This is a genomic window from Streptomyces kryoterrae (assembly GCF_054072135.1).
This window is the reverse complement of sequence record NZ_CM133358.1, coordinates 2811869-2868768: the sequence shown is the minus strand read 5'-3', so window position 1 is coordinate 2868768 and position 56900 is coordinate 2811869. Positions and strand designations below refer to the sequence as shown.

The following is a 56900-nucleotide window of genomic DNA, read 5'->3' as shown; positions in this document are numbered from 1 at the left end:
GCCCGAGAGACGCTCGGCCGCGGCGACACAGATGCGCATGTCGCCCTGGCGGCGGTAGAGCTGCGCGCTCTCGCCCGTCAGATCGCGGACATGGGTGAGCACCGGGCCGGCGGTCGCCAGGAGGCGGTCCTCGCCGGCGGCAGCCGCCAGTTCCGCCAGGCGGGGGCCGAGAATGAAACGGCCCTGCATGTCGCGCGCCACCAGGCGGTGGTGTTCCAGTGCCACGGCGAGACGATGTGCCGTGGGCCGTGCCAGTCCGGTCGCCGCGACCAGACCCGCGAGGGTGGCCGGACCGGACTCCAGAGCGCTCAGGACAAGGGCTGCCTTGTCCAGAACGCCGACGCCGCTACTGTTGTCCATGCAACGATACTCGCGTCTCACTCTGTGAAACGCAAGTTCATTTTCCGGTGGAACGCGCCACTCTGGAAGGCACAGCGGCTCGCAGACCACGGGCCCGGCGGTGGTCGCCCGGACAAGGGGTACGGGCGGTCGCCTCCACAGGATCTCTATCTAGATGGGCCGGCGCCCGCACCGGCCGGCCGGAGGGAAAGCGATGGGTAGGACACTCGCGGAGAAGGTCTGGGACGACCACGTCGTCCGGCGCGCCGAGGGCGAGCCCGACCTCCTCTTCATCGACTTGCACCTGCTGCACGAGGTGACCAGCCCGCAGGCCTTCGACGGTCTGCGCCAGAACGGCCGTAAGGTGCGGCGCCTCGACCTCACCATCGCGACCGAGGACCACAACACCCCGACCATCGACATCGACAAGCCCATCGCCGACCCGGTCTCCCGGGTCCAGCTGGAGACGCTGCGCAAGAACTGCGCCGACTTCGGGGTGCGGCTGCACCCGCTGGGCGACGTCGAGCAGGGTGTCGTCCACGTCGTGGGACCGCAGCTGGGGCTGACCCAGCCGGGCACCACCGTCGTCTGCGGCGACTCCCACACCTCCACGCACGGCGCCTTCGGCGCGCTGGCGTTCGGCATCGGCACCTCGCAGGTCGAGCATGTGCTGGCCACCCAGACGCTGCCGCTGGCCCGCCCCAGGACCATGGCCATCACGGTCGACGGCGAACTGCCCGACGGCGTCACCGCCAAGGACCTGATCCTCGCCATCATCGCGAAGATCGGTACGGGCGGCGGCCAGGGCTACATCCTGGAGTACCGCGGCCCCGCCATCGAGAAGCTCTCGATGGAGGCCCGGATGACCATCTGCAACATGTCGATCGAGGCCGGCGCCCGCGCGGGCATGATCGCCCCCGACGAGACCACCTTCGAGTACCTGAAGGGCCGCCCGCACGCGCCCGCCGACGCGGACTGGGACGCGGCGGTGGAGTACTGGAAGACGCTGCGCACCGACGACGACGCGGAATTCGACGCGGAGGTCGTCATCGACGGCGCCGCGCTGTCGCCGTTCGTCACCTGGGGCACCAACCCCGGTCAGGGCGCGCCGCTTTCGGCGGACGTCCCCGACCCCGCTTCGTACGAAGACGCTTCGGAGCGCCTCGCTGCCGAAAAGGCCCTGGAATACATGGGGTTGGAGGCCGGGCAGTCGCTGCGCTCCATCAAGGTGGACACCGTCTTCGTAGGTTCGTGCACCAACGGCCGGATCGAGGACCTGCGTGCCGCCGCCGAGATCGTCGGGGGCCGCAAAGTCGCCGACGGCGTACGGATGCTGGTCGTCCCCGGCTCGGTGCGGGTCGGTCTGCAGGCCGTCTCCGAGGGCCTGGACGTGGTCTTCAAGGAGGCCGGCGCCGAATGGCGGCACGCGGGCTGCTCGATGTGCCTGGGCATGAACCCCGACCAGCTGGCCCCCGGTGAGCGCTCCGCGTCCACCTCCAACCGCAACTTCGAGGGCAGGCAGGGCAAGGGCGGCCGTACGCACCTGGTGTCGCCGCAGGTCGCCGCCGCGACGGCCGTACTGGGCCACCTGGCCTCCCCGGCCGACCTGTCCGACGCCGACGCCCGTACGCCCGCTGGAGTCTGATCAGTCATGGAAGCATTCACCACGCACACCGGCCGGGCCGTCCCGCTGCGCCGCAGCAACGTCGACACCGACCAGATCATCCCTGCTCACTGGCTCAAGAAGGTCACGCGGGACGGGTTCGAGGACGGATTGTTCGAGGCCTGGCGCAAGGACGAGAACTTCGTCCTCAACCGGCCCGAGCGCAAGGGCGCGACGGTCCTGGTCGCGGGCCCCGACTTCGGTACGGGCTCCTCGCGCGAGCACGCCGTCTGGGCACTGCAGAACTACGGTTTCAAGACCGTCATCTCGTCGCGCTTCGCCGACATCTTCCGCGGCAACTCGCTCAAGAACGGCCTGCTCACGGTGGTTCTGGAGCAGAAGATCGTGGACTCGCTCCAGGAGCTCACGGAGAACGACCCGCAGGCCGAGATCACGGTCGACCTGGAGGCCCGTGAGGTGCGCGCCGAGGGCATCACCGCGGCCTTCGAGCTCGACGAGAACGCCCGTTGGCGGCTGCTGAACGGGCTGGACGACATCTCCATCACCCTGCAGAACGAGGGCGATATCTCGGCGTACGAGGCGAAGCGGCCCTCGCACAAGCCGTGGACGCTCAAGGTCTGAGCCGCAAGGCCCTTCGCAAGTAGGGTTTCGGCCACGGCAACACCCCGTCTGTACCCCCGATCGCCACGATTGGGGGTACAGCTGTTTCTGTTCCCGGACCCTCTCGCGCACCACGCATGGACCTCTCAACTTCCCATGTTAGAAAGGGTGTTGATGGGGTACCCGGGTCTTGACATCGCGACTCCCAGGTGGACGCGAAAGGCCGTTTGAGGCAGCAGTTGCCCCCTGAGCAGGCGACAACTCGCCCCAGATGGCACAATCTGTGCATGGAACACGACGGCCAACTCGAGCTCTACACGGCGGTCGCGGCCCAACTAAAGGAAGCGCACACAACAGTGCGCGCACTGCAAGTCCCGGAGGGCGTACGGATGGCGCTGACCCGGAAGCTGCTGGTCATTACGGCCGCGGCCAAGCACGATCTCGCCGATGCGACAAGGCGGCTGGAACGCTTCACGGCGGACCTCGACGAGGGTCGAATCCCCGACGAGGGCCACTGAGGAACTCCGTGACAGCCCGAGTTCGTTGCGGCACAAGGGTGATTAGCCCGTTTCGTGTTTGATTTGCGGTATATATCTGCCTAACGTGCGAAAAGGCTTGAACACTTTCGTTCTGGCAATGTCTCCGAAGGGGAAGACGTGAACAAGGCGCAGCTCGTAGAAGCCATTGCGGACAAGGTCGGTGGCCGTCAGCAGGCCGCCGAGGCGGTCGACGCGGTCCTGGACGCCATCGTCCGCGCGACGGTCAGTGGGGACCGGGTCTCGGTCACCGGCTTCGGTTCCTTCGAGAAGGTCGACCGTCCGGCCCGTTACGCCCGCAACCCGCAGACGGGTGAGCGGGTTCGGGTCAAGAAGACCTCCGTCCCCCGCTTCCGCGCGGGCCAGGGCTTCAAGGACCTGGTGAGCGGCTCGAAGAAGCTCCCCCGTGGCGGCGAGGTCGCGGTCAAGAAGGCGCCCAAGGGCAGCCTGACCGGCGGCGGTGCCGCCGCGACGGTCAAGAAGGCCGTGGCGAAGAAGGCCACCACCGCCAAGAAGGCGACGGCCAAGAGGACGACCGCGACGGCCAAGAAGGCGACGCCGGCGAAGAAGACGACGGCGACGGCCAAGAAGACCACGGCCAAGAAGACCACCGCGAAGACCGCGGCGGCCAAGAAGACCACGGCCACGGCGAAGAAGACCGCCGCCAAGAAGGCCCCGGCGGCCAAGAAGGCGACGGCTGCGACCAAGGCCCCGGCCCGCAAGTCGGCGGCCCGCACCACCACCGCCAAGAAGGCCACCGCCCGCACCAAGTAGGGGCGCAGGGGCACCCACGCGCCGGGCCGGACTCCCTCAGGGAGTCCGGCCCGCGGCGTGTCCGGCCCCCTTCGGTACGTGCTCGGAAGGCCGCTCGGCCGGTAGGCCGGTACGTCAGAAGGTCTGCAGGGTGATGAGCGTGATCCGGGGGGTGCCCCCGGCCCCGTCCGCTGCCTCGGGCCCCTCGACCTCGATGCGCACCCGCTGTCCGGGCCGCAGCAGCCTCAGCCCGCCCGCGTCGAACGCCGGCGCGTCGAAGGGAACGGGGGTGCCGTCGTCGAGCAGCACACTGCCGCTGCGTGTCCCGGCGTCGTACGTGTACGCGGTCGCCTGCATGGCGGCAGCCTACTGGCCCGCGATCAGCAGGCCCTCGACGGCGGTCGCCGTCCGTGTCCCCACCCCCAGGGCGAGCGCGGCCCGCAGATCGTCGCCGGTGTCCACGTCCTGGCGTACGGAATTCACCGAGGTGAGTCCGAGTTCCACGGCGCCGGAGTCGTGATGGCGGATTCGGGAATGCGGACCGAAATGCGGAAGCAATTCCTGACCGGGGCGGGCGGTCAGCAGAGTGGTGCCGACAGTGGCCGCGTCCGCGAGGAAAGCGCGCGGGAATTCGGCGGCGGCGTCCAGGACGCGGGCCAGTTCCAGGGGGCGCAGGGCCGGCAGATCGGCGTTCAGGGCCGCTACGGGGCTGTCGGGCAGTCGAGTCCGTACGGCTGCCGCTCCGTGCGCCAGAGCGGCGTTCAGGCCGCCCAGGGGCTCGTCGGAGACGATCGCGGCCCCCAGGGCTGCCAGCTCACGGGCGGCCAGGGCGTCGTTCGTGACGACCACCACATCGTGCACCGCCGCGCAGGCGAGCACCGCTGCCACGGTGTCCTGGGCGAAGGCCAGGGCGAGCCCGGGGCGGAGTCCGTCGTGGGCGGTGTCCGCGAGTCTGCTCTTGGCCCGAGCCAGGGGTTTGAGGGGTATGACCACTGTCCACCGCACGCGCGTTCCGTCCCTCCCTCGTCAACCCCGGTTGCTCTTCCGGCGCTCTCCCGGCCGCAACCATTGTCACCTGGCTGTCATCAAAGCCCATCCGGCGGTGTCGGTGCCGGGGCGTACGGTGTTCTCGACAGACCGGAAGCCCGGGGCGACACTTGTGCGGCCCCCGGTCCACCGGCAGAGGTCCTGGTCCAGGCCTTAGAGGAAGGTGTCCCGCGTGCCCCGCCGCAGAATCGGCTTCTGGTACCGCCTCGCCGCGGTCATCTGCAAACCGCCGCTGGTGGTTCTGCTCGACCGGGACTGGCGCGGAATGGAGAACATTCCGGCGGCGGGCGGATTCATCACCGCGGTGAACCACAATTCGCACGCGGACCCCTTCGCGTACGCGCACTACCAGTACAACAGCGGTCGCGTTCCGCGTTTCCTGGCGAAGAGCGGGCTTTTCGGGAAGGGATTCGTCGGCACCATGATGCGCGGTACCGGACAGATCCCCGTCTACCGCGAGACCACCGACGCGCTGAGCGCCTTCCGCGCCGCGATCGCCGCCGTGGAGCGCGGCGAATGCGTCGTCTTCTATCCCGAGGGCACCATCACCCGCGACCCGGACCAGTGGCCCATGACCGGCAAGACCGGCGCCGCCCGGGTCGCCCTGCAGACCAGGTGCCCGGTGATCCCGGTGGCCCAGTGGGGCGCGAACGAACTGCTGCCACCGTACGCAGGGAAGCTCAACGTCCTTCCGCGCAAGACCCACCACGTCCTCGCCGGCCCGCCCGTGGACCTGACGCGGTTCTACGGCAAGGAGATGAGCCCCGACCTCCTCAAGGAGGCGACGGAGGTCATCATGGCCGCAGTCACCCGCCTGCTGGAGGAGATCCGCGGCGAGAAGGCGCCCGATACTCCCTACGACCCGCGCGAGGAGCGGATCGAGCAGCGCCGCCGCACGGCCGCGGAAGAGGCGCAGGACGCGTTGGACGCGCGTGCGAGAGCCGCCGCCGAGGCGGCGGGTGAAGGGCCGGGAGCGCGGTCGTCGGCAGTACACGAAGCAGCGGTACAGGAAGTGGCAGTGCACGAAGCAGCGGTACAAAGATCGGCAGAAGTACGGGAAGTTCAGGAAGAGGGGCAGAGCAAGTGAGCGAGCGGGTCAAGGCGGCGGTGTTCAGCGCTGGATCATGGGGGACCGCCTTCGGCATGGTGCTCGCCGACGCCGGCTGCGAGGTGACTCTGTGGGCCCGCCGCCCCGAACTCGCCGAGGCGATCAACTCCACGCGGACGAACCCGGACTACTTCCCGGGTGTCGAACTCCCGGAGAACCTCCGCGCCACCACGGACCCGGCACAGGCCGCGCGCGACGCGGACTTCACGATACTCAGCATCCCCTCGCAGACCCTGCGCGGGAATCTCGCCGAGTGGACGCCCCTGCTCGCCCCCGGCACGGTCCTCGTGTCCCTCATGAAGGGCGTCGAACTCGGCTCCGCGATGCGGATGAGCGAGGTCATCGAGGACGTCGCCAAGGTGGGCCAGGACCGCATCGCGGTCGTCACGGGCCCCAACCTCGCCCGGGAGATCGCCGCCCGGATGCCGGCCGCCGCGGTGGTCGCCTGTACGGACGACGCCGTGGCCCAGCGCCTCCAGAGCGTCTGCCACACCCCGTACTTCCGCCCGTACACGAACACCGACATCGTCGGCTGCGAACTCGGCGGCGCGGTCAAGAACGTGATCGGGCTGGCCGTCGGTATCGCCGACGGCATGGGCCTCGGCGACAACACGAAGGGCTCGCTCATCACGCGCGGCCTCGCCGAGACCGCCCGCCTCGGCCTCGCGATGGGCGCCGACCCGCTCACCTTCGCCGGACTCGCGGGCCTGGGCGACCTGGTGGCGACCTGCTCCTCGCCCCTCTCCCGCAACCACACCTTCGGCACCAACCTCGGCAGGGGCATGACCCTCCAGGAGACCATCGCGATCACCAAGCAGACCGCCGAGGGCGTCAAGTCCTGTGAGAGCGTGCTGGATCTGGCCCGCAGGCACGGCGTCGACATGCCGATCACGGAGACGGTCGTCGGTATCGTGCACGAGGGCAAGCCGCCCGTCGTGGCCCTCAAGGAACTGATGTCGCGCAGCGCCAAGCCCGAACGACGCTGAGCAACAGGGGTCTGCGGGCGCTGACTCAGCGCACTGCCACCGGGTACCCTCAACCCGATATGAGCACCGAGAACCTCCCCCAGAGTCCCGAGCAGCCGTCCCGCAAGCCGCGCGTGGCCGTTGTCTTCGGCGGTCGCAGCTCCGAACACGGGATCTCCGTGGTCACCGCCGGCGCCGTGCTGCGTGCCATCGACCGGACGAAGTACGACGTCCTGCCGATCGGCATCACCCAGGACGGCCGCTGGGCGCTCACCGCGGACGAACCGGAGCGCATGGCGATCGTCGACCGCAAGGCGCCGAACGTCGACCAGTTGGCCGAGTCGGACGAGGGCGGCGTGGTGCTCTCCGTCGACCCCGCGAACCGCGAAGTCGTCTACAGCGAACCGGGATCGGTGCCCAAGGCCCTCGGCGAGGTGGACGTCGTCTTCCCCGTCCTGCACGGCCCGTACGGCGAGGACGGCACCCTCCAGGGTCTGCTGGAGCTCTCCGGAGTCCCGTACGTGGGCGCGGGCGTGCTCGCCTCGGCCGTCGGCCAGGACAAGGAGTACATGAAACGGGTGTTCACGTCGTTCGGCCTCAAGGTGGGCCCGTACGTGGTGATCCGGCCGCGTGAGTGGGAGCGCGACGAGTCGGCCGCCCGCAAGAAGATCATCGACTTCGCCGGCGAGCACGGCTGGCCGCTGTTCGTGAAGCCCGCGCGCGCGGGATCGTCCTTCGGTATCACCAAGGTCGACGAGCTGAGCGGCCTCGACGAGGCGATCGCCGAGGCCCAGCGGCACGACCCGAAGATCATCGTGGAGGCCGCGCTGCGCGGGCGCGAGATCGAGTGCGGGGTGCTGGAGTTCGAGGACGGTCCGCGTGCCTCCGTACCCGCCGAGATCCCGCCCGTGCAGGCGCACGCCTTCTACGACTTCGAGGCCAAGTACATCGACTCGGCCGACGGCATCGTCCCCGCCCCCCTCACCGAGGAGCAGACCGCGGAGGTCCGCCGCCTCGCGGTCGAGGCCTTCGACGCGGCTTCCTGCGAGGGCCTGGTCCGCGCGGACTTCTTCCTCACCGAGGACGGCGAGTTCGTCATCAACGAGATCAACACGATGCCCGGCTTCACCCCGATCTCCATGTACCCGAGGATGTGGCAGGAGACGGGAGTGAACTACCCCGAGCTGGTGGATCGGCTGGTGCAGGCGGCGCTGCGCCGCTCAACGGGCCTGAGGTAAGGCGCCCCACAGGGGCGCGGGGCCGTATGCGATGTGCAGCTCCGCTGCGTGGGCGCGACAAGCCACGGCGAACCGGTACTCGACAACGCAACAGACCCCCTTCGACGCCTAGTTGGCGATCCCCTCAGGCACCGTCTTCTTGATGGCGGCAGCCAGATCGACAAGGGCCCCCGAGGTGTCCCTCCCGGAGGGGACCGTCACCTCGACATAGGCAAGCCGCGACGAGGTGGTGAAGCGGGACGACCCGTCGTCCCGCTTCTCCATCAGCCACCCGACCCCGTTCACCTCACCCCCCACCGCATCGGGATCCGCACCGGTGGCGACCTTGGGGTCCGTCATCTTGGGCGGCCGTACGACACCGCAGCGCAGTATGATCGCCGGGCTGCCCCAGCCCGCGGTCAGTGCGGACCGGGGCTCGGGGTCGTCGCGGCCGAGGCCGTCCACCTTCGCCGGCAGCGCCTTGTCCAGGTTCCGGCACAGCTTCGTGGCCTTCCCGTCCGGCTCGGGAACCGTGACCGCGGCGCTGTCGTCTGCTGAGGAGCAGCCCGTGACGACGATCAACAGGGCGAGCGCGGGCAGAGCGAGCGGCCGGTGACGGAAGAAGTTCACCGGCACAGGCTAGACGGGGGCTACAAGTGCACCACCGGGCAGGTCAGAGTGCGGGTGATGCCGTCCACTTGCTGGACCTTCGCGACCACCATGCGGCCGAGGTCGTCCACGGTGTCGGCCTGGGCGCGCACAATCACGTCATACGGTCCTGTCACGTCCTCGGCCTGGGTCACTCCCGGGATCTTGCTGATCGTCTCGGCGACGGTCGACGCCTTACCGACCTCGGTCTGGATCAGGATGTACGCCTGTACCACGGAACCTCCAGGGCGGCCACGAGGATCATGTGGGGAAAAGGAACGCCACGGTATCGCGTCGCCACGCGCCACGGGGAGACCCGCGGCGACCGGGAACCCGCACAGGGGTGCACACGCAGCACAGGTTGACGGTCACCTCGACCGTACAGAGGTCCTCCGGACCTCGCGACCGGGCAGGGACAGCAACGGGGACAGCACCAGAAGGGGACGTACGACTATGAAGGGCACTGTGGGCGAACTGGGGGAGTTCGGGCTCATCAGGGAGCTCACCTCCCGGCTCACCACCACCCCGGCGGTCCGGGTCGGCCCCGGCGACGACGCCGCCGTGGTCGCCGCGCCCGACCGCAGGGTCGTGGCGAGCACCGACATCCTCCTGGAGGGGCGGCACTTCCGCCGCGACTGGTCCACCGCGTACGACGTGGGCCGCAAGGCCGCCGCCCAGAACCTCGCGGACATCGCCGCCATGGGTGCCGTACCGACCGCACTGCTCCTCGGCCTGGTCGTCCCCGCCGAGCTCCCGGTCACCTGGCCCGTCGAACTGATGGACGGTCTGCGGGACGAGGCCCAGGTCGCGGGCGCCGCCGTGGTCGGCGGTGATGTCGTACGAGGGGACACGATCATGGTCTCCATCACCGCGCTCGGCGATCTGCGCAACCACGAGCCGGTCATCCGGGGCGGCGCCCGGCCCGGTGACGTCGTCGCCGTGACGGGCTGGCTGGGCTGGTCGGCGGCCGGACACGCGGTGCTCTCGCGCGGCTTCCGCTCGCCGCGCGCCTTCGTCGAGGCCCACCGGCGCCCCGAACCGCCGTACCACGCGGGCCCCGCGGCGGCCGGTCTCGGCGCGACCGCGATGTGTGACGTGAGCGACGGGCTGATCGCCGACCTCGGGCACATCGCGGAGGCCAGCAAGGTCCGGATCGACATCCGTTCGGGCGCCATCGACATCCCCACCCAGATGAACGACATCGGGCAGGCAGTCGGCGTCGACCCCATGCAGTGGGTGCTCACCGGGGGCGAGGACCACGCGATCGTGGCGACCTTCCCGCCGGACGTGAAGCTGCCCGCCCGCTGGAAGGTGATCGGCGAGGTCCTCAACCCGTCGGCGCTGCCCCAGGTGACGGTCGACGGGGCGCCGTGGACCAGCAAGGGCGGCTGGGACCACTTCGCGGACATCGAGTCGTGACCGCGCCCCCGCGCGTCCTGACGGTCGCGGGCTCCGACTCCGGCGGGGGTGCCGGGATCCAGGCCGACCTGAAGACGATGCTGGCGCTCGGGGTGCACGGCATGAGCGTGCTCACGGCGGTCACGGCGCAGAACTCCCTGGGTGTACAGGGCGCTTGGGAGCTGCCGGTGGAGGCGGTGCGGGCCCAGTACCGCAGCGTCGTCGACGACATCGGCGTGGACGCGGTGAAGACGGGGATGCTCGCCTCGGCCGAACTGGTCGAGGCGGTAGCCGCCTTGATCGCCGCGACGGACGTGCCGGTGGTCGTCGACCCAGTGGGCGTCTCCAAGCACGGGGATCCGCTGCTGGCCGCGTCCGCACTGGATGCCGTACGCACGAAACTCCTGCCGGTGGCGACCGTGGCGACCCCCAACCTCGACGAGGTGGCCCAGCTCACGGGCGTACGGGTCGAGTCGGAGGAGCAGTTGCGCGAGGCCGCGGCGGCCGTGCTGGCGTACGGGCCGACGTGGGCGCTGATCAAGGGCGGCCATCTGCCGGGTGAGGCCGTCGACCTGCTCACGGACGGGTCCGAGGAGTACTGGCTGCGCGCCCCGCGCCACGACAACCGGCACACGCACGGCACGGGCTGCACGCTGGCGTCGGCCATCGCGTCGGGGCTGGCGAAGGGCCGGACGGTACCGGAGGCGGTGGCGGCGGCGAAGGAGTACGTCACTGGGGCGATCGCGGCCGGGTTCGCGCTGGGGAGCGGGATCGGGCCGGTGGATCACGGGTGGCGGTTTCGCACGTAGACAACTGTGCAGACGGCATCAAGTCCGCCGGCGGGTACGGCAAAAAGCCGGTCCACCGAGGTGGACCGGCTCTGTGCAGCGAACCAGCAGTGGCCGCGCGCTAGCTGATCGTCAGCGCGAGACCTTGCCGGCCTTGATGCACGAGGTGCAAGCGTTCACGCGCTTCGGCGTCCCACTGACCACGGTACGTACGCGCTGGATGTTCGGGTTCCAGCGACGGGGTGTACGGCGGTGCGAGTGGGAGATGCTGTTGCCGAAGCCCGGCCCCTTGCCGCAGACGTCGCAGTTGGCAGCCACGGGTCACTCCAAAGACTTCAGATGCTCTTACGGGTTGATCCCGGCACGCCGGGATCAGGATCAGAGGATCTGAGTGGCAGTGCCAGGGAGAAGGCCCGATGTACGACGACCATCTGGGATGGCCTTCTCGATCGGGCAACCGGAGCAGCATACAACGACTGCGCCAGTACAACGAAACTACCATGGCTGATCAGGGCTTCACTCCAGGCCCCGGGCCACCCGGCATTCACCCGGGGTCTACGCTGCGTGCCACGTTCAGCAGCTCAGGGAGGCGCAGGTGCCGCAGGTGCCGCAGACGTTCTTCGATGCTCTCGCGGTGCGCACCTGGTGCGGACTCGCGCTGGCCGCGCTCGGGCGGGCGCGCGAGGAGATCGACGCGATCAATGTCTATCCGGTCGCCGACGGGGACACCGGCACCAACCTGTATCTGACGCTGGAGTCGGCGTGCGCGGCGGTCGAGGCCGCCTTCGCGGGGCATGAGGCAGGGGCCGGGCCGGGTGGTACCCCCGGGGCTCCTACGGTTCCTACGCTGGCCGACGCGACCCGGGCGATGGCCCACGGCGCCCTGATAGGGGCGCGCGGCAACTCCGGCACGATCCTGGCGCAGCTGCTGCGCGGTATGGCCCAGGTGCTGGCCGCCGACGCGGACGGCGAGAGCGCCCGCATCGACGGCCCCGGCCTGTGCCTGGCCCTGCGGCACGCGGCCGACGCCGCCCGGCAGGCCGTGGCCCACCCGGTCGAGGGGACGGTCCTCACGGTCGCCTCGGCCGCCGCCGACGCCGCGACGGAGGCCCAGGGCGACTGCGGGACGGTGGCCCGAGCCGCGTACGAGGGCGCTTCGGCCGCGTTGGCCGCCACCCCGGGCCAGCTGGCCGTCCTGGGGCGCGCGGGCGTGGTCGACGCGGGCGGGCGGGGACTGGTGGCGGTGCTCGGGGCGCTGGTGGAGACGTTCACGGGGGAAGCGCCGGGGGGTGGCGCGACGGGGCCAGCGGGGGCGGCACGCGTGCGTGTGCCGGTTCGGCCGGAGGTGCACCAGGCGCCGGCCCCCGATGGACCGGACGAGTGCGCGGACGACGTCTCCGGGCCCGCTTTCGAGGTCATCTACCTCCTGGAGGCCGGGGACGCGGCCGTCGACCGGCTCCGGGAGCGGCTGGACCGGCTCGGGGACTCGCTCGTGGTGGTCGGGGGCGACGGACTGTGGAACGTGCATGTCCACGTCGACGACGCGGGCGCCGCCGTGGAGGCCGGCGTCGAGGCCGGGCGGCCGTACCGGATCCGGATCACGCACTTCGGGGTCGGTGACGTCCACACCGGCGGCGGGCGTCCGCCCCGGGAGCGGGTGCAGCGGGCCGTCGTGGCCGTCGTGCCCGGGGAGGGGCTGGCCGGGCTGTACGGCGAGGCCGGCGCCACCACCGTGCTCGCCCGGCCCGGGGAGCCACCGGCGAGCGGGGAGCTCGTCGAGGCCGTGCGGCGGGCCCACGCGCGCGAGGTCGTGCTGCTGCCCAACGACGCCGACCTGCGCCACACCGCCGCCGCGGCGGCCGAACAGGCCCGCACGGAGGGCATCCGCGTGGCCCTGATCCCGACCCGATCGGCGGTCCAGGGCATCGCCGCGCTCGCCGTGCACGAACCGGAACGCCGGTTCGACGAGGACGTCGTCGCGATGACCTCGGCGGCGGGTGCGACCCGGTATGCCGAACTCGCCGTCGCGGAACGGCAGTCCTGGACGATGGCCGGCATCTGTCAGACCGGGGACGTCCTCGGCCTCATCGACGGCGACGTCGCCGTGATCGGCTCGGACGTCACGGCCACCGCGGAGGCCGTCATCGACCGCATGCTCCAGGCGGGCGGTGAGATGGTCACCCTCGTCCTCGGCGACGAGGCGCCCGAGGCGATCGCGGCGCATCTCGAAGCGCGGGTGCGGGAGGGATATCTGGCCGTCGACACGGTGGTGTACCAGGGTGGTCGGCAGGGGGCGTTGCTGCTCATCGGGGTGGAGTGAATCGCCCCCGCCGCCCCTACCCGTCCCATCCCTGGGGGCTGCGCCCCCAGACCCCCTGTCGCGCTGAACGCGCTCGTCCTCAAACGCCGGACGGGCTGACTATCCAGCCCCTCCGGCGTTTGAGGAGCGGGGGTTCGGGGGCAGCGCCCCCGATGGGGGTACCCCCTCTGGGGGAGGGACGGGTAGGGGCGGCGGGGGCGAAGGAAGGGCCGGCTACTCGGCCTCCTGCTCCTCCATCAGCTGCAGCATCTGCTCCGCCTCCGCCCGCCGGGACTCCACCGTTTCGGCCTCCTCCTCGCCGGAGTCCTCATAGGCCTCGTACGCGAGCAGCACCCCACGCGCGCGTGCCGCCGCCTCCGACGGGCGGCTCAGGTCCGCCTCCAGCCAGCCGGCGGCCAGTTCGGCGCCGGTGCGGCCGTGCAGGCCCTCCTCGCCGAGGGAGGAGAACACGGCGATCGCCTTCGTCATCTGGGCCAGCGCCGTCTCGAACGCGGCCTCGATCGCGCCGTCCTCGGCGTCCTCGGCGGCGGAGCGGGCCAGCAGGTCGCCGAACTGGCGGTGGGTGTGGGCGAGTTCGGCGCCGAGCTGCTCACGGGACTCCAGGTCCTCCGCCTCGGACAGGGCCTGCGCACACTCCCGGACCGCTTCCGCCATCCGCTGCCGGGCCCCGTCCAGGCCCGCCTCCATGCGCAGCGCGAGCCACGCGCGGGCGCGCAGGGCACGCACCAGACCGTGCACGTTGCCGAGCGAGCGCCACAGCTCACCGGCGCGCTCATAGGCCTGGTCGGCCTCGCCGGGCAGCCCGGCGAGGCCGAGGGACTCGGCGGCGAGGTGGGCGAGGGTCGCGTGGTCCTGCTGCTCGGGCCAGTGCCGCGCGATCTCCGCGGCCCGCAGCCGGCGTTCGGCGGACTCACGGTGCTCGCCCAGCTCGCCCAGGCAGTCGCCGAGCCACCACAGTGTCTGTACGACCGCTCCGTCGCCGTGCGTCTCGGTGCCGAGGTCGGGCAGCGCCGACTCCAGCACCTCGGCCGCCTCCGCCCACCGGCCCTGCCGCAGCAGGAAACCGCCGAGCAGATGCCGGGCCCAGGCGCCCAGGGTCGGGCCCTCGCCCGCCTCGTCGGCCCAGTGCGCGGCCTCCAGGGCGCGGTCCGCGGCCTCGGTGACCTCGTCGCGCGCCCCGAGGATCTCGGCCAGCTGAAGGTTCAGCTGGGCCTGGCCCGCCGCCTCCAGATACGCCCCGCCGTGCTCCAGGGCTCCCCGCAGCGCCCGTTCGGCCCCGGCGACGTCTCCGAGGTGGTGGGCGAGTCCGGCCAGCCGGGCCTCGTACTCCACCGCGAACCACGGCAGGCCCGCCGCGACGAACGCCTCCGTGGACCGGGCGAACAGCTCCGCGGCCCCCGCGAGGTCCCCGGTGCGCGTCGCCAGTTCCCCGAGCATGGCCTGTGCCTCGGCGCCGCGTGAGGCGAGCCGCACATCGTCCCCGGCGTGCCCGTCGACGAGCGCCAGCAGCTCCCGTACGGCGTTCTCGGCGGCGGCCAGGACCTGGTCGGTGCCGTCCTCCTCGACCTGCCGCATGAGGATGCGGGCGCGCCCCATCAGGACGGCCGCGGCCTGCCGTACGCCGGTGCTCTCGTCCGAGTAGAGCGCGAGCACCTCCTCGTACGGCTCGGAGACGGCCGCCAGAGCCGCGTCGATGTCACCCTCCAGGGCGCGTGCGTACGCGGCGCGGGCGCGGGCGGCCAGGGCCTCGCCGGGGTCGCCGGCCTCGGCGTACAGCTCGGCGGCCCGTTCGAAGAGCGCGATGCCCTCAGGACCGCCCTCCATGGCCCTGTGATCGATGATCTCCGCCCGGTCGGCCGCCGGTAGGTCCACGTCCTCGGCAGCCCGCCAGACGGCCGCCCACGCCTCCATGGCGTGCGGAAGCAGCCCGTCCGACATCCGGCGCGCGTCGGCGAGCAGCGCGGACAGGTCGCCCGGGGCGCCGGCCGGCTTCTCCGCGGTGTCCGCGGACGTCGCGGTCACCATGGACTCCGCGGGCGCCCGGCGGGGCGCGGGGACACCCCTCGCCGCCCGCACGCCCAACGGCAGCCGGGCCACCAGCGGAGCCTGGTCCATACGCGCGCGGATGCCCTCGCCGACGTACGACGTGCCGTTGCGCAGGTCGAAGCGGGCGGCCAGGGAAAGGGCCTCCTCGCGCGCGTGGACGGCGAGTTCGCGGGCGGTCCAGTCGCGCTCGGCCGGCCCGGGGACCGACTGGGCGCCCATACCCATGGCGGTCAGCCGGTCCATGAGGAGGGTCACGGCGGCCAGGAAGTCCAGCCGGCTGCGCGGCTGCCCGGAGTCCGTGAAATACGCGGGGCGCTCCGAGAGGAGTTCCAGGCCGCGCGCCTCGTTGCCGGTCAGCGCGCAGAACTCGACGTGGTCCGCGTACGCGGCCCGCATGCTCTCCATGGGCCGCACCAGCCGGAAGCCCCGCAGGTGATGCGCGCGGGCCTCGTCCAGGCGGCCCAGGCGCAGCAGCGGGGCCAGCGAGGACGCCAGGACGGTGTGCGGTTCGTGGGCGCACGTGAACTCGCCCTCCAGGACCGGCCGCCACAGGTCGAGCGCCTCGGCGTCCGCCCCCCGCTCGGCCTGCCACCAGCCCTGGCTGTGCAGTTCGCAGGCATGGCAGTCGGCCATGCTGTCGCGGTCTGCGGCCAGCCAGGCGGCGTACGCCCGTTCGGCCCGCGGCAGGTCGCCGACATGCGCGGCCACACTGAACTCGGCGCCGCGCACGGCCCGTTCGGAGTGCCCGGCGAGCCGGTAGCGGTGCTCCATCTCGCCGAGCCACTTCTCGACGGAGGCCAGCGGGATGTGTGGCTGGTCCAGCATGCCCGTGGTCATCCACTTGAAGACCCAGTGCAGCGTGTGGACCTCGTACTCGTCGAAGTCCTCGGGCCGCTCGTCCCACATGCGCAGCAGACGCGCGAAGGGGACGAACATCCGGTCCTTCTCGGAGCTGTAGTTGTAGGCCTTCAGCTGGTGCCCGAGCGCCTCGATCACGGCGAGCGGGATGCTCAGCCTCTCGGCCTCGGCCAGCAGTTGCTCCGCGCGCGCGTTGCGGGCCGGTCCCTCCGGCTGCTCCGAGTTCAGCGCCATGGCCTCGCGGAGGGCGTCGAAGTCCTTGATCTCGCTCATCGCCGGCCGTCCTCAGGGGGCTCCGTGGGATCGCTGTGGGTGGCCCACTCCAGGAGGCCGATGAACGCACGGTTCAGCAGCGCGGAGTCCGCGGGCCGCAGCGGGCGCTGCGCCATGAGCAGGGCCTGCCCGTACAGGGACTCCGTGGCGGTGCCGATCAGTTCCCGGTCCTCCAGTGAACTGATCCTCCGGATCAGCGGGTTGAGATGGTTGAGCACCAGCCGCGCGCGCGGGGCGCTGCCCCGCAGCGAGCCGAGGATGCCGGCCCACAGGTCGTCGGCCCGCTCCTCGGCCTCCGCGCGCGCCTGCTCGTGCCGGGCCGCCCGGTCGTCCAGGTGCAGCGCGGGCACCGACAGCGGGTGGAAGGCGCGCAGGACGACATCGCACCCCAGGGGGTCGAGTCTGGCGCGCGCGGTCCCCAGGAAGGCCGCCAGGGCCAGCTCCTCGGCCGGGTCGACCGCGTCCAGGTGCGCGGTCACGGTGTCGGCGTCCAGCTCGGCGACCACGGTCCCCGGGCGCACCGACGGCAGCGCCTCGATCAGCTCGCTGTCGTACGTGTAGCCGCCGTTGACGACGCCGACGCCCTGCGCGGACGCGATGGGCGCGACCTGCCGGTACTCTTCGACGGTGCGCGTGAAGTGCACCACCGGGTGCCGCTGCGCGAACTCCTCCAGGGACAGCCGCCCGTCGGTGGTCTCGAAGGGGAGCCACGGCAGCATCGTGCGCAGCATCTCCTTGTCGTGCCTGGCCAGCGACTTGACCCCGAGGTGGTGCACCGACAGGAACGCGGCCAGCCGCTCCGGATCCCCGGCGGCGAGCCCGGTGAGCCAGGAGCGAATCCTTTCGCCCAGTGCCTCCCGTACGGCGGCCAGCGTCTCGTCCTCGTACAGCGACTCGCGCGAAGCCGTCGGCCGCAGACTGTCCGTGTCGAGCACGCACCGCACGAAGAACGCCCAGTCGGGCAGCAGCTGTTCGGCCCGCTCGGTGAGCAGCATGCCCTTCAGATGCACCCGGTGACTCGCGCGCTGCGCCGGACTCACCGACGAGGGCAGGACGTACGCCACCCCGCGGATCCCGGCGAGCGGCACGTCCAGGTCGATCGAGTCCAGCGGCGTGAACCCGAACAGGTCGTGACAGTGCCGCTGGAGGGCCACCCTCCGGGTGACGGGCGACGGGTACGGACGGTTCCAGGGCGCCGGCAGATCGGTGACCGCCTCGTCGCCCACCCGCACGTCGTACGGCAGCAGCGACCCGAAGTCCCGCGCCAGCGCCAGCACACGCTCCTCGGTGAGCCACTCACCGGCCCCGGGCCGCGCCACCAGGTGCACGGTCGTGCCCGGTTCGGGCCTGGCGGAGTCGGGCAGCGTACGCACGGTGTACGAACCGTCGTCCGCGGCCGTCCACTCCACGGGCGGCGCGTCCGGCGTACGGGCGCTGCGGCTGACGACCCTGATCCGCTCGGCCACGACGAAACAGGCCAGCAGCCCGATGCCGAACTGGCCGAGGAACTCCGAACGCGCCTCCTGGATGCCGCCCGGATCCGCCCGCTTGGAACTGCGGCCGATGGTCGCGAGAAGGTTGTGCACGTCCGTCTCGGTGAGGCCGACCCCGGAGTCCTCGACCCGCAGGGTGCCGCCCTCCGCGTACAGCCGCACCCGCGCCGGGGCGTCGGGCTGCTCGGCGCGCCGGGCGGTGATCGCGTCCACGGCGTTCTGCAGCAGCTCGCGCAGATAGACCCTGGGGCTGGAGTAGAGGTGATGGGAGAGCAGGTCCACGAGGCCGCGCAGGTCGACCTGGAACGTATGCGGTGACTGGGGTGCCTGGGATGACTGTGAGGTCTGGGAGTCCATCGTCGCAGCGCCGGAGGGGGGACCAGGTTCTGGCGACGGCGCGGGGTCGGGCGGTCCCGGTGAGGCGGTGACCGCGGGGATGGCCTGGGGCGCGCCATCCTAGGCCCGGAACGAGCCGTCTGACCAGCGGATTCCCAGTATGTATACGGCAATGTCAGTGGCGTGGTGTGCAATGGATCTCGTGCCCGCACTGGAAGAACCACTGAAACAGCCGCTGAAGTCAGTGCTCGGCCCCGCCACCGCGAAGGTGATGGCCGAGCACCTCGGCCTGCACACCGTCGGCGACCTCCTGCACCACTATCCGCGCAGGTACGAGGAGCGAGGCCAGCTCACCCACCTGGCCGACCTCCCCATGGACGAGCACGTGACGGTGGTCGCCCAGGTGGCCGACGCGCGGCTGCACACCTTCGCGTCCTCGAAGGCCCCCCGGGGCAAGGGCCAGCGCCTGGAAGTCACCATCACGGACGGCAGCGGCCGGCTCCAACTGGTCTTCTTCGGCCACGGAGTCCACAAACCCCACAAGGAACTCCTCCCCGGTACCCGCGCGCTGTTCGCGGGCAAGGCCTCGGTCTTCAACCGCCGCCTCCAGCTGGCCCATCCGGCGTACGAGTTGCTGCGCGGCGACACCGACGAGGCGACGGAGACGGTCGACTCCTGGGCGGGCGCCCTGATCCCGATCTACCCGGCCACCGCGAAACTGGAGTCCTGGAAGATCGCCAAGTCGGTGCAGACGGTCCTGCCCAGTGCCCAGGAGGCCGTCGACCCGCTGCCCCCCTCCCTCCGGGAGGGCAGGGGCCTGGCCTCCCTCCCCGAATCCCTCCTGAAGATCCACCGGCCGCACACCAAGGCGGACATCGAGGACGCGCGCACCCGTCTCAAGTGGGACGAGGCGTTCGTCCTCCAGGTCGCCCTGGCCCGCCGCCGCCACGCGGACGCCCAACTCCCGGCGGTCCCCCGCAGACCGTCCCCGGACGGCCTCCTCACCGCCTTCGACGCGAAACTCCCCTTCACCCTCACCGAGGGCCAGCAGAAGGTCTCCAAGGAGATCTTCGACGACCTGGCGGCGGAACACCCGATGCACCGGCTGCTCCAGGGGGAGGTCGGGAGCGGGAAGACGCTGGTGGCCCTCCGCGCCATGCTCGCCGTCGTCGACGCGGGCGGTCAGGCCGCCATGCTCGCGCCCACCGAGGTGCTCGCCCAGCAGCACCACCGGTCGATCACCGAGATGATGGGGGAGCTGGCGGAGGGCGGAATGCTCGGCGGCGCGGACCGGGCCACCAAGGTGGTCCTCCTGACCGGCTCCATGGGCACCGCCGCCCGCCGCCAGGCGCTGCTGGACCTCGTCACCGGCGAGGCGGGGCTCGTGATCGGCACGCACGCGCTGATCGAGGACAAGGTCCAGTTCCACGACCTCGGGCTGGTCGTCGTCGACGAACAGCACCGCTTCGGCGTCGAACAGCGGGACGCCCTGCGCGGCAAGGGCAAACAGCCCCCGCACCTCCTCGTGATGACGGCCACGCCGATTCCGCGCACGGTGGCCATGACGGTCTTCGGTGACCTGGAGACGTCGGTCCTGGACCAGCTCCCCGCAGGGCGCTCGCCCATCGCCAGCCATGTCGTCCCGGCCGCGGACAAACCCCATTTCCTGGCGCGCGCGTGGGAGCGCGTGCGCGAGGAGGTCGGCAAGGGGCATCAGGCGTACGTGGTCTGCCCCCGGATCGGTGATGACGCCGACGAACCCGTCGACCCGAAGAAGGCCGGCAAGAAGAAGTCACCCGAGGACGAGGCCGAGAAACGCCCGCCGCTCGCCGTCGTGGAGGTGGCCGACCAGCTCGCCCGGGGACCTCTCCAGGGGCTGAAGGTCGAGATCCTGCACGGCCGTATGCAGCCCGACGACAAGGACGCCGTGATGCGCCGCTTCGCCGCCGGTGACACGGACGTCCTGGTGGCCACCACGGTCATCGAGGTCGGTGTCAACGTGCCCAACGCGACCGCGATGGTGATCATGGACGCCGACCGTTTCGGCGTGTCCCAGCTCCACCAGCTCCGGGGCCGTGTCGGCCGCGGCTCGGCCGCGGGTCTCTGCCTCCTGGTCAGCGAGATGCCCGAGGCGAGCCCCGCCCGCCAGCGCCTCAACTCCGTCGCCGCCACCCTCGACGGCTTCGAACTGTCCCGCATCGACCTGGAACAACGCCGTGAGGGCGACGTCCTGGGGCAGGCCCAGTCCGGCGCCCGCACCTCGCTGCGGATGCTCACCGTCATCGAGGACGAGGAGATCATCGCGGAGGCGAGGGAGGAGGCGGCGGCCGTGGTCGCCGCAGACCCGGACCTGGAGAACCTCCCGGGCCTGCGTACGGCCCTGGACGCGCTCCTGGACGAGGAGAGGGAGCAGTACCTGGACAAGGGGTGACGCGGATGTGCCCTGAAGGGGCGCGGGGCTGTGGCGATACGCGGCTCCGCCGCGTGGGCGCGACAGGCGCACGACGAACCCGCAGTCGCCCACAACACAAAGCACCCCCCACGCCCGCCTGCCAGACTGAATCCGCATCATCCCCACGACCAAGGACCCCAGATGACCCGCGTGATCGCCGGCACAGCCGGCGGACGCCGCCTAGCCGTCCCGCCGGGAACAGGCACGCGCCCCACCTCCGACCGCGCCCGCGAAGGCCTCTTTTCCACCTGGCAGGCCCTCCTCGGCGGCCCCCTGGACGGTGAGCGCGTCCTCGACCTGTACGCCGGATCGGGCGCCGTCGGCCTGGAGGCGCTCAGCCGCGGCGCCGGGCACACCCTGCTCGTGGAGGCCGACGCCCGCGCCGCCCGCATCATCGGCGAGAACGTGAAGGCGCTCGGGCTGCCCGGCGCCGAGGTCCGGGCGGGCAAGACGGAACAGGTTGTTCAGACGGCGGCCACACAGCCGTACGACATCGTCTTCCTCGACCCGCCGTACGCCGTTCCGGACGACGATCTTCGGGAGATTCTGCTCACACTCCGGGCCGGGGGCTGGCTCGCGGCCGAAGCCCTCGTCACCGTGGAGCGCAGCACCAGAGGCGGTGAATTCCCGTGGCCGGACGGCTTCGAAGCGCTCCGGTCCCGTCGCTACGGCGAGGGAACGTTTTGGTACGGTCGCGCCGCCTCTACGTGCGAAGACGCACGATGACCGGACCGGAGAGCGAGGGATCACTAGTGCGCCGCGCCGTCTGTCCCGGGTCGTTCGACCCGATCACCAACGGACACCTCGACATCATTTCCCGCGCCTCCCGTCTGTACGACGAGGTCTATGTCGCGGTCATGATCAACAAGTCCAAGAAGGGCCTCTTCGAGGTCGACGAACGGATCGACCTGATCCGCCAGGTCACCGCCGAGTTCGGAAACGTCCGGGTCGAGTCCTTCCACGGCCTCCTCGTCGACTTCTGCAAGCAGCGCGACATTCCGGCCATCGTCAAGGGCCTTCGCGCGGTGAGCGACTTCGACTACGAACTCCAGATGGCCCAGATGAACAACGGGCTGTCCGGCGTCGAGACGCTCTTCGTGCCGACCAACCCCACCTACAGCTTCCTCTCCTCCTCGCTCGTCAAGGAGGTCGCCGCCTGGGGCGGGGACGTCTCCCACCTCGTGCCGCCGCTGGTCCTGGAAGCCCTCGACGGGCGCCTCAAGAAGGGCTGACGAACGGGCTGACGAAGAACCGGCGAAGGACTGACAAACCGTCACTCGGTGTCGGGCGGGTCGGCAGGAGTCGTACAGTCGACCCGTCCGTCTTCATCACAGCTGTAGAGAGTGGCGAACACACGGTGGACGTGCAGAAGAAGCTCGACGAGATCGTCTCCTCGGTCTCCAGTGCCCGGTCGATGCCCATGTCGGCCTCGTGCGTGGTCAACCGCGCCGACCTGCTCGCGATGCTGGAAGAGGTGCGCGCGGCTCTGCCCGGCTCCCTCGCGCAGGCACAGGAGCTGATCGGCGACCGGGAACAGCTGGTCGAGCAGGCCCGCCAGGAGGCCGACCGGATCATCCGGACCGCGCACGAGGAGCGCGGCTCCCTGATCTCGGACACGGAGGTCGCCCGCCGCTCCCAGAGCGAGGCCGACCGCATTCTGGCCGAGGCCCGCAAGGAGGCCGAGGACGTCCGCGCCGAGGCCGACGACTACGTCGACTCCAAGCTCGCCAACTTCGAGGTCGTCCTCACCAAGACCCTCGGCTCGGTCGGCCGCGGCCGGGAGAAGCTGCTCGGCACGGGCCCCGGCCTCGACGACCAGGGGTACGAGGACGAGGACGCCCCCGAGCGCAGCCACGACCCCGAGACCCTGCGCGTCAACGCCGACAAATACGTCGACGTGAAGCTCGGCGCCTTCGAGGCCGTCCTCGCCAAGACCCTGGAGGCGGTCGGCCGCGGCCGGCAGACCCTGCACGGCCGTATCGCCAGCGACGAGCTCGGCTCCCTCGACCAGGACGACGACGGCACCCCCAGGCAGCACACCAGCGACGCCGACTACCTGGCCGACCTCGCCGACTCCCCGGACACTCTCGGCGAACAGCCCCGGGCTGCGGAGATCCCGGCCCAGCAGCAGTACGGCCAGCAGGACCAGTACGGCTACCAGCAGCCCGCCGACCCCTACGGCGGCTACCAGCAGGCGTACGCCCAGCAGCCGGACCAGTACGGCTACCAGTCCGCCGACCCCTACGCCTACCAGGCGTACGACGGCTCCCAGGCCGCCTACGACCCCGCCCAGGTCCAGCAGGGCTACCCCCAGCCGGAGCAGCAACAGCAGCAGCCGCACGCCCTCGACGAGACCAGCCTCTTCGACACCGGCATGATCAGCGCCGAGCAGCTGCGCGCCTACGAACAGGGGCGCGGCGGGCAGTGAACGCCCGCGCGGGGACCGGATTGGGCCGTGGGCGGAAGGTCCAGTATCCTGGCTCTTCGGTCGCGTGTACCTCTGCGATCACCGCTGCCCGGAAGACGAGCAGCCGAGCATCGAAGATCGAAAGCAGGAATGGCTCTGAACGCCCGCCTCGACCACCGCAACCCCCTCGTGTTCGACACACACGAACTGGGTCGGCGTCCTGGCGCGCTGCAGCGCCTGACCCGTGAGATCGACGCTCCCAAGGATCTCGGGATCCAGGGAGTCATCGGAGTGCCGGAAGGCACGCCGATGGTGCTCAAACTCCGCCTGGAGTCGGTCATGGAAGGTGTGCTTGTCACAGGCACCGCCCGTGCACGGGCCAAGGGGGAGTGCGTAAGGTGTCTGGAGCCGCTTGAGCAGGAGCTCACAGCGGACTTCCAGGAGATGTTCTCGTACCCTGACGCCGACGACCGGAGCCGCGTAAAGGCGGAGCCGGCCGACGACGCCGAGGACGACGAGGACGTGCTCTTCATCGAGGACGGCTTGTTCGACCTCGAATCCGTACTGCGTGATGCGGTGGTGCTCGCACTGCCGATGCAGCCGGTGTGCCAGGAAGACTGTCCCGGTCTGTGCTCCGAGTGTGGAGCGCGACTGGCTGACGACCCGGAACACCACCATGACGCCGTCGACATTCGTTGGGCGGCACTGCAGGGACTCGTAGGTTCACTCGAACCCGGCGAGAAGGACGAGATCAGCGACGCCGAAGCGAAAGCCGGCGTCGACGAGAAGCAGGAGAAGTAGCCGTGGCTGTTCCGAAGCGGAAGATGTCGCGCAGCAACACGCGCCACCGCCGGTCGCAGTGGAAGGCTGCGGTCCCCACCCTGGTTGCGTGCGAGCGCTGCCAGGAGCCCAAGCTGCAGCACATCGCGTGCCCGTCTTGCGGCACTTACAACAAGCGCCAGGTCCTCGAGGTCTGAGCGGCCGGTGAGAGGCTCCATGTCTGACGCCCAGGCGGACTCGACCGCCAAGAAAAAGGCGGACACGGCCTCGTCCCACACGCTTCTGGAAGGGCGGCTCGGCTACCAGCTTGAGTCCGCCCTTCTGGTGCGTGCGCTGACCCATCGTTCGTACGCGTACGAGAACGGCGGTCTGCCCACCAACGAGCGGCTGGAGTTCCTCGGGGACTCCGTGCTCGGTCTGGTGGTCACGGACACGCTGTATCGCACCCACCCAGACCTCCCAGAAGGCCAGTTGGCCAAGCTGCGGGCCGCGATGGTCAACTCTCGTGCGCTCGCGGAGGTGGGCCGTGCGCTCGAACTCGGCTCCTTCATCCGGCTCGGCCGGGGTGAAGAGGGCACGGGCGGGCGGGACAAGGCGTCCATCCTCGCCGACACCCTTGAAGCGGTGATCGGCGCTGTCTATCTCGACCAGGGTCTCGACGCGGCGGGCGAACTCGTCCACCGTCTCTTCGACCCGCTGATCGAGAAGTCCTCGAACCTCGGTGCCGGCCTGGACTGGAAGACCAGTCTCCAGGAGCTCACCGCGACCGAAGGGCTCGGCGTACCCGAGTACCTGGTCACGGAGACCGGCCCGGACCACGAGAAGACCTTCACTGCTGCCGCCCGCGTCGGAGGCGTCTCGTACGGCACCGGCACCGGCCGCAGCAAGAAGGAGGCGGAGCAGCAGGCCGCGGAATCGGCCTGGCGTTCCATCCGTGCTGATGCGGACGAACGCGCGAAGGTCGCTGCCGCGGAGGCGGTGGCTGAAGCCCTGGCTGAGGCCGCCGCGGTCGAGGCCGCGGTGCCTGTTGAGGATGACGCCGAGGCGTCTTCCTCCACGTCTGCCTGAAGTCGCGTGCACCAGTGCCTGTCCCTGGCGGGACGGGCACTGGTGTTTTTCGGTTGTTCTTTGGCCGCGGGTTCGTTGTGGCTTGTCGCGCCCCGCGGCGGAGCCGCAGATGTCACAGCCCCGCGCCCCTAAAAACAGGGGGTTTCCATGCCCGAGTTGCCTGAAGTCGAGGTCGTACGGCGGGGACTGGCTCGGTGGGTGGCCCATCGGACCGTCGCCGACGTCGAGGTGCTGCATCCTCGGGCCGTGCGGCGGCATGTCGCCGGGGGCGACGACTTCGCGCATCGGCTCAAGGGGCATCGCATCGGTACGCCCAGTCGGCGTGGGAAGTATCTGTGGCTCCCGTTGGAGGACACCGGGCAGTCGGTGCTGGCGCATCTCGGGATGAGCGGTCAACTGCTGGTGCAGCCGCACGAGGCCGCCGACGAGAAGCATCTGCGGATTCGCGTCCGGTTCGCCGACGACCTTTCCACCGAGCTGCGCTTCGTCGACCAACGCACCTTCGGCGGGCTGTCGTTGCACGACAACACTCCCGACGGGCTGCCCGACGTCATCGCCCACATCGCACGCGACCCCCTCGACCCGCTGTTCGACGACGAGGCCTTCCACCAGGCGCTGCGCCGGAAGCGTACGACCATCAAACGGGCTCTGCTCGACCAGTCGTTGATCAGCGGCGTCGGCAACATCTACGCGGACGAGGCCCTTTGGCGCTCCCGCGTCCACTACGAACGTCCGACCGCGGGTTTCACCCGCCCGCGCACGGCCGAACTCCTGGGCCACGTACGGGACGTGATGAACGCGGCGCTGGCCGTGGGCGGCACGAGTTTCGACAGTCTGTACGTCAACGTCAACGGCGAATCGGGATACTTCGACCGCTCGCTCGACGCGTACGGACGCGAGGGGCTGCCCTGCAAGCGCTGTGCGACGCCGATGTCGCGTCGCCCCTGGATGAACCGGTCAAGCTACTTCTGCCCGAAGTGCCAGCGGGTGCCGCGCGTGCAGGAGTAGACGGGCGCGGGTTCTACGGGCGCGGAGCGCGCGACTCGTCGTACTTCTCGCGTGCCGCCAGTACACAGTCCATGCGGCCCTCCACGAAGTGGATGAGCGCCAGCAGGCGTTCGGCGACCTCGTGGCCCAGAGTCGTCAGCTCGTAGTCCACGCGGGGCGGGTTCGTCGGCTGGGCCTCGCGGTGGACCAGGCCGTCGCGCTCCAGGGCCTGGAGGGTCTGGGAGAGCATTTTCTCGCTCACGCCGTCGACGCGGCGGCGCAGCTCGTTGAAGCGGAGCGAGCCCTCCTGGAGGGCGCCGAGTGTGAGCGCGCCCCAGCGGCCCGTGACATGCTCCAGCGTGCCGCGCGACGGACAGACCTTGGCGAACACGTCGTAGGGGAGGGCCTGCGCCTCCTTGGCGTTCATCATGACCCCAGCGTACGGCAGCGCAGCGCTAACCTGAAGATTGCGCTAACTGGAAGTTAGTGCAATGTCGGGCCGGCTCGGGCGATGCCGCTGATTCTGCTGGTCAGTAGCCGAAGTCCTGCGTCCACCAGGGGCCGCCCGAGCCGAAGTGGACACCCACTCCCAGCGTCTTGAAGTCGCAGTTCAGGATGTTCGCCTTGTGACCGGGGCTGTTCATCCAGGCCTCCATCGCCGCGGCCGCGTCGGCCTGGCCCCGGGCGATGTTCTCGCCGCCGAGGCTGGTGATGCCGGCCTTGTCCGCCCGGTCCCATGGGGAGAGGCCGTCGGGATCGGTGTGGTCGAAGAAGTCCCGGGCGGCCATGTCCTCGCTGAACGCCTCCGCCAGGTCCTGCAGCGCACTGTTCGCGGACACCGCGCTGCAGCCCACCTTCGCCCGCTCCTCGTTGACGAGCTGGAGCACCTCCGCCTCGGCGGCGGCCTGGGCGGACACCGTGATGGGGGCGGAGGTCTGCTGCCTCGACGTCCCCTTCGACTTCGTCGGAGTGGGCGTCGGAGTCGCCTTCGGGGCCTCGCTGGGCGTGACCGCCGACTTCTTCGGCGGGGCCTTGGTCGTCGGGGCGGCCGACGCGGTCGACTGCGAGGGGGACGGGGAGGAAGGCGTCGTGTCGCGGTCCGCGTCGCGGCTCGTCGACGTACCGCTGTCGCGGTGCTCGTCGGCGTTGCCGGACGTGCCGCCCTGCTGGGTCTCGGCGTTCGTCGGGGAGTCCGCGGCCTGCACCTTGTCGCCGCTGCTGCTGCCACCGATCGTGTACTTGTCACCGCCGGGCAGCACGCCCGTGGCGACCGCGACGGTACCCAGGGCGACCGCGGCGGAGACGCCCAGCAGGCCCGTACGGACCGGCCTGGACGAGCGCTTCTTGCGGCGTCGGCGGTTGCCACCGTCTCCGGGTCCGCCGAAGGGGCCGTCGCCGTTCATCGCCGTGTGGGCGCCCGTGTCGTCGGGGGCGAAGAGGTAGGCGTCACTCCTCGCGTAGGCGTCGGAGTGCGCCTCGGGGTTCAGATACGGGGCGATGCCCACCGTGGTGGGGGCGTCCTCCCACAGCGTGCTGTACGCGGTGTGAGGGGTGTGCGGGACAGGGGAGTCGTACGGTCCGTGGCCGGATTCATAACCACCCGTGTCCGAATCGTATGTTTCCGTGACCCCCGTGGCGCGACCTGTGGTGGCGCTTCCGGCGGCGGAGCGTCGGTGGCGTCCCATGTTGTGGCCTTCCTCGTCCTTGCGGTCAGGGTTACTCACTCGAACGAGTGAGTTTCATATGAGATTCGTTGGGTGGGGACGGTACCCCATGGCGCAAGGGGAGGAAGTGTTCAGAGAGACATTGGCCCGTTAGCGTGCATCCATGAACGAGGATGTACGACTGGTCGCCTGGGTGCGCGGACGCGTCCAGGGCGTGGGTTTCCGCTGGTTCACGCGGGCCAGGGCGCTGGAGATCGGCGGGCTGAGTGGTTTTGCTCTCAATTTGGACGACGGACGCGTGCAAGTGGTCGCGGAAGGCACGCGTCAGGGCTGTGAAGGGCTGCTCGACTGGCTGCGCGGTGACGACACGCCCGGGCGTGTGGACGGCGTCACCGAGATCTGGGACACACCTCGCCGGATCTACGAGGGGTTCGCCATCCGCTGAGGCGGTTCTGTAAAGCGGTCCAGGCGGCGACCCGCGGACATGCCGCGCGCACCTGCCCACGGCGGAAACTGCCTGGTGGTTGCCAAGAAGCGCAGGTCGTGGCAGGCTCCGCAGAAAACGCTTGTCGCCAGGCCCTCGGGCCCCGCCGGAGTCGCCGCGCCGCCCGCCAGAGGCCGCGTGCCCCGTGCCGCCCGCCAATACAGGGCGTGATCGTGTTGACCGTCAAACTTTTTGGTGAGACTCTGAAAGCCCCGCGCACCTTAGCTGTTTGGCATGTAAGAACGGCAGTGGAAACCCAAGCAAGAACTGCACAGTGCCAAGCATCGCGGGTGCGATTCCCTCACGACCCACACCGCTTCGGTCGGTCACTCAGTGTGGAGGACCATCCATCATGGCAAAGGCGCTTCTCGGTTACGTCGGCGGCTCTGACCCGCGACTCCTCGCCGAGATGCGACGGCTCCAGCAGCGCGTACAGGACCTGGAATCCGAACTCGGACGCATCCAGGCGGAGAACGACGAGCTGACGGCTGCCGCTTCTCACGATTCGCTTCTCGAGAGCATCGACGCACGCCAGGCAGAGCCCGCGCTCACCTGATCACTGCATCGTCAACGCATTGCATCAGCACTGCGCATCGCACGAGGCACCCAGCGGTCGAGCTGCTGCTCGTATCACCCCGCTGAGCTGTCAGAGTTTGGCCAGAGTATTGCAAGGGACGCTTCGGCGTCCCTTCTTTATTTCCCTGCGCTGCCCCGTCTGTGCCCCCATGGTCCAGAGTGGTCGCTTTCCCAAGGTGTCCACTCTCCTTAACGTCTGATGTGCCCTGCACGTTCATCGGTGAAACCGCCGGGGGGTATCCATGGGTTCATCATGTGACATACCGGCGGAAGGTATAGTCCAGCGGCGTGCACCTCAAGGCCCTGACCCTCCGAGGGTTCAAGTCGTTCGCCTCGGCGACCACGCTCCGGTTCGAACCGGGTATCACGTGTGTCGTGGGACCGAACGGCTCGGGCAAGTCCAACGTCGTGGACGCGCTCAGCTGGGTCATGGGCGAGCAGGGCGCCAAGTCGCTGCGCGGCGGCAAGATGGAGGACGTCATCTTCGCCGGCACCACCGGGCGCCCGCCGCTCGGCCGCGCCGAGGTGTCCCTCACCATCGACAACTCCGACGGCGCGCTGCCCATCGAGTACGCCGAGGTCACCATCACGCGGATCATGTTCCGCAACGGCGGCAGCGAGTACCAGCTCAACGGCGACACCTGCCGGCTGCTGGACATCCAGGAGCTGCTGTCCGACTCCGGCATCGGCCGCGAGATGCACGTCATCGTCGGCCAGGGCCAGCTGGACTCCGTACTGCACGCCGATCCGATGGGCCGTCGTGCCTTCATCGAGGAGGCGGCGGGCGTACTGAAGCACCGCAAGCGCAAGGAGAAGGCGCTGCGCAAGCTGGACGCGATGCAGGCGAACCTCGCCCGCGTCCAGGACCTCACCGACGAACTGCGCCGCCAGCTGAAGCCGCTGGGGCGGCAGGCGGCGGTCGCGCGCCGGGCCGCGGTCATCCAGGCGGACCTGCGCGACGCCCGGCTCCGGCTCCTCGCCGACGATCTCGTACGGCTGCGGGGGGCCCTCCGGACGGAGGTCGCGGACGAGGCCGCGCTCAAGGAACGCAAGGACGCGGCGGAGGCCGAGCTGAGGAAGGCCCTCCAGCGTGAAGCGCTGCTGGAGGACGAGGTACGGCAGCTCACGCCACGGCTCCAGCGCGCGCAGCAGACCTGGTACGAGCTCTCCCAGCTCGCCGAACGGGTGCGTGGCACCGTCTCGCTGGCCGACGCGCGCGTGAAGAGCGCCACCTCCGCGCCCGACGAGGAGCGGCGCGGACGTGAGCCCGAGGACATGGAGCGCGAGGCCGCGCGCATCCGTGAGCAGGAGGCCGAGCTGGAAGCGGCCCTGGAGGCGGCCGAACACGCGCTGGAGGACACGGTCGAGCACCGGGCCGAGCTGGAGCGCGGACTCGCGGTCGAGGAGCGGCGCCTGAAGGACGTGGCCCGCGCGATCGCCGACCGCCGCGAGGGCCTGGCCCGGCTGAACGGCCAGGTCAACGCCGCCCGGTCGCGTGCGGCGAGCGCCCAGGCCGAGATCGACCGGCTGGCCGCCGCCCGCGACGAGGCGCGGGAACGGGCGGTCGCGGCCCAGGAGGAGTACGAGACCCTGCAGGTCGAGGTGGACGGCCTCGACGCGGGCGACGCGGACCTGGCGGAGCGGCACGGTACGGCGAAGGCCGCCCTCGCCGACGCGGAAGCGGCCCTCACGGCGGCCCGTGAGGCGGCCACGGCGGCGGAACGCCGGCGCGCGGCCACCCTGGCCCGCCACGAGGCACTGGCGCTCGGCCTGCGCCGCAAGGACGGATCGGGCGCGCTGCTGGCCGCGCGGGACCGCCTCACCGGCCTGCTCAACCCGGCCGCGGAACTGCTGACGGTCACCCCGGGCCACGAGGTCGCCGTGGCCGCCGCCTTCGGCGCGGCGGCGGACGCGATCGCGGTGACGACCCCGGCCGCCGCGGCAGCCGCGATCCGGCTCCTGCGCAAGCAGGACGGCGGACGCGCTTCGCTGCTGCTGGCGGGGGCGCCGGAGGGGGCGGAGGCACCGGCAGCACCGGAGGGCGGGCCGCAGCCGGGTGGCCCGGTGGGTTCCGGCTCGGGGGAGCAGGGCGGTCCCGCGAGCGACGGCCGGGCGGGCGCTTTCGGTGTGGGGCAGTGGCTGTCAGCGCCCGCGCACCCTGGCGCTGTGGGCGTGCCCGGTGCCGACGCCCAGGGGGAGACGGGCCCGGGGCCCGGAGACCCGGGCGGGGGAGTGGCTCGGGGCGACGGATCCGGCCCGGCCGGGGGTTCCGCCTCCGGCGGTGCCGGCGACGGGCAGGGCTCCGCGCCCGGTGATCGTCCGGGAGCCCGGGGGCGCGGGCCGAGCGGGCCGCACCCTGTCGCCGATCTCGTCCGGGGACCCGCCGAACTCATGCCCGCCGTACGCCGGTTGCTGCGCGGGATCGTGCTCGTCGGGACGCTCGAAGACGCCGAGGAACTGGTGTACGCGCGGCCGGAGTTGACCGCCGTGACCGCCGAAGGGGATCTGCTGGGCGCCCACTTCGCGCACGGCGGGTCCGCCGGGGCGCCGAGCCTGCTGGAGGTGCAGGCCTCCGTGGACGAGGCCGCCGCCGAGCTCGAGGAACTGGCCGTGCGGTGCGAGGAGTTGGCCGGGGCCCAGCGGCTAGCCGGTGAGCGGCGCAAGGAGTGTGCCGCGTTCGTCGAGGAGCTGGGGGAGCGGCGCCGGGCCGCCGACCGGGAGAAGTCGGCCGTCGCCCAGCAGCTCGGGCGCCTCGCCGGGCAGGCCAGGGGCGCCGCCGGAGAGGCCGAGAGGTCCACCGCGGCCGCGGCGCGGGCACAGGAGGCGCTCGACAGGGCCGTACAGGATGCCGAGGAGCTCGCCGAGCGGCTGGCCGTCGCCGAGGAGATGCCCGTGGAGGAGGAGCCCGACACGGGAGTACGGGATCGGCTCGCCGCCGACGGCGCGAACGCGCGGCAGACCGAGATGGAGGCCCGGCTCCAGGTCCGTACGCACGAGGAGCGGGTCAAGGGGCTGGCCGGACGGGCCGACTCGCTCGACCGGGCCGCCCGGGCCGAACGGGAGGCACGCGCGCGTGCCGAGCAGCGGCGGGCGCGGCTCCGACACGAGGCGGCCGTCGCCGAAGCCGTCGCCTCCGGGGCTCGCCAGCTGCTCGCGCACGTCGAGGTCTCCCTCTCCCGGGCCGACCTGGAACGCACCGCGGCCGACGCCGCCAAGGCCCGCCGGGAGCAGGAGCTGACCGCCGCTCGCGCCGCCGGCCGTGATCTCAAGGCCGAACTCGACAAGTTGACGGATTCAATGCACCGCGGCGAGGTACTCGGCGCCGAGAAGCGGCTGCGGATCGAGCAGCTGGAGACCAAGGCGCTGGAGGAACTCGGTGTGGAACCGGAGGGGTTGGTGTCCGAGTACGGCCCGCACCAGCTGGTGCCGGCCTCGCCCCCCGCCGAGGGCGAGGAGCTGCCCGAGGACCCGGAGCACCCGCGCAACCAGCCGAAGCAGTTCCACCGCGCCGAGCAGGAGAAGCGGCTCAAGGCGACCGAGCGGGCCTACCAGCAGCTCGGCAAGGTCAATCCGCTGGCCCTGGAGGAGTTCGCGGCACTGGAGGAACGCCACAAGTTCCTCAGCGAGCAGCTCGAGGACCTGAAGAAGACGCGGATTGATCTGCTTCAGGTGGTGAAGGAGGTCGACGAGCGTGTCGAGCAGGTCTTCACCGAGGCGTACCGGGACACGGCGGTGCAGTTCGAGGGCGTCTTCAGCCGGCTGTTCCCGGGTGGTGAGGGACGGTTGATCCTGACCGATCCCAACAACATGCTCACCACGGGTGTGGATGTGGAGGCCCGGCCTCCGGGCAAGAAGGTGAAGCGGCTGTCGCTACTCTCCGGTGGCGAGCGCTCGCTCACCGCCGTCGCGTTGCTGGTGTCGATCTTCAAGGCCAGGCCGAGCCCCTTCTACGTCATGGACGAAGTGGAGGCGGCCCTCGACGACACCAACCTTCAGCGGCTGATCCGCATCATGCAGGAGCTCCAGGAAGCCTCGCAGCTCATCGTGATCACGCACCAGAAGCGGACGATGGAGGTCGCCGACGCGCTGTACGGCGTCTCCATGCAGGGCGACGGTGTGTCGAAGGTGATTTCCCAGCGGCTCCGCTAGTCCTCGTCGGCTCGCCGGTCATCCGCCGACCTTCCCTCATTCCCCTCTTTTCTTCTTCAATACTTGAACGCAAGTTGGCCGTTGATGCCTTCTATCTCACACCGAGCGTGCTCTTGACTTGGAAACTTGAAGGCATAGTCTCGGCAATGTCGTTTTTACCTTCAGGTACCACCTACCTGGGAGGGTCCCCCACCCGGCGGCGTTGCCGGTGGCCCGAGGAGTTGTACGTGACCAGCGCTGAGCAGACACTCAAATCAGGAGCCGGAGCGGCTCATCCCGAGCATCTCGGGCATGTCATCTTCATCGCGGCGGCGGCCGCGATGGGTGGTTTCCTCTTCGGCTACGACAGCGCCGTGATCAACGGCGCCGTCGAGGCGATCCGGACCCGCTACGACGTCGGCTCAGCCGCTCTGGCGCAGGTCATCGCCATCGCGCTGATCGGCTGCGCCATCGGTGCGGCCACCGCGGGGCGCATGGCCGACCGCATCGGCCGTATCCGCTGCATGCAGATCTCCGCCGTGCTCTTCACGATCAGCGCCGTCGGTTCCGCGCTGCCCTTCGCGCTGTACGACCTGGCCTTCTGGCGGATCATCGGCGGCTTCGCCATCGGTATGGCCTCCGTCATCGGCCCGGCCTACATCGCCGAGGTCGCCCCGGCCGCGTACCGGGGCCGGCTCGGTTCCTTCCAGCAGGCCGCGATCGTCATCGGCATCGCCATCTCGCAGCTGGTCAACTGGGGCATCCTGAACGCGGCGGGCGGCGACCAGCGCGGCAAGCTGCTGGGCGTCGAGGCCTGGCAGGTCATGCTCGGTGTGATGGTCGTACCGGCGGTGCTGTACGGGCTGCTGTCCTTCGCGATCCCGGAGTCGCCGCGCTTCCTGATCTCCGTCGGCAGGGACGAGCGCGCCCGTGAGGTGCTGCGCGAGGTCGAGGGCGACAGCATGGACCTGGACGCCCGGGTCGCCGAGATCGAGCACGCCATGAGGAGCGAGCACAAGTCGACCTTCCGGGACCTGCTCGGCGGCACCTTCTTCTTCAAGCCGATCGTCTGGATCGGCATCGGACTCTCGGTCTTCCAGCAGTTCGTCGGCATCAACGTCGCGTTCTACTACTCCTCGACGCTCTGGCAGTCGGTCGGCGTCGACCCGACGGAGTCGTTCCTCTACTCCTTCACCACGTCGATCATCAACATCATCGGCACCGTGATCGCCATGATCTTCGTCGACCGGATCGGCCGCCGGCCCCTCGCGCTCATCGGTTCCGTCGGCATGGTCATCGGACTCGCCCTGGAGGCCTGGGCCTTCTCCTACGACCTCGTCGACGGCAAGCTGCCCGCCACGCAGGGCTGGGTCGCCCTGGTCGCCGCCCATGTGTTCGTCCTCTTCTTCGCCCTCTCCTGGGGTGTCGTCGTCTGGGTCTTCCTCGGCGAGATGTTCCCGAACAGGATCCGCGCCGCCGCCCTGGGCGTGGCCGCCGCCGCCCAGTGGATCGCCAACTGGGCCATCACCGCGAGCTTCCCGTCGCTGGCCGACTGGAACCTCTCCGCGACATACGTGATCTACACGATCTTCGCCGCGCTCTCGATCCCGTTCGTCCTCCGGTTCGTCAAGGAGACGAAGGGCAAGACACTGGAGGAGATGGGGTAGTACCGCCACCCCCCTCAAGACTCGGGGAGAAGGGCCAAGTCCCCGCTGCCCTTCTCCCCGTATCCAGCGCCGCTCCCGGCTCGGCCACTGCCCGAGCCGGGGGCGGCTTTCCGCAGGTGTGTCAGGCCGCCAGTGCCGGCACCACGCGCTCCCCGAACAGCCGCAGACTCCGCCAGCCCTCCGCCACGGGCATCCCGCCCGACAGCGGATGCAGCACGTAGTTGTCCAGCCCCTGCGCCACGCACTCCTCGGGCGTCAGCATCCGGTAGACGCCCTCGGCACGCAGCTCCCCGACCGTCGTGGCCGCCGACTTCACGGCCGACCGGATGTCGCCGGACTGCCAGGAGGCGTACGTCCGGGCCTCGTGCAGGAAGTGGTGGCCGTACTCGGCCCACGCCCGGTCCGGGTCCTCGGTGATGTGCAGCAGCGGGGTCTCGGCGGCCGGCATCATCGTCCAGCCCTCCGTGCCGTACTCGACGAGCCGCTCCTTGTAGTAGGCCTCCAGCTCGGGCAGGTGCGCGCTGGGGAAGAGGGGAAGCCCCAGGCGGGCCGCCCGCCTGGCCGCCGCCTTCGACGAGCCGCCCACCAGGAGCAGCGGGTGCGGATCGGTGCACGGACGCGGAGTGACCCGTACCGTCCGGCCCTGGTACGTGAACTCCTCCCCGGTCCAGGCCTTCAGGAGCGTCTCCAGCAGCTCGTCCTGGAGCTTGCCGCGCCGCTTCCAGTCGGCGCCGAAGTAGGCGTACTCCTCGGGCCGGTATCCGATCCCGGCGACCGTGACCAGCCGTCCGCCGCTCAGCAGATCGAGTACGGCGATGTCCTCGGCGAGCCTCAGGGGGTCGTGCAACGGGCCGATCACCGCCGACACGGTCACCGCGATCCGCCGCGTCGCTCCGAACACCGCCCCCGCGAAGGCGAACGGCGAGGGCAGCCAGTTGTTGGCGACGCCGTGGTGCTCCTCGGTCTGGACGGTGGTGACGCCGTGGGCGTCGGCGTACGCGGCCATCTCGATCGCTGCCTGGTAGCGGGCGCGGAGATCGGCGGGAGTGGCGTCGGGGGCGACCAGATTGAAACGTACGACGGTGACGGGCATGAGACCGATCCCCTTCGTCGGCGGTGTGGAGGGGACGGTAACTGACGAGTCGTCAGGTAGCCAGGGTGTGCGCGTGCGAGGTGCCGCCCGCTGTCGGCGGGGAGGGTGTGTCAGGGCCCACCGGACGGGTAGTGGCATTTCCTGGGGACGCGGCCTCGCGTACCCGGGCGCCGACGCGTTCCGGCCGGGCCGGAAGCCGAACGGCGGCCCGGATCGGCCTGTGGGGCCCAGCGGCCCCGCGTGGACAGGAACCCTCGAGTGGGAGGTCACGCCATACTGGCGAGGTTATGGAAACCATCATCCTTGCTGTAGTCATCGCCGTGGTCGTGCTCGGTGTGCTCGGTGGGCTCGTCGTCGGCAGCCGCAGGAAGAAGCCGCTGCCCCCGGCGCCCCCCACGACACCCGACCTCACCGCCCCTCCGGCCGAGCCGCACATCGGCGACGAGGCCGAGACACCGCGCGACGAACCGCGCCGCACCATAGAGGAGGTTGATCTCCCGGGGAGCGCGGACAATTCGTCCGTCGCCGTCGAGGAACCTCCCGTCGCTCCCGCGATCGAGGTGCCGGAGCCCACCGCCGGGCGGCTGGTCCGGCTGCGTGCCCGGCTCTCCCGGTCACAGAACGCGCTCGGCAAGGGGCTGCTCACGCTCCTCGCGCGCGAGCATCTTGACGAGGAGACCTGGGAGGAGGTCGAGGAGACCCTCCTCACCGCCGACGTCGGCGTCCGGCCCACCCAGGAACTCGTCGAGCGGCTGCGCGAGCGCGTGAAGGTGCTCGGCACCCGTACGCCCGCCGACCTGCGCGGGCTGCTGCGCGAGGAACTGCTCCAGATCCTCGAACCCGGATTCGACCGGACCGTGAAGACCGACTCGAACCTCGACACCCCGGGCATCGTGATGGTCGTCGGCGTCAACGGCACCGGCAAGACCACCACCACCGGCAAGCTCGCGCGGGTGCTCGTCGCCGACGGGAAAAACGTTGTTCTCGGCGCCGCCGACACCTTCCGGGCCGCCGCCGCCGATCAGCTCCAGACCTGGGGCGACCGCGTCGGGGCCCGTACCGTGCGCGGTCCCGAGGGCGGTGACCCCGCGTCGATCGCCTTCGACGCCGTCAAGGAAGGCATCGAGGCCGGTGCCGACGTCGTCCTGATCGACACCGCCGGACGGCTGCACACCAAGACCGGGCTCATGGACGAGCTCGGCAAGGTCAAGCGCGTCGTCGAGAAGCACGCCCCGCTGGACGAGGTGCTGCTCGTGCTCGACGCCACGACGGGGCAGAACGGGCTCGTCCAGGCCCGCGTCTTCGCCGAGGTCGTCGAGATCACCGGCATCGTGCTCACCAAGCTCGACGGCACCGCCAAGGGCGGCATCGTCATCGCCGTACAGCGCGAGCTGGGTGTGCCGGTGAAGCTGATCGGGCTCGGCGAAGGCGCCGACGATCTGGCGCCGTTCGAGCCGGAGGCGTTTGTTGACGCTCTTGTCGGAGAGTGATCACCATCCTGATCACCACCTCCGAAATTTCGTAGGTCCACGAGGAGGCCCACGAAGAGACGCCCGCCCCCAAGGTGCAGTTGGGGACGGGCGTCTTGCTGTGTCGCCCGGCGGTCCGGACCCTGGCGTTACGCCCGCGACCGGTGCGCCACGTACGCCAGCGTCCCCAGCAGCAGCCTGGCCGCCGGCGGCCTGGTCGCCGTGTCCAGGGCGGGTGGGCGCAGCCAGGTGACCGGGCCGAGGCCGCCCCGGTCGGAGGGAGGCGCCGTGAGATACGTACCGGCGCCCAGGCCGTGCAGGTCGAGGGTCGCGTCGTCCCAGCCCATGCGGTAGAGGAGTTCGGGGAGTTCGGCGGCGGCACCGGGGGCGACGAAGAACTGGGCGCGGCCCTCGGGGGTGGCGGTGACCGGGCCGAGGGGGAGGCCCATGCGTTCCAGCCGGACCAGGGCGCGGCGGCCGGCCGGTTCGGCGACCTCGATCACGTCGAAGGCGCGGCCCACGGGGAGCATGACCGCGGCGCCGGGGAACTGGCCCCAGGTGTCCGTGACTTCGTCGAGCGTGGCGCCGGCCGCGACCCGGGGTGCGAAGCCCAGCGGGTGGGCACCCGGCGTGGGGCAGCCGGTCAGGCCGCAGGAGCAGGCGCCGCCCGCCGCGCGGGCGCCGGCGACCACGTCCCAGCCCCAGAGGCCGGTGTACTCGGCCACGGCGGTGCACTCGGACGACCGGCCGCGGCGGCGCGTGCCGGGCCGGATCTCGCGGATACCCCGGCTGCTGCCGATCGTGAAGCCCATGCCCCCTCCAACGGGTCCGACGCACCGGTGGTTACGAGCTGCGACCAGAACGTAACCCTGTGTTTCCGACTGCCCGTCACCCCTGCCCGCTCTCACCCGCTCCGGTCGGCGCCCAGCAGCGCCTCGGGTAGTGCGCTCGGCGGCGTGCGCCCTCGAGTGCATCGCTCCGCTCACTCCCGGCCGTCCTCTGTCAAGTGAATCCTGTGTAGCCGCCAGTGAGTTCATTCGAAGGGGTGGCGAATGGTGGCGTTTCCTGGATCCCCATGGCCGGAGCCGTGATCGTAGGATTACTTTGAGTGCACGGGGCCTGGGAGAACATGCGCTTGTGGGTATGCCGGAGGCAAGTCGGCTTCCCGTTCGAAGGGTGAGAACTGTCGGACACGGAGCCTATTTACCGGCATTCTGATAGGGCTTGGCGCACTCGGCGACAAGTGGTCTCAGGGATGGGGGCGTTCCAGTGGGCGGCAACGGCGGAAGCGCGACGAGCGCTGACAAGCGCCCGAATGAGCTGCTCGGCTCGTGGTTCGTGCGCAGCGGCTGGTCCAAGGGCGAGCTGGCGCGCCAAGTGAACCGCCGCGCACGTCAGTTGGGTGCCAACCACATCTCGACGGACACCTCGCGGGTCCGGCGCTGGCTCGACGGCGAGAACCCGCGCGAGCCGATCCCGCGCATCCTGTCCGAGCTGTTCTCCGAGCGGTTCGGCTGTGTCGTCTCCGTCGAGGACCTGGGGCTGCGCGCCGCCCGCCAGTCGCCGTCCGCGTCCGGTGTCGACCTGCCCTGGACGGCCCCGCAGACCGTGGCCCTGCTCAGCGAGTTCTCCCGCAGCGACCTGATGCTGGCGCGGCGCGGCTTCCTGGGGACCGCGCTGTCCCTCGCCGCCGGCCCCACCCTCGTCGAGCCCATGCAGCGCTGGCTCGTCCCGGTGCCCCCCGCCCCGCCCGAGGAGCCCGAGCACCCGTCCGCCGCGCGCCGGGCCGGCCGTCTCTCCAAGCCCGAACTGGAGCTGCTGGAGTCCACCACCGCGATGTTCCGGCAGTGGGACGCGCAGTGCGGCGGCGGCCTGCGCCGCAAGGCGGTGGTCGGGCAGCTGCACGAGGTGACGGACCTCCTCCAGGAGCCCCAGCCCGAGTCCACCACCCGCAAGCTGTTCAAGGTCGCCGCCGAGCTGGCCGAACTCGCCGGCTGGATGTCGTACGACGTGGGACTCCAGCCGACCGCCCAGAAGTACTTCGTCCTGGCCCTGCACGCGGCCAAGGAGGCCGGCGACAAGCCCCTGGGCTCGTACGTCCTGTCGTCGATGAGCCGCCAGATGATCCACCTCGGGCGCCCGGACGACGCCCTCGAACTGATCCATCTCGCGCAGTACGGCAGCCGTGACTGCGCGAGCCCCCGTACCCAGGCCATGCTGTATGCGATGGAGGCGCGCGCATACGCCAATATGGGACAGCCCGGGAAGTGCAAGCGGGCCGTGCGTATGGCCGAGGACACGTTCGCGGACGTACACGATTGGGACGAGCCCGACCCCGACTGGATCCGCTTCTTCTCCCAGGCCGAGCTGTACGGCGAGAACTCGCACTCGTTCCGTGACCTGGCCTATGTCGCGGGCCGCAGCCCCACCTACGCCTCCCTGGCCGAGCCCCTGATGCGGAACGCCGTCGACCTGTTCGCGAAGGACACCGACCACCAGCGGTCGTACGCACTGAATCTGATCGGTATGGCCACGGTCCATCTCCTCCAGCGGGAGCCCGAGCGGGCCGCGGTGTCGGCCATGGAAGCGATGGAAATCGCCAAGAAGGTGCGCTCGGAACGCGTCAACACTCGTATCCGAAAAACGGTCGACACGGCCGTACGCGATTTCGGGGATCTCGCCGAGGTCGTGGACCTGACCGACCAACTCGCGATCGATCTGCCCGAGACCGCCGAGGCGGTCTGAACCCCCGGAACCCCGGCCGCGGCAGGCCTTCCCGACAGCCCGACTCGGCTCCCCCGCCAGGTCATCGGAAGGTCCGCCGCGGCCGGCCCACCGCCACGGACGAAGGTTGCGCCACGATAACGATCGGCGCGTCCAACATCCGGCAGTTCATCGATCCGTAACACACGAGGCACCTTCGTCACTGCGGCGAAACATCGAGGGGCGTCGACCGAAACGGCGCTGCGTCAATGTCTGGCGCATAACCGGCCCACCCCTCAATCCGCTCAGGCTTCGCCCGCACGGGGCCGTACCAATGACGAGGAGACGCCGATGGCATCAGCCGCCATCACGCTAGCCGCAGAGGCTCCCAAGCTCTCGGCCGCCAACACCGGGTTCATGCTGATCTGTTCGGCCCTGGTGTTGCTCATGACCCCCGGACTCGCCTTCTTCTACGGAGGCATGGTCCGCGTCAAGAGCACCCTGAACATGTTGATGATGAGCTTTATCAGCATCGGCATCGTCACCCTTCTGTGGGTGGTGTACGGCTTCTCGCTGGCCTTCGGCACCGACAAGGGCGGCTTCATCGGCTGGACCTCGGGTTGGGTCGGTCTCAGTGACATCGGCACGACCGATCTGTGGGACGGGTACAACATCCCGATCCTGACGTTCATGGTCTTCCAGATGATGTTCGCGGTCATCACCCCCGCCCTGATCAGCGGCGCCCTCGCGGACCGCGTCAAGTTCTCGGCATGGGCGCTGTTCGTCGCGCTGTGGGCCACCGTCGTGTACTTCCCCGTCGCCCACTGGGTCTGGGGCGCGGGCGGCTGGGCCTTCGAGCTCGGTGTCATCGACTTCGCCGGTGGTACGGCGGTCCACATCAACGCGGGTGCCGCGGCACTCGGCGTGATCCTGGTCATCGGCAAGCGCGTCGGCTTCAAGAAGGACCCGATGCGCCCGCACAGCCTCCCGCTGGTCATGCTCGGCGCCGGTCTCCTGTGGTTCGGCTGGTTCGGCTTCAACGCCGGTTCGTGGCTGGGCAACGACGACGGCGTCGGCACGCTGATGTTCGTCAACACGCAGGTCGCCACCGCCGCCGCCATGCTCGCCTGGCTCGTCTACGAGAAGATCCGCCACGGCGCGTTCACCACGCTGGGCGCCGCCTCCGGCGCGGTCGCCGGTCTGGTCGCCATCACCCCGTCGGGTGGTGCGGTCTCCCCGATCGGCGCGATCGCGGTCGGCGCCATCGCCGGTCTGCTGTGCGCCATGGCTGTCGGCCTCAAGTACAAGTTCGGTTACGACGACTCGCTCGACGTCGTCGGTGTCCACCTCGTCGGCGGTGTCGTCGGCTCCCTGCTCATCGGCCTCTTCGCCAGCGGCAAGGGCCAGTCGGAGGTCGAGGGCCTCTTCTACGGCGGCGGCCTCGACCAGTTCTGGAAGCAGTGCGCGGGCGTCTTCGCCGTCCTCGGCTACTCCCTGGTCGCCTCCGCGATCCTCGCCTTCCTCCTCGACAAGACGATCGGCATGCGCGTCTCCGAGGACGACGAGATCGCCGGCATCGACCAGGCCGAGCACGCCGAGACCGCATACGACTTCAGCGGCGCCGGCGGCGGCGCGGCCCGTACGTCCGTCACGACGGCCGTCGGTGGCGAGAGCAAGAAGGTGGACGCATGAAGCTCATCACCGCCGTTGTGAAGCCCCATCGGCTCGACGAGATCAAGGAGGCCCTCCAGGCCTTCGGGGTCCACGGACTGACGGTCACCGAAGCGAGCGGCTACGGTCGTCAGCGGGGCCACACCGAGGTCTACCGTGGTGCCGAGTACACGGTCGACCTGGTGCCCAAGATCCGTATCGAGGTCCTCGCCGAGGACGACGACGCCGAGGGTCTGATCGACGTCATCGTCAAGGCGGCCCGGACCGGCAAGATCGGTGACGGCAAGGTCTGGTCCCTCCCGGTCGAGACCGCCGTCCGGGTCCGGACCGGCGAGCGCGGCCCGGACGCGCTCTGAGGCAGGAAAGAAGAACAGGAGTCGCTGGGTGACGAGTACGGACGTGCGTAAGGATGCAGAGGACTCGGGACCCAGCGGCTATGCGGCGGCCCGGCTGCGCCTCCTCACCGAGGGGGCGCGGTCCGGGCCGCCGCGCCGTGCGGCCCTGGCCGAACTGACCGACGAATGGCTGACCGGCCTGTTCACGGCGGCGACCGAAGGACCGCAAGGACCGCGCGGAGTCTCCCTGGTCGCCGTCGGCGGCTACGGCAGAGGTGAACTCTCCCCACGCAGTGACCTGGACCTGCTCCTCCTGCACGACGGCAGCGACTCCGCCGGCGTCGCGGCCCTCGCCGACCGCCTCTGGTACCCCGTCTGGGACCTGGGCCTCGCCCTGGACCACTCCGTCCGGACGCAGTCCGAGGCCCGGAAGGTGTCGGGCGAGGACCTCAAGGTGCAGCTGGGTCTGCTGGACGCCCGCCACCTGGCCGGTGACCTCGGCCTCACGGCCGGGCTGCGCACCGCCGTCCTCGCCGACTGGCGCAACCAGGCCCCCAAACGCCTCCCCGAACTCCAGGAGCTCTGCGCCGAACGGGCCGAGCGCCAGGGTGAGCTGCAGTACCTCCTCGAACCCGACCTCAAGGAGGCCCGCGGCGGCCTGCGCGACGCCACCGCTCTGCGCGCGGTCGCGGCCTCCTGGCTGGCCGACGCCCCCCGCGAGGGCCTCACGGACGCGCGCCGCCGCCTGCTGGACGTCCGCGACGCCCTCCACCTCACCACCGGCCGCGCCACCGACCGCCTCGCCCTCCAGGAACAGGACCAGGTAGCCGCCGAACTCGGACTCCTCGACGCCGACACCCTCCTGCGGCAGGTGTACGAGGCGGCACGCGTCGTCTCGTACGCGAGTGACGTGACCTGGCGCGAGGTGGGGCGCGTGCTCCGGTCGCGCGCCGTGCGTCCGCGCCTGCGCGCCATGCTGGGCGGCGGCAAACCGGCGCCGGAACGTTCCCCCTTGGCAGAGGGCGTCGTGGAGCAGGACGGTGAGGTGGTCCTCGCCCGCGCCGCGCGCCCCGACCGCGACCCCGTACTCCCGCTGCGCGCCGCCGCGGCAGCCGCCCAGGCGGGCCTTCCGCTGTCCCTGCACGCGGTCCGCCGTATGGCGGCGGCGGCACGGCCGCTGCCGACCCCGTGGCCGGCCGAGGCGAGAGAACAACTGGTGACGTTGCTGGGCTCGGGCCGCCCGACCATCGAGGTCTGGGAGGCGCTGGAGGCCGAGGGACTGATCACCCACTTCCTCCCCGACTGGGAGCGGGTCCGCTGCCGCCCGCAGCGCAACGCCGTCCACATCTGGACCGTCGACCGCCACCTGATCGAAACGGCCGTCCGGGCCTCCGAGTTCACCCGCCGGGTCAGCCGCCCCGACCTCCTCCTGGTCTCCGCGCTGCTCCACGACATCGGCAAGGGCTGGCCCGGCGACCACTCCGTCGCGGGCGAGATCATCGCCAAGGACGTGGCCGCCCGTATCGGCTTCGACCGCGCGGACGTGGCGGTACTGGCCACTCTCGTACGTCACCATCTGCTGCTCGTCGACACCGCCACCCGGCGTGACCTGGAGGACCCGGCCACCGTGCGCTCGGTCGCCGAGGCGGTCGGCACCCAGAGCACGCTGGAACTCCTGCACGCGCTCACCGAGTCCGACGCGCAGGCGACGGGCCCGGCCGCCTGGTCGACCTGGCGCGGTTCGCTCGTCGCCGACCTGGTGAAGCGGGTCGCTGCCGTGCTCGCCGGGGACGCCCCCGAGGAGCCCGAGGCCGCCGCACCCACCGCCGAACAGGAACGGCTCGCCATCGAGGCGTTCCGCACCGGCGGCCCGGTGCTGTCGCTGCGCGCCCAGACGGAGTCCCCGGCGGAGGCGTCGCCGGAGGAGTCCCCGTCGCCGGACTCGGGGGAACCCGAACCCCTCGGCGTGGAACTCCTGATCGCCGTACCGGACCAGCCGGGCGTCCTGCCCGCCGTGGCCGGCGTGCTCGCCATGCACCGCCTGACCGTGCGCACGGCCGGACTGCGCGCACTGGACCTTCCCGACGGTGTCGAGGGGGCGGTCCTGCTCCTCGACTGGCGCGTCGCCGCCGAGTACGGCTCCCTGCCCCAGGCGGCCCGTCTGCGCGCCGACCTCGTACGGGCGCTCGACGGCTCCCTGGACATCGCGGGCCGCCTGGCCGAGCGCGACGCGGCGTACCCGCGACGCCGGGGCGTCGTGGCGCCGCCGGCCCGGGTGACCGTGCATCCGGCCGCGTCCCGGCTGGCCACGGTGATCGAGGTGCGCGCACAGGACGCCCCGGGGCTGCTGCACCGGATCGGACGGGCCCTGGAGGACGCGGGGGTGCGGGTGCGGAGCATGCACGTCAGCACCCTGGGGTCCAACGCGGTGGACGCCTTCTACGTCACCAGCCGCAAGGGCGCGCCGCTGCCGGGGGACGAGGCGTCGGCGGTGGCACGGAAGCTGGAGGAGATGATGCGGGCGTCCTGACCGCCCGCGCCGGATTCCGTCCCCGTCTGCCGAATTCGCAGGCGGGGACGAATTGCTTGCGAGGCCGGATACCCTGGAGGGCAACCCACTGCCCCCGACCCCTGAGGACCGACGAGCGCCGTGTTCGATACTCTCTCCGATCGCCTCTCAGCGACTTTCAAGAACCTGCGCGGCAAGGGGCGGCTGTCCGAAGCCGATATCGACGCCACGGCCCGCGAGATCCGTATCGCGCTCCTCGAAGCCGATGTGGCCCTGCCGGTCGTGCGGACGTTCATCAAGAACGTCAAGGAGCGTGCCCTCGGGTCCGACGTCTCCAAGGCGCTGAACCCCGCCCAGCAGGTCCTGAAGATCGTGAACGACGAGCTCGTCACGATCCTGGGCGGCGAGACCCGGCGCCTGCGCTTCGCCAAGCAGCCGCCGACCGTCATCATGCTGGCCGGTCTCCAGGGTGCCGGTAAGACCACCCTCGCGGGCAAGCTCGGCAAGTGGCTCAAGGACCAGGGGCACTCGCCCCTCCTCGTCGCCGCCGACCTCCAGCGTCCCAACGCCGTCAACCAGCTCAGCGTGGTCGCCGAGCGCGCCGGGGTCGCGGTCTACGCGCCCGAGCCGGGCAACGGGGTCGGTGACCCGGTCAAGGTCGCCAGGGACTCCATGGAGTTCGCGAGGACCAAGGTCCACGACATCGTGATCGTGGACACCGCCGGCCGTCTCGGTATCGACGCCGAGCTGATGCGGCAGGCCGCGGACATCCGGGACGCGGTCTCGCCCGACGAGATCCTCTTCGTCGTCGACGCGATGATCGGCCAGGACGCCGTCAACACGGCCGAGGCCTTCCGGGACGGCGTCGGCTTCGACGGTGTCGTCCTGTCGAAGCTCGACGGTGACGCCCGCGGTGGTGCCGCGCTCTCCATCGCGTCGGTGACCGGCAAGCCGATCATGTTCGCGTCGAACGGCGAGAAGCTCGACGACTTCGACGCGTTCCACCCTGACCGGATGGCCTCCCGCATCCTCGACATGGGTGACCTGCTCACCCTGATCGAGCAGGCGGAGAAGACGTTCAGCCAGGAAGAAGCCGAGGCGATGGCCTCGAAGCTGGCGTCCAAGAAGGGCCAGGACTTCACCCTGGACGACTTCCTGGCCCAGATGGAGCAGGTCAGGAAGATGGGCAGCATCAGCAAGCTGCTCGGCATGCTGCCCGGCATGGGTCAGATCAAGGACCAGATCAACAACCTCGACGAGCGCGATGTGGACCGTACGGCGGCCATCATCAAGTCGATGACCCCGGCCGAGCGCCAGGACGCGACGATCATCAACGGCTCGCGCCGCGCCCGTATCGCCAAGGGCTCCGGTGTCGAGGTCAGCGCGGTCAAGGGCCTGGTCGAGCGGTTCTTCGAGGCCCGCAAGATGATGTCCCGCATGGCCCAGGGCGGCGGCATGCCGGGGATGCCCGGGATGCCGGGCATGGGTGGCGGCCCCGGCCGCTCCAAGAAGCAGCCCAAGCAGGCCAAGGGCAAGCAGCGCTCCGGCAACCCGATGAAGCGCAAGCAGCAGGAGCAGGAGGACGCCGCACGCAAGGCCGCCGGCGCCCAGGGCGCTCCGGGCGGCGCGTTCGGTCTGCCGGGCCAGCAGGGCGCGCAGGACTTCGAGCTGCCGGACGAGTTCAAGAAGTTCATGGGCTGAGAAGTCGACCGGCTGGGAAGCCGATCAGCTGACTCGAGACGTCAGTACGTCGTGCAGGGCGCCCCTCTCCGGAGGGGCGCCCTCACGCGTTCCGCGCAACGGCTGCCGCGGGTCGCCTCACGTGGTCCGGGCGATGAGGTACCGGAAGACGTTCGGCATCCAGATCGTCCCGTCCCGCCGCCGGTGCGGGTGCAGTGCCTCGGCCAGCTCCTTGTCCACCTGCTCCTGGCCGGTCGCCGCGATCGCCGCGTCGAACAGTCCCGTCGACAGCAGCCCTCGTACGGCGCTCCTCATGTTCGCGTACCCGAACGGGCATGACACCCGCCCGGAGCCGTCCGGACGCAGGCCCGCCCGCTGAGCGACCTCCTCCAGGTCGTCGCGGAGCGCGGGGCGCCAACCGCCCGTGACGCGCAGCGGATCGGCGAGCCGGGCCGCGACCCGCAGTACCGCCGACGTGGCGCAGCGCTCCGGTGGCCCCCAGCCCACCAGCACCACCGGCGAGCCCCGTTCGACCGACGGCACCGCAGCCGCGAGTGTCCGGCTGAGCCGTTCGGAGTCGCCCGCGAGACAGCCGATCGGCTCGAACGCGGTCACCAGGGTGTATGCGGGAGAGCCCGCCTCCTCGGGGAGTCCCGCCATGAGCCGGGTGTCGTCGCGCGTGCGCGTGAGCGCTGGTTCGGGCAGTAAACGCTCCCGCGCGAGGCTCAGCCGCTGCGATGACGATGCCTCGACGCCGGTGACGGCGGCGCCTCTTGAGGCCGCCATCAACAGGGCCAGGCCCGAGCCGCAGCCGAGGCCGAGCAGTCGGGTGCCGGTGCCCACTTCCAGCCGCTCGTAGACGGACTCGTAGAGCGGTACGAACATCCGCTCCTGGATCTCCGACCAGTCACGCGCGCGTGCGCACAGGTCCACGCGGGTCGCCGGACCCGCGTGAGGCAGGTGCTGCCGCACGAGTGTAGGTGTCATCGAAAGCGCCCCAATCCGCCGAGAGTTGCCCTTGTTTCTGCTGTGGTGGCCCCCGTGCAATGCGCGCTCGCACTTCCCCCGTATGCCAGGTAACTCCGCACCCGAGCCGCCGTCCAGGGGTTGTGGGGCCAAGGTTGTGTGCTCGCTGTGCTCACGAAAAGAATTCACATGCCGGCAACGTGAGCCCGTAGCATCCCGCCATGGCAAAGGCACCCGTACTCACGCCGCAGGCAATTGACTTCCCCCGCTGGTACCAGGATCTGGTCGCCAAGGCCGAGTTGGCCGACAACGGTCCGGTGCGGGGCACCATGGTCATCCGGCCGTACGGGTACGGGCTCTGGGAGCGGATGCAGGCCGAGATGGACGCGCGGATCAAGGAGACGGGCGCGCAGAACGCCTACTTCCCCCTGCTGATCCCGCAGTCGTACTTCGCCAGGGAGGCCGAGCACGTCGAGGGTTTCGCGCCCGAACTGGCCGTGGTCACCCACGGCGGCGGCAAGGAACTCGAAGAGCCCGCGGTGGTGCGCCCCACCTCCGAAATGATCATCAACGACTACTTCTCGAAGTGGGTGCAGAGCTACCGCGACCTGCCCCTGCTGATCAACCAGTGGGCGAACGTGGTGCGTTGGGAACTGCGTCCCCGGATCTTCCTCCGCACGTCGGAGTTCCTGTGGCAGGAAGGCCACACCGCCCACGCCACCTACGAGGACGCCCGCGAGTTCGCCGCGCACATCCACCGCGATGTCTACGAGGACTTCATGGTGAACGTCCTGGCGATGGACACCGTTCCCGGCCGCAAGACGGTCAAGGAGCGCTTCGCGGGTGCGATCAACACCCTCACCCTCGAAGGCATGATGGGCGACGGCAAGGCCATCCAGATGGCCACCAGCCATGAGCTGGGCCAGAACTTCGCCAAGGCGTTCAACACCCGCTACCTGTCGAAGGAAGGCAGGCAGGAACTCGTCTGGCAGACGTCCTGGGGCTCGACGACCCGCATGATCGGCGCCCTGGTGATGGCGCACGGTGACGACAACGGCCTGCGGGTCCCGCCGCGTCTCGCCGCGATCCAGGCCGTGGTCCTCGCGATCAAGGGCGACGAAGCGGTTCTGGCCAAGGTCCGCGAGATCGGCGACCGGCTGAGGGCGGCGGGCGTACGCGTGCGCTTGGACGACCGCACGGACGTGCCCTTCGGCCGCCGCGCCGTCGACTGGGAGCTCAAGGGCGTACCGGTACGCATCGAGGTCGGCCCCCGTGACCTGGAGAGCGGCACGGCGATGCTCGTCCGCCGCATCCCGGGCAGCAGGGAACCGGTCGCCCTCGACACGCTCGTACGACTGCTGCCCACCGTCCTCGAAGAGGACCAGGCGCTGCTGCTGGCCCAGTCGCGCGAGCGCCGGGAGTCCCGTACGTCGGACGTGTCGACGTTCGAGGAGGCCGTCGAGGCGGCGACCGCCGGCGGCTGGGCGCGCGTCCCCTGGGCGGTGCTCGGCGAGAAGGGCGAGGCCAGGCTCGGTGAGCACGGGGTGACCGTACGGTGTCTGGTCGCGGCGGACGGGTCGGTTCCCGACGCCGACGACGCACCCGGTAACGTCGCCATCGTCGCCCGCGCCTACTGAGGCGGGGACGAGAGCGACCGAAACGCCTCTTGCGCACCGGACGGCCACAGGTGCCCCGGCGTGCGGACAACGTCTACGCGCCGGGTCGTACGTGGGGCTACGCACCGGCTTGGTATGAGCTGTGAGGCTTCTCCGCAGATCAGCGCACCCGCCCTCGTCCGGACGCATCAGCGGCAACTGACGGGTACGTGCAAATTATTTGGGATGGCCCGGAATCGGAACACAGCGGCACCCAGGCTCGTTGTCATTACGTGAGCACGACACAGACACCACCTGTACTCGCCGCAGAACTGGCGCAGGCGTGGGCCGACATTCAGCGGTACCACCCCGAGCTGCCCGATCTTGCCGCGCCCGAGTCCCTGATCGGAGAGTCGTCGTCCGCCTGCGGGCACGCCCTCTCCTTCGAGCGACTGCTGCATGAGGCAGTCCATGGCATCGCCGCAGCCCGAGGTGTCCGCGACACCTCCCGGGCCGGCCGCTACCACAACCGCAGATTCCTCGCGATCGCCGAGGAACTGGGCCTGGACCACCCCGAGGAACCGCACCCCAGCAGCGGCTTCTCGCTGGTCACGCTCAATCCCGAGGCCAAGCGGCGCTACCGCCCCACCATGGAGCGGCTGCAGCGCGCCCTGAAGGCGCACACGGTGGCCACCACCACCGACACGACCCGCGCCTTCCGCGGTCCGGCCGCCCGCCACGGCTCCTCCGGGGGAGGGGTGCGCGTGAAGGCCGTCTGCGACTGCGGCCGCAACGTGCGCGTCGTCCCGTCGGTGCTGGCACAGGCCCCGATCGTGTGCGGCGGCTGCGGCAAGCCGTTCCGCATCCCCGAGATCGTGGGCGCGGGCGCCGCCTGACACCCCGCTCCGTCGCGTGATCGAGCCCGGCATCTCGTGGGTGCCGGATGAACACGTGGGGATGGATGTTTGTCGGGGTGCCGCGACCGTCCGCCCGTCGGCAGCCGCGTACGCGCCGGCTGCGGGCAGTCGTGCCGCTGGGGCGGCACGGGTGGGCGCAGCGGCACCCCGTGAGAGCCGGGCGGTGCGACCTGCCTCTACGGCACCCTGACGCCGGGTGCCTCTCAGACGTGGGCGCACACACCCTCCGGTTCGGGTCACCCGCAGGATGTGGCAGAATGGCCAGCTGTACTCGACAGCCGCACAGGAACCCTCTCGCCTCCGGCTGACGCGTCCATCGGGCACTCGGGTACCGCAACCCCACGCGGCAATCTCGCCGTGCCCAACCACGTCAAATCCAGGAGAACCCACTCCCGTGGCAGTCAAGATCAAGCTGAAGCGTCTGGGCAAGATCCGTTCGCCTCACTACCGCATCGTCGTCGCCGACTCCCGTACCCGCCGTGATGGCCGGGCCATCGAGGAGATCGGCCTGTACCACCCGGTGCAGAACCCCTCGCGCATCGAGGTCGACACCGACCGCGCGCAGTACTGGCTGGGTGTCGGCGCGCAGCCGACCGAGCCGGTTCTCGCCATCCTCAAGCTGACCGGCGACTGGCAGAAGTTCAAGGGCCTGCCCGCCCCGGCTCCGCTGCTCGTGGCCGCTCCGAAGCCCGCCCGTCCGTTGTTCGAGGCCCTGGGCGGCGACAACGAGGGCAAGGGTGAGGCCATCACCCAGAAGAAGAAGGCCGAGAAGAAGGACGAGGCTCCGGCTGAGTCCTCTGCGGCTGCGCCGACCGAGGCCTGAGCATGCTCGAGGAGGCTCTCGAGCACCTCGTGAAGGGCATCGTCGACAACCCCGACGAAGTGCAGGTCGCCTCGCGCGATCTGCGTCGTGGGCGCGTTCTGGAGGTCAGGGTTCACCCCGACGACCTCGGTAAGGTGATCGGCCGCAACGGCCGTACCGCGCGCGCCCTGCGAACCGTCGTGGGTGCCATCGGCGGACGCGGTGTCCGTGTCGACCTCGTCGACGTGGACCAGGTTCGCTGATCACCACGTAGCACCGGCTCGGGCCGGGGAGGGCCACTGGGCCGTCCCCGGCCCGTAGTCGTCTACGGAGTAATGCCGTAGGCACACGACAGGAGATTCCAGAAGTGCAGCTCGTAGTCGCGCGTGTGGGTCGCGCCCACGGCATCAAGGGCGAGGTCACCGTCGAGGTGCGTACCGACGAGCCGGAACGGCGGCTCGGTCCCGGTGCCGTCCTGGCCACCGACCCGGCCACGGCGGGCCCGCTGACCATCGAGACCGGCCGCGTCCACAGCGGCCGGCTCCTCCTGTGCTTCGAGGGCGTACGCGACCGGACCGGCGCCGAGGCCCTCCGCAACATCCTGCTGATCGCCGACATCGACCCCGAGGAACTGCCCGAGGACGAGGACGAGTACTACGACCACCAGCTGATGGACCTGGACGTGGTCCTGGTCGACGGCACCGAGGTCGGACGCATCACCGAGATCTCGCACCTGCCCTCCCAGGACCTGTTCGTCGTGGAGCGCCCCGACGGCAGCGAGGTGTACGTCCCGTTCGTCCAGGAGATCGTCGTGGAGATCGACCTGGAGGAGCAGCGGGCGGTCATCGATCCGCCGCCGGGTCTGATCGACGACAAGTCCGAGATCGTGTCTGCCAGGGACGACGAAGAGTCCTCGGGGGCCGACGCCTGATGCGTCTCGACGTCGTCACGATCTTTCCCGAGTACCTCGAACCCCTGAACGTCTCGCTCGTCGGCAAGGCACGCACGCGTGGACAGCTGAACGTGCACGTGCATCATCTTCGGGACTGGACGTACGACCGCCACAACAAGGTCGACGACACGCCCTACGGCGGCGGCCCGGGCATGGTCATGAAGACCGATCCCTGGGGCGAAGCACTGGACGACGTACTGGCCGACGGCTACGAGACCGGCTCCCGGACACCCGCGCTGGTCGTGCCCACGCCCAGTGGCCGCCCCTTCACCCAGGCGCTCGCCGTCGAGCTGTCCGAGCGGCCGTGGCTGGTCTTCACACCCGCCCGTTACGAGGGCATCGACCGCCGTGTCATCGACGAGTACGCCACGCGGATGCCGGTGTACGAGGTGTCCATCGGCGACTACGTGCTCGCCGGCGGCGAGGCGGCCGTACTGGTGATCACGGAGGCCGTGGCGCGGCTGCTGCCCGGGGTGCTCGGCAACGCCGAGTCGCACCAGGACGACTCCTTCGCGCCGGGTGCCATGGCCAACCTCCTGGAGGGGCCCGTCTACACCAAGCCGCCCCAGTGGCGCGGACGGGAGATCCCGGACGTGCTGCTCAGCGGCCACCACGGAAAGATCGCGCGCTGGCGCCGGGACGAGGCGCTGCGTCGTACGGCGGCCAACCGTCCCGACCTGATCGAACAGACCGATGCGTCGGCCTTCGACAAGAAGGACCGCGAGACGCTCTCCATCATGGCGTGGCGGCCTTCCGCCGACGGCCGATTTTGGCGCAGGCCAGAGGGCGTGAAAGAATAGCTCTTTGTTGTGCGTCGTCCGGCGTGCGCCCCTGCCACGGGGGGACACGACGCCCGCCCCGGCACGGACAGCATCCTTCCGAGATCCAAGCTCCCGTTGATGACCTGTGGCATCAACGAAGAAAGCAGATGAAATGTCCAACCTGCTCGACTCCGTCGACTCCGCGTCGCTGCGCAGCGACATCCCGGCCTTCCGCCCGGGTGACACCGTCAACGTCCACGTCCGCGTCATCGAGGGCAACCGCACCCGTGTGCAGCAGTTCAAGGGCGTAGTCATCCGCCGCCAGGGCTCCGGTGTCCGCGAGACCTTCACGGTCCGCAAGATCTCGTTCTCCGTCGGCGTGGAGCGCACCTTCCCGGTGCACACCCCGATCGTCGAGAAGATCGAGCTGGTCATGCGTGGTGACGTGCGTCGCGCCAAGCTGTACTACCTCCGTGAGCTGCGCGGCAAGGCCGCGAAGATCAAGGAGAAGCGCGACAACTGAGCTTTCGGCGGGCCCGATATAAAGAGGGCTCACATCGAGGCCGGATAACATCCTGCCCCGATGGACACCGAAGCACAGCCGACGGAGCGCGACCGCTCCTCCCGCCCTGTTCGATCCGAGAAGTTCTCGGACACCGAGGGGCCGGAGGACCGGTCGCGTTTTGCGTTGGTGTCCCGGGCGGCCGAGTGGCTCCCGGGCGGCCGGATCACCCTGACCGTGCTGCTTTTCCTGCTCTTTCTGCTCCTCTTCAGCCGATTCGTCATCCAGCCGTTCGAAATTCCCAGCGGCTCGATGGAGCGCGGATTGAGGATCGGGGACCGCGTTCTCGTAAATAAGTTCGCGTACCGTTTCGGTGCCGAGCCGCAGCGCGGTGACGTCGTCGTCTTCGACGGAACCGGCTACTTCGGGCACGCCGACTACATCAAGCGCGTTGTGGGTGTGGGGAGAGACCACGTGCTCTGCTGCGACAAGGAGGGGAGAATCGAGGTGAACGGCCGGTCGGTCGACGAGTCGACGTTCCTTTACCCCGGTGACAGCCCGTCCACGGTGTCCTTCGACGTCGTGGTGCCCGAGGGCGGACTCTTCGTCCTGGGCGACCACCGCAGCGACTCCAGCGACTCCCGGGACCATCTGGGTTCGCCTGGCGGCGGCATGGTCCCCGTGGGCAGGGTGATCGGCCGGGCCGACTGGATCGGCTGGCCCAGCGACCACTGGACCCGTCTGGACCGACCTGGCGCGTACGCGCGTGTGCCCGCCGCGGACGGTGTCCATGGGTAACCGCGGCAAGCCGCGCGGGGCGCCCAGTACCGTCGCCGAGCAACTGCTGCCCACCGGCTCGCGCCGGGCCTCCGGTGCCGCCGCCAGACCGGGCCGGGCCGAGCGGCGCAAGCTCCAGCGCAAGGTCAAGCGGCGCAGACGGCGTTCGGCCGTCAAGGAGATACCTCTTCTGGTGGGTGTCGCGGTCCTCATAGCGCTGGTCCTGAAGACGTTCCTCGTGCAGGCGTTCGTGATCCCGTCGGGCTCGATGGAGAACACGATCCAGATCGGCGACCGGGTCCTCGTGGACAAGTTCACCCCCTGGTTCGGTTCCGAGCCCCAGCGCGGTGACGTCGTCGTCTTCAAGGACCCCGGGGGCTGGCTCGACGGCGAGTCGACCACCGCGAAGGGCGAGGACCCCATCGTCGTCAAGCAGGTCAAGCAGGGGCTCACCTTCATCGGCCTGCTGCCCTCGGACAACGAGAAGGACCTCATCAAGCGGGTCGTCGCGGTCGGCGGCGACACCGTCAAGTGCTGCGACTCCGAGGGCCGCGTGACCGTCAACGGCATGCCGCTCAACGAGACGACCTACATCCACCCCGGCAACAAGCCGTCGTCGTTCACCTTCGAGGTGAAGGTTCCCGAGGGACGCCTGTTCGTGATGGGCGACCACCGGGCCAACTCGGCCGACTCCCGCTACCACCGCACCGAGGCGTACAGCGGCACCGTGTCCGAGAGCTCCGTCGTGGGCCGGGCCATGGTCATCGCCTGGCCGTTCGGCCACTGGACCCAGCTGGAGGAGCCGGACACGTTCTCCTCGGTGCCGGGTGGGTCGGCCACCGCCCTCGGCTCGTCGCATAGGGTGGCTTCCGCGGATCGGTATGGATCGATCCCGCTCCCGACCCCTGCGGAACTCCCGCTCGTTATGGGAGTGGTGGGCCTGCGTCGCATCCGGCGCAGGCGGCGGTTCGGAGTAAGGAGTGGGTGTGGGGGATTTGGCGGTCGGCGCACGGTCCGGACAGGACGGTCCCGAGGAACAGCGCCCCGCGCAGCCGGTTCCACCGGCCGCAGAGGACGCGGTCCCCGCCGAGAGTGACCCCGGGGCCCCAGGGCTCGCCGGGAGTGGCTCAGGGTCCTCCGGGACGGGCGGTGGGGATTCCGGTGACTCCGGGGACGACACCGCGCAGGATCTCGGCGAGCCCGGCCACAAGCCCAGGAAGCAGCGCTCCTTCTGGAAGGAGTTGCCGCTGCTCATCGGTATCGCGCTGGTGCTGGCGCTGCTGATCAAGACCTTCCTGGTCCAGGCGTTCTCGATCCCCTCGGACTCCATGCAGCACACGCTGGAGCAGGGCGACCGGGTCCTCGTCGACAAACTGACCCCTTGGTTCGGCTCCGAGCCCGAGCGCGGTGAGGTCGTCGTCTTCCACGACCCCGCCGACTGGCTGGCCGGCGAGCCGATCGTCGAACCGAACCCCGTGCAGCGGGTCCTCGGCTGGATCGGCCTGATGCCGTCCGCCAACGAGAAGGACCTCATCAAGCGCGTCATCGGCGTCGGCGGCGACACCGTCGAGTGCAACGGCACGGGCCCGCTGAAGGTCAACGGCAAGGCGCTCGACGAGCCGTACGTGTACGCGGGGAACACCCCGTGCAGCGTCGACGACCAGGGTGGTCAGTTCAAGGTCACGGTACCCACAGGCAAAATCTGGGTCATGGGTGACCACCGGCAGAACTCGCTGGACTCCCGGTACCACCAGGAGGACAAGAACCAGGGCTTCGTCCCCGTGGGCAACGTCGTCGGCCGTGCCATCGTGGTCGCCTGGCCGCCCACCCGCTGGGACACGCTGCCGATTCCCGACACGTTCGACCAGAACCTGAGCGCCGCCGCTCCGGGCGCGCTGGGCCTCGCGGGCGCCTTCCCGCTGGTCCTGTGGCGCAGGCGTCGCGCGGTCGGTCGTACGACTGCTCCCGTTACCGTCGGAAACTCCGGTGTTCCCGGGTCGGGTACCGCCGGGTAGGGTGCCGTCCCAGACAGCCGATCTTCCGTGGCCCGGCCAGTTGGCGCAGGGGCCACGGGGATCGCCTCTCCGAGCTGGGAGAACACTGGGATGAGCGGCACGACGACACGTACGGACGAGGGCCACGGGCGGCTCGGCAGCAAGCTGTCGGGACTGGTCATGGCCCTCGGCTGTGTGCTCTTCCTGGGCGGCTTCGTCTGGGGCGCGATCCTCTACCGGCCGTACACCGTGCCGACCGACTCCATGTCGCCCACCATCGTGGCCGGTGACCATGTGCTGGCCCAGCGCGTCGACGACGGCGAGATCAAGCGCGGTGACGTCGTGGTCTTCAGGCAGGAGAGCTGGGGCGACATGCCTCTGGTCAAGCGGGTCGTGGCCGTGGGCGGTGACACGGTCTCCTGCTGCACGGACGGCAGGCTGGTCGTCAACGGCAAGCAGATCCAGGAGTCCTACCTGCGCAAGGGCCAGGCCGCCGAGCTGACCGGCATCCCGTCGATCACGGTCCCCAAGGGGCGCCTGTTCCTCCTCGGTGACGAGCGCACCGGCTCCCTGGACTCCACGGCCCACCTCACGGAGGCCTTCAACGGCACGGTGTCGCGGACTTCGGTGGACGCCCGCGTCGACGCCGTGGTGTGGCCCATGAACGGCATGCTGGCCCGTCCCACGGGCTTCGAGTCCCTGGGGGGCCTGTCCACGCCGGGCCCGCTGCGGCTGCTCACCGTCGCGATAGTGGTGGGCGGGGTGTTCGTCCTGGGCGGCGGCGCCTACGGGCCGATCGCCGCGCGGGCGGCGAAGCGGCGCGGTGCCGCCGCGGTGGCGGAGCCGGCCGGTGCCCGCTGAGGTGGTGGGCACCGCGGACGACTCCTCCGCCGGTGGTGTGCGCAAGGTGTCCCGGCTCGTGCTCCTCGATCCACGGGACCGGATCCTGCTGCTGCACGGGCATGAGCCGGACGATCCGGCCGACGACTGGTGTTCACTCCCGGCGGCGGTCTGGAGGGCGACGAGACGCGCGAGGAGGCCGCGCTGCGCGAACTCGAGGAGGAGACCGGCATCACCGAGGTCGAACTCGGTCCGGTGCTGTGGCGGCGCAGGTGCTCCTTCCCGTTCGCGGGGCGCCGCTGGGACCAGGACGAGTGGTACTACCTGGCCCGTACGGACAGAACGGAGACCCGGGCCACGGGTCTCACGGAGCTGGAACGGCGCAGTGTCGCCGGAGCGCGTTGGTGGACGTGCCAGGAACTGACCCAGGCACATGAGACGGTGTATCCGACCAGACTCGCCGAGCTCCTGCGCAAGGTGCTCGACGAAGGTCCCCCGGCCATGCCCGAGGTCCTCGAGACGGAAATCGTCCAGGGGCTCGCGGCGCTGGCGCACAATAGGGGGACGCACGGCTGAAGGGGAACATGCCATGAGCGCCGAGGACCTCGAGAAGTACGAGACCGAGATGGAGCTGAAGCTCTACCGGGAGTACCGCGATGTCGTCGGTCTGTTCAAATACGTGATCGAGACCGAACGGCGCTTCTACCTCACCAACGACTATGAGATGCAGGTGCACTCGGTTCAGGGTGAGGTGTTTTTCGAGGTGTCCATG

Annotated in this window: 53 protein-coding genes and 1 pseudogene (2 of these 54 running past the window's edge); 41 read left to right on the top strand and 13 right to left on the bottom strand. The window is 70.3% G+C overall.

The window, feature by feature from the left end; genetic code table 11:
• On the bottom strand, nt 1-360 hold the 5' portion of the coding sequence (gene ndgR, locus ACW4TU_RS11990; RefSeq protein WP_164418275.1) for an IclR family transcriptional regulator NdgR. 357 nt of this gene lie to the left of the window's left edge; 360 of the gene's 717 nt are visible here — the first part of the coding sequence; it begins with the start codon at nt 358-360; its stop codon lies beyond the left edge, outside the window.
• Nucleotides 361-553: 193 nt separating this feature from the next.
• Here ndgR and leuC point away from each other — a divergent pair, with 193 nt between their 5' ends.
• The 4 genes from leuC to ACW4TU_RS11970 all read left to right on the top strand — a co-directional run bounded on the left by leuC (nt 554) and on the right by ACW4TU_RS11970 (nt 3873).
• Complete coding sequence (leuC, locus tag ACW4TU_RS11985; RefSeq protein WP_457427397.1) at nt 554-1984, top strand: 3-isopropylmalate dehydratase large subunit; 1431 nt, start codon at nt 554-556, stop codon at nt 1982-1984.
• Between the two features lie 6 nt (nt 1985-1990).
• On the top strand, nt 1991-2584 hold the full coding sequence (gene leuD / locus ACW4TU_RS11980) for a 3-isopropylmalate dehydratase small subunit (RefSeq protein ID WP_457427395.1): 594 nt from the start codon (nt 1991-1993) through the stop codon (nt 2582-2584).
• A 266-nt stretch (nt 2585-2850) separates the two neighbouring features.
• Complete coding sequence (locus tag ACW4TU_RS11975) at nt 2851-3081, top strand: SCO5555 family protein (protein ID WP_457427394.1); 231 nt, start codon at nt 2851-2853, stop codon at nt 3079-3081.
• Between the two features lie 138 nt (nt 3082-3219).
• Nucleotides 3220-3873, top strand: coding sequence for an HU family DNA-binding protein (locus ACW4TU_RS11970; protein ID WP_457427392.1), 654 nt, complete (start codon nt 3220-3222; stop codon nt 3871-3873).
• A 114-nt stretch (nt 3874-3987) separates the two neighbouring features.
• On the opposite strand, the gene ACW4TU_RS11965 is transcribed toward ACW4TU_RS11970, so the two are convergent.
• Nucleotides 3988-4209 (bottom strand): hypothetical protein, encoded by a 222-nt coding sequence (locus tag ACW4TU_RS11965; RefSeq protein ID WP_457427390.1) that lies wholly within the window; start codon nt 4207-4209, stop codon nt 3988-3990.
• A 9-nt stretch (nt 4210-4218) separates the two neighbouring features.
• Nucleotides 4219-4857 carry a 2-phospho-L-lactate guanylyltransferase gene (gene cofC / locus ACW4TU_RS11960; RefSeq protein ID WP_457427388.1) on the bottom strand — a complete coding sequence of 213 codons (639 nt, stop codon included), beginning with the start codon at nt 4855-4857 and terminating at the stop codon, nt 4219-4221.
• Between the two features lie 214 nt (nt 4858-5071).
• On the opposite strand from cofC, the gene ACW4TU_RS11955 reads away from it, so the two are divergent.
• The 3 genes from ACW4TU_RS11955 to ACW4TU_RS11945 are packed head-to-tail and all read left to right on the top strand — an operon-like array spanning nt 5072 to nt 8210.
• Entirely contained in the window at nt 5072-5986 is a 915-nt protein-coding gene (locus tag ACW4TU_RS11955) for a lysophospholipid acyltransferase family protein (protein WP_457427386.1), read from the top strand.
• Nucleotides 5983-6993 carry an NAD(P)H-dependent glycerol-3-phosphate dehydrogenase gene (locus ACW4TU_RS11950; RefSeq protein ID WP_457427384.1) on the top strand — a complete coding sequence of 337 codons (1011 nt, stop codon included), beginning with the start codon at nt 5983-5985 and terminating at the stop codon, nt 6991-6993. Before ACW4TU_RS11955 ends, ACW4TU_RS11950 begins: the two co-directional genes overlap by 4 nt.
• Before the next feature lie 59 nt (nt 6994-7052).
• Entirely contained in the window at nt 7053-8210 is a 1158-nt protein-coding gene (locus tag ACW4TU_RS11945) for a D-alanine--D-alanine ligase family protein (protein WP_457427382.1), read from the top strand.
• 108 nt (nt 8211-8318) lie between these two features.
• On the opposite strand, the gene ACW4TU_RS11940 is transcribed toward ACW4TU_RS11945, so the two are convergent.
• Together ACW4TU_RS11940 and ACW4TU_RS11935 are read right to left on the bottom strand one after the other, a co-directional pair.
• A complete protein-coding gene (locus ACW4TU_RS11940; protein WP_457427380.1) occupies nt 8319-8819 on the bottom strand; it encodes a DUF3515 domain-containing protein in 501 nt (166 codons plus the stop codon).
• Nucleotides 8820-8839: 20 nt separating this feature from the next.
• Nucleotides 8840-9073 carry an Lrp/AsnC family transcriptional regulator gene (locus ACW4TU_RS11935; RefSeq protein ID WP_006376792.1) on the bottom strand — a complete coding sequence of 78 codons (234 nt, stop codon included), beginning with the start codon at nt 9071-9073 and terminating at the stop codon, nt 8840-8842.
• A 217-nt stretch (nt 9074-9290) separates the two neighbouring features.
• Between ACW4TU_RS11935 and ACW4TU_RS11930 the strand changes: the two genes are divergently transcribed.
• Together ACW4TU_RS11930 and thiD are read left to right on the top strand one after the other, a co-directional pair.
• Nucleotides 9291-10256, top strand: coding sequence for a thiamine-phosphate kinase (locus tag ACW4TU_RS11930; protein WP_327697919.1), 966 nt, complete (start codon nt 9291-9293; stop codon nt 10254-10256).
• A complete protein-coding gene (gene thiD / locus ACW4TU_RS11925) occupies nt 10253-11044 on the top strand; it encodes a bifunctional hydroxymethylpyrimidine kinase/phosphomethylpyrimidine kinase (protein ID WP_457427377.1) in 792 nt (263 codons plus the stop codon). Before ACW4TU_RS11930 ends, thiD begins: the two co-directional genes overlap by 4 nt.
• Before the next feature lie 111 nt (nt 11045-11155).
• On the opposite strand, the gene rpmB is transcribed toward thiD, so the two are convergent.
• Nucleotides 11156-11341 (bottom strand): 50S ribosomal protein L28, encoded by a 186-nt coding sequence (rpmB, locus tag ACW4TU_RS11920; protein ID WP_006376789.1) that lies wholly within the window; start codon nt 11339-11341, stop codon nt 11156-11158.
• A gap of 277 nt (nt 11342-11618) precedes the next feature.
• Between rpmB and ACW4TU_RS11915 the strand changes: the two genes are divergently transcribed.
• A complete protein-coding gene (locus tag ACW4TU_RS11915) occupies nt 11619-13343 on the top strand; it encodes a DAK2 domain-containing protein (protein ID WP_457427375.1) in 1725 nt (574 codons plus the stop codon).
• 213 nt (nt 13344-13556) lie between these two features.
• Here the strand turns inward: ACW4TU_RS11915 and ACW4TU_RS11910 are convergent, their stop codons facing one another.
• Together ACW4TU_RS11910 and ACW4TU_RS11905 are read right to left on the bottom strand one after the other, a co-directional pair.
• Nucleotides 13557-16520 carry a tetratricopeptide repeat protein gene (locus ACW4TU_RS11910; RefSeq protein ID WP_457427373.1) on the bottom strand — a complete coding sequence of 988 codons (2964 nt, stop codon included), beginning with the start codon at nt 16518-16520 and terminating at the stop codon, nt 13557-13559.
• On the bottom strand, nt 16517-18370 hold the full coding sequence (locus ACW4TU_RS11905; protein WP_457427371.1) for an HSP90 family protein: 1854 nt from the start codon (nt 18368-18370) through the stop codon (nt 16517-16519). Before ACW4TU_RS11905 ends, ACW4TU_RS11910 begins: the two co-directional genes overlap by 4 nt.
• A gap of 172 nt (nt 18371-18542) precedes the next feature.
• On the opposite strand from ACW4TU_RS11905, the gene recG reads away from it, so the two are divergent.
• From recG to mutM, 8 genes are all read left to right on the top strand, one after another.
• Nucleotides 18543-20780 carry an ATP-dependent DNA helicase RecG gene (gene recG / locus ACW4TU_RS11900; protein WP_457427369.1) on the top strand — a complete coding sequence of 746 codons (2238 nt, stop codon included), beginning with the start codon at nt 18543-18545 and terminating at the stop codon, nt 20778-20780.
• A gap of 162 nt (nt 20781-20942) precedes the next feature.
• Nucleotides 20943-21527, top strand: a complete 585-nt coding sequence (gene rsmD, locus ACW4TU_RS11895; RefSeq protein ID WP_457427367.1) for a 16S rRNA (guanine(966)-N(2))-methyltransferase RsmD — start codon at nt 20943-20945, stop codon at nt 21525-21527.
• Between the two features lie 26 nt (nt 21528-21553).
• Nucleotides 21554-22033, top strand: a complete 480-nt coding sequence (coaD, locus tag ACW4TU_RS11890; RefSeq protein ID WP_457430048.1) for a pantetheine-phosphate adenylyltransferase — start codon at nt 21554-21556, stop codon at nt 22031-22033.
• Nucleotides 22034-22158: 125 nt separating this feature from the next.
• A complete protein-coding gene (locus tag ACW4TU_RS11885; protein WP_457427365.1) occupies nt 22159-23229 on the top strand; it encodes an ATP synthase F0 subunit B in 1071 nt (356 codons plus the stop codon).
• A 129-nt stretch (nt 23230-23358) separates the two neighbouring features.
• The gene (locus tag ACW4TU_RS11880; RefSeq protein WP_457427363.1) at nt 23359-24009 is read left to right on the top strand and encodes a YceD family protein; all 651 of its coding nucleotides are present in this window, start codon (nt 23359-23361) and stop codon (nt 24007-24009) included.
• Between the two features lie 2 nt (nt 24010-24011).
• Entirely contained in the window at nt 24012-24185 is a 174-nt protein-coding gene (gene rpmF, locus ACW4TU_RS11875) for a 50S ribosomal protein L32 (RefSeq protein WP_030753522.1), read from the top strand.
• Nucleotides 24186-24204: 19 nt separating this feature from the next.
• Entirely contained in the window at nt 24205-25056 is an 852-nt protein-coding gene (rnc, locus tag ACW4TU_RS11870; protein WP_457427360.1) for a ribonuclease III, read from the top strand.
• 147 nt (nt 25057-25203) lie between these two features.
• Nucleotides 25204-26064 (top strand): bifunctional DNA-formamidopyrimidine glycosylase/DNA-(apurinic or apyrimidinic site) lyase, encoded by an 861-nt coding sequence (gene mutM / locus ACW4TU_RS11865; RefSeq protein WP_457427358.1) that lies wholly within the window; start codon nt 25204-25206, stop codon nt 26062-26064.
• 13 nt (nt 26065-26077) lie between these two features.
• On the opposite strand, the gene ACW4TU_RS11860 is transcribed toward mutM, so the two are convergent.
• Together ACW4TU_RS11860 and ACW4TU_RS11855 are read right to left on the bottom strand one after the other, a co-directional pair.
• Entirely contained in the window at nt 26078-26473 is a 396-nt protein-coding gene (locus tag ACW4TU_RS11860) for a winged helix-turn-helix transcriptional regulator (protein WP_457427356.1), read from the bottom strand.
• Nucleotides 26474-26573: 100 nt separating this feature from the next.
• Nucleotides 26574-27728, bottom strand: coding sequence for a CAP domain-containing protein (locus ACW4TU_RS11855; protein ID WP_457430046.1), 1155 nt, complete (start codon nt 27726-27728; stop codon nt 26574-26576).
• Nucleotides 27729-27870: 142 nt separating this feature from the next.
• Between ACW4TU_RS11855 and ACW4TU_RS11850 the strand changes: the two genes are divergently transcribed.
• The 4 genes from ACW4TU_RS11850 to ACW4TU_RS11835 all read left to right on the top strand — a co-directional run bounded on the left by ACW4TU_RS11850 (nt 27871) and on the right by ACW4TU_RS11835 (nt 34562).
• Nucleotides 27871-28152 carry an acylphosphatase gene (locus ACW4TU_RS11850; RefSeq protein WP_457427355.1) on the top strand — a complete coding sequence of 94 codons (282 nt, stop codon included), beginning with the start codon at nt 27871-27873 and terminating at the stop codon, nt 28150-28152.
• A gap of 391 nt (nt 28153-28543) precedes the next feature.
• Nucleotides 28544-28747 carry a hypothetical protein gene (locus ACW4TU_RS11845; protein WP_006375438.1) on the top strand — a complete coding sequence of 68 codons (204 nt, stop codon included), beginning with the start codon at nt 28544-28546 and terminating at the stop codon, nt 28745-28747.
• A gap of 308 nt (nt 28748-29055) precedes the next feature.
• A complete protein-coding gene (locus ACW4TU_RS11840; protein WP_457427353.1) occupies nt 29056-32916 on the top strand; it encodes an AAA family ATPase in 3861 nt (1286 codons plus the stop codon).
• 227 nt (nt 32917-33143) lie between these two features.
• A complete protein-coding gene (locus ACW4TU_RS11835) occupies nt 33144-34562 on the top strand; it encodes a sugar porter family MFS transporter (RefSeq protein ID WP_457427351.1) in 1419 nt (472 codons plus the stop codon).
• Nucleotides 34563-34683: 121 nt separating this feature from the next.
• Here the strand turns inward: ACW4TU_RS11835 and ACW4TU_RS11830 are convergent, their stop codons facing one another.
• Nucleotides 34684-35655, bottom strand: coding sequence for an LLM class flavin-dependent oxidoreductase (locus ACW4TU_RS11830; RefSeq protein WP_457427349.1), 972 nt, complete (start codon nt 35653-35655; stop codon nt 34684-34686).
• A gap of 287 nt (nt 35656-35942) precedes the next feature.
• Here ACW4TU_RS11830 and ftsY point away from each other — a divergent pair, with 287 nt between their 5' ends.
• Nucleotides 35943-37145 (top strand): signal recognition particle-docking protein FtsY, encoded by a 1203-nt coding sequence (ftsY, locus tag ACW4TU_RS11825; RefSeq protein WP_457427347.1) that lies wholly within the window; start codon nt 35943-35945, stop codon nt 37143-37145.
• 128 nt (nt 37146-37273) lie between these two features.
• On the opposite strand, the gene ACW4TU_RS11820 is transcribed toward ftsY, so the two are convergent.
• The gene (locus tag ACW4TU_RS11820; RefSeq protein WP_457427345.1) at nt 37274-37936 is read right to left on the bottom strand and encodes a bifunctional DNA primase/polymerase; all 663 of its coding nucleotides are present in this window, start codon (nt 37934-37936) and stop codon (nt 37274-37276) included.
• 457 nt (nt 37937-38393) lie between these two features.
• Here ACW4TU_RS11820 and nsdA point away from each other — a divergent pair, with 457 nt between their 5' ends.
• The 5 genes from nsdA to ffh all read left to right on the top strand — a co-directional run bounded on the left by nsdA (nt 38394) and on the right by ffh (nt 46043).
• Nucleotides 38394-39869 carry a transcriptional repressor NsdA gene (gene nsdA, locus ACW4TU_RS11815; RefSeq protein ID WP_457427343.1) on the top strand — a complete coding sequence of 492 codons (1476 nt, stop codon included), beginning with the start codon at nt 38394-38396 and terminating at the stop codon, nt 39867-39869.
• Nucleotides 39870-40178: 309 nt separating this feature from the next.
• Entirely contained in the window at nt 40179-41519 is a 1341-nt protein-coding gene (locus ACW4TU_RS11810) for an ammonium transporter (RefSeq protein WP_457427341.1), read from the top strand.
• Nucleotides 41516-41854: a P-II family nitrogen regulator gene (locus tag ACW4TU_RS11805; protein ID WP_006379495.1), complete on the top strand. Its 339-nt coding sequence runs from the start codon at nt 41516-41518 to the stop codon at nt 41852-41854. The genes ACW4TU_RS11810 and ACW4TU_RS11805 overlap by 4 nt, the downstream gene beginning before the upstream one ends.
• A 28-nt stretch (nt 41855-41882) precedes the next feature.
• Nucleotides 41883-44363: a [protein-PII] uridylyltransferase gene (locus ACW4TU_RS11800; RefSeq protein WP_457427339.1), complete on the top strand. Its 2481-nt coding sequence runs from the start codon at nt 41883-41885 to the stop codon at nt 44361-44363.
• A 120-nt stretch (nt 44364-44483) separates the two neighbouring features.
• Entirely contained in the window at nt 44484-46043 is a 1560-nt protein-coding gene (gene ffh / locus ACW4TU_RS11795) for a signal recognition particle protein (RefSeq protein ID WP_457427337.1), read from the top strand.
• 117 nt (nt 46044-46160) lie between these two features.
• On the opposite strand, the gene ACW4TU_RS11790 is transcribed toward ffh, so the two are convergent.
• Nucleotides 46161-47009, bottom strand: a complete 849-nt coding sequence (locus ACW4TU_RS11790) for an SAM-dependent methyltransferase (RefSeq protein ID WP_457427335.1) — start codon at nt 47007-47009, stop codon at nt 46161-46163.
• Nucleotides 47010-47209: 200 nt separating this feature from the next.
• Between ACW4TU_RS11790 and proS the strand changes: the two genes are divergently transcribed.
• The 13 genes and pseudogenes from proS to ACW4TU_RS11725 form a co-directional block, all read left to right on the top strand.
• Nucleotides 47210-48625: a proline--tRNA ligase gene (gene proS, locus ACW4TU_RS11785; RefSeq protein ID WP_457427333.1), complete on the top strand. Its 1416-nt coding sequence runs from the start codon at nt 47210-47212 to the stop codon at nt 48623-48625.
• Nucleotides 48626-48876: 251 nt separating this feature from the next.
• Nucleotides 48877-49479, top strand: coding sequence for a hypothetical protein (locus ACW4TU_RS11780; RefSeq protein WP_457427331.1), 603 nt, complete (start codon nt 48877-48879; stop codon nt 49477-49479).
• A gap of 415 nt (nt 49480-49894) precedes the next feature.
• Nucleotides 49895-50323, top strand: coding sequence for a 30S ribosomal protein S16 (gene rpsP / locus ACW4TU_RS11775; protein WP_457427329.1), 429 nt, complete (start codon nt 49895-49897; stop codon nt 50321-50323).
• A gap of 2 nt (nt 50324-50325) precedes the next feature.
• Nucleotides 50326-50565, top strand: coding sequence for an RNA-binding protein (locus tag ACW4TU_RS11770; protein WP_006373563.1), 240 nt, complete (start codon nt 50326-50328; stop codon nt 50563-50565).
• A gap of 104 nt (nt 50566-50669) precedes the next feature.
• Complete coding sequence (rimM, locus tag ACW4TU_RS11765; protein ID WP_457427327.1) at nt 50670-51233, top strand: ribosome maturation factor RimM; 564 nt, start codon at nt 50670-50672, stop codon at nt 51231-51233.
• A complete protein-coding gene (gene trmD / locus ACW4TU_RS11760; protein ID WP_457427325.1) occupies nt 51233-52054 on the top strand; it encodes a tRNA (guanosine(37)-N1)-methyltransferase TrmD in 822 nt (273 codons plus the stop codon). Before rimM ends, trmD begins: the two co-directional genes overlap by 1 nt.
• Before the next feature lie 133 nt (nt 52055-52187).
• On the top strand, nt 52188-52538 hold the full coding sequence (gene rplS / locus ACW4TU_RS11755; RefSeq protein WP_457427323.1) for a 50S ribosomal protein L19: 351 nt from the start codon (nt 52188-52190) through the stop codon (nt 52536-52538).
• 60 nt (nt 52539-52598) lie between these two features.
• Nucleotides 52599-53315: a signal peptidase I gene (gene lepB / locus ACW4TU_RS11750; RefSeq protein WP_457427321.1), complete on the top strand. Its 717-nt coding sequence runs from the start codon at nt 52599-52601 to the stop codon at nt 53313-53315.
• Nucleotides 53308-54390, top strand: a complete 1083-nt coding sequence (gene lepB, locus ACW4TU_RS11745) for a signal peptidase I (protein ID WP_457427319.1) — start codon at nt 53308-53310, stop codon at nt 54388-54390. The genes lepB (ACW4TU_RS11750) and lepB (ACW4TU_RS11745) overlap by 8 nt, the downstream gene beginning before the upstream one ends.
• Nucleotides 54281-55309, top strand: a complete 1029-nt coding sequence (gene lepB / locus ACW4TU_RS11740; protein WP_457427317.1) for a signal peptidase I — start codon at nt 54281-54283, stop codon at nt 55307-55309. The genes lepB (ACW4TU_RS11745) and lepB (ACW4TU_RS11740) overlap by 110 nt, the downstream gene beginning before the upstream one ends.
• Before the next feature lie 90 nt (nt 55310-55399).
• A complete protein-coding gene (gene lepB, locus ACW4TU_RS11735) occupies nt 55400-56149 on the top strand; it encodes a signal peptidase I (RefSeq protein ID WP_457427315.1) in 750 nt (249 codons plus the stop codon).
• Nucleotides 56139-56704 (top strand): annotated as a pseudogene (locus ACW4TU_RS11730) (NUDIX hydrolase). The gene lepB (ACW4TU_RS11735) and the pseudogene ACW4TU_RS11730 overlap by 11 nt, the downstream one beginning before the upstream one ends.
• A 13-nt stretch (nt 56705-56717) precedes the next feature.
• Nucleotides 56718-56900, top strand: the 5' portion of a protein-coding gene (locus ACW4TU_RS11725; RefSeq protein WP_003965949.1) for a DUF2469 domain-containing protein. The gene runs 126 nt beyond the window's last position; the window shows 183 of its 309 coding nt (coding positions 1-183); it begins with the start codon at nt 56718-56720; its stop codon lies beyond the right edge, outside the window.

Excerpts from the sequence above, each read along its gene's own strand:
- leuC (WP_457427397.1), top strand. The coding sequence starts at position 554 with ATGGGTAGGACACTCGCGGAGAAGGTCTGGGACGACCACGTCGTCCGG.
- leuD (WP_457427395.1), top strand. The coding sequence starts at position 1,991 with ATGGAAGCATTCACCACGCACACCGGCCGGGCCGTCCCGCTGCGCCGC.
- ACW4TU_RS11975 (WP_457427394.1), top strand. The coding sequence starts at position 2,851 with ATGGAACACGACGGCCAACTCGAGCTCTACACGGCGGTCGCGGCCCAA.
- ACW4TU_RS11965 (WP_457427390.1), bottom strand. The coding sequence starts at position 4,209 with ATGCAGGCGACCGCGTACACGTACGACGCCGGGACACGCAGCGGCAGT.
- ACW4TU_RS11945 (WP_457427382.1), top strand. The coding sequence starts at position 7,053 with ATGAGCACCGAGAACCTCCCCCAGAGTCCCGAGCAGCCGTCCCGCAAG.
- ACW4TU_RS11930 (WP_327697919.1), top strand. The coding sequence starts at position 9,291 with ATGAAGGGCACTGTGGGCGAACTGGGGGAGTTCGGGCTCATCAGGGAG.
- ACW4TU_RS11910 (WP_457427373.1), bottom strand. The coding sequence starts at position 16,520 with ATGAGCGAGATCAAGGACTTCGACGCCCTCCGCGAGGCCATGGCGCTG.
- ACW4TU_RS11905 (WP_457427371.1), bottom strand. The coding sequence starts at position 18,370 with ATGGACTCCCAGACCTCACAGTCATCCCAGGCACCCCAGTCACCGCAT.
- recG (WP_457427369.1), top strand. The coding sequence starts at position 18,543 with ATGGATCTCGTGCCCGCACTGGAAGAACCACTGAAACAGCCGCTGAAG.
- rsmD (WP_457427367.1), top strand. The coding sequence starts at position 20,943 with ATGACCCGCGTGATCGCCGGCACAGCCGGCGGACGCCGCCTAGCCGTC.
- ACW4TU_RS11880 (WP_457427363.1), top strand. The coding sequence starts at position 23,359 with ATGGCTCTGAACGCCCGCCTCGACCACCGCAACCCCCTCGTGTTCGAC.
- rnc (WP_457427360.1), top strand. The coding sequence starts at position 24,205 with ATGTCTGACGCCCAGGCGGACTCGACCGCCAAGAAAAAGGCGGACACG.
- mutM (WP_457427358.1), top strand. The coding sequence starts at position 25,204 with ATGCCCGAGTTGCCTGAAGTCGAGGTCGTACGGCGGGGACTGGCTCGG.
- ACW4TU_RS11860 (WP_457427356.1), bottom strand. The coding sequence starts at position 26,473 with ATGATGAACGCCAAGGAGGCGCAGGCCCTCCCCTACGACGTGTTCGCC.
- ACW4TU_RS11855 (WP_457430046.1), bottom strand. The coding sequence starts at position 27,728 with ATGGGACGCCACCGACGCTCCGCCGCCGGAAGCGCCACCACAGGTCGC.
- ACW4TU_RS11850 (WP_457427355.1), top strand. The coding sequence starts at position 27,871 with ATGAACGAGGATGTACGACTGGTCGCCTGGGTGCGCGGACGCGTCCAG.
- ACW4TU_RS11845 (WP_006375438.1), top strand. The coding sequence starts at position 28,544 with ATGGCAAAGGCGCTTCTCGGTTACGTCGGCGGCTCTGACCCGCGACTC.
- ACW4TU_RS11830 (WP_457427349.1), bottom strand. The coding sequence starts at position 35,655 with ATGCCCGTCACCGTCGTACGTTTCAATCTGGTCGCCCCCGACGCCACT.
- ftsY (WP_457427347.1), top strand. The coding sequence starts at position 35,943 with ATGGAAACCATCATCCTTGCTGTAGTCATCGCCGTGGTCGTGCTCGGT.
- ACW4TU_RS11820 (WP_457427345.1), bottom strand. The coding sequence starts at position 37,936 with ATGGGCTTCACGATCGGCAGCAGCCGGGGTATCCGCGAGATCCGGCCC.
- ACW4TU_RS11810 (WP_457427341.1), top strand. The coding sequence starts at position 40,179 with ATGGCATCAGCCGCCATCACGCTAGCCGCAGAGGCTCCCAAGCTCTCG.
- ACW4TU_RS11805 (WP_006379495.1), top strand. The coding sequence starts at position 41,516 with ATGAAGCTCATCACCGCCGTTGTGAAGCCCCATCGGCTCGACGAGATC.
- ACW4TU_RS11790 (WP_457427335.1), bottom strand. The coding sequence starts at position 47,009 with ATGACACCTACACTCGTGCGGCAGCACCTGCCTCACGCGGGTCCGGCG.
- proS (WP_457427333.1), top strand. The coding sequence starts at position 47,210 with ATGGCAAAGGCACCCGTACTCACGCCGCAGGCAATTGACTTCCCCCGC.
- ACW4TU_RS11770 (WP_006373563.1), top strand. The coding sequence starts at position 50,326 with ATGCTCGAGGAGGCTCTCGAGCACCTCGTGAAGGGCATCGTCGACAAC.
- trmD (WP_457427325.1), top strand. The coding sequence starts at position 51,233 with ATGCGTCTCGACGTCGTCACGATCTTTCCCGAGTACCTCGAACCCCTG.
- rplS (WP_457427323.1), top strand. The coding sequence starts at position 52,188 with ATGTCCAACCTGCTCGACTCCGTCGACTCCGCGTCGCTGCGCAGCGAC.
- lepB (WP_457427321.1), top strand. The coding sequence starts at position 52,599 with ATGGACACCGAAGCACAGCCGACGGAGCGCGACCGCTCCTCCCGCCCT.
- lepB (WP_457427319.1), top strand. The coding sequence starts at position 53,308 with ATGGGTAACCGCGGCAAGCCGCGCGGGGCGCCCAGTACCGTCGCCGAG.
- lepB (WP_457427315.1), top strand. The coding sequence starts at position 55,400 with ATGAGCGGCACGACGACACGTACGGACGAGGGCCACGGGCGGCTCGGC.